This window comes from Sphaerisporangium fuscum (assembly GCF_018531465.1).
GTDB classification, from domain to species: Bacteria; Actinomycetota; Actinomycetes; order Streptosporangiales; family Streptosporangiaceae; genus Sphaerisporangium; species Sphaerisporangium fuscum.
Genome location: NZ_JAHDTF010000030.1, coordinates 1 through 56,057 on the forward strand (window position 1 = coordinate 1; position 56,057 = coordinate 56,057).

The window sequence follows — 56,057 nt, forward strand, 5'->3', positions numbered from 1 at the left end:
CAGTCATCGATCTTGACGTACAGTGCGGTGAGAAGGGTGTTGATGTCTGTCGTCACAAACGGATCATCGACACCCTTCGCTGTTCCCCGCAGTCCTCTTCACAGCGACTTAGGACTTACTCGTCTAGCGGGCCCGGCCCGGGCCGGCGCCACCCAGACGGTCGAATCCAGCGCCACGGTGTGCGCCTTCGACATCCCCGCCGGGAAGAGCTCGTGCCACACCTTCGCGTTCGTCGACGTCCTGGCGCCCGGGGACGCCAGGAACCACTCCCTCTTCCAGCTCTCCGAGCCGGCGAACCTCGACAATGGCTACGAGGCGCAGTACGTCCTCAGGATCGCCGTCGACACGACGGGCAAGGCCATCTTCCGGATCACGACGGCGCAGCTCGTCCAGTGGGTGGCCGCGATTCCCCACATCGTCGGCAAAGCGCCCGTACAGCCCATCGTGGACATCAGGCCGGTGGGCATACCCACCAACACCACTCTGACCGTGCCGGACGCCCACTCCGACCCCTCGCTGCCCCTCAGCGAGCGCAGCCGGGGCATCGGCACCTTCCGGGTCACCAGAACAGCGTGACGAGGCCGGGGCCCGCTCCACCGAGGCGGGCCCCTTCCCCATACCTGATTCGCCTTTCTCGCCAGGCAATGGACTGGTATAGGGTGGCGCGGCGATTTCGACAAGGAGGGGAACGATGCGGCGTTTGATCCCGGTCCTGGTGACGGCCGTACTGGGGCTGGCGACAGCGCCTCCGGCCACGGCGGACACGCGGCACGCCCCCAGCGGCACCACGGTCGACTGCGCGAAGGTCAAGTGCATCGCCCTGACCTTCGACGACGGCCCCGGCCGGTACACCGCGCAACTGCTCGACCTCCTGCGCCGGCACCACACGAAGGTCACGTTCTTCCTGGTCGGCCAGCGGGTCGCGAAGTCCGGCAAGATCGCGCGACGGATGGCCCGGGAGGGCCACCAGATCGGCGACCACACCTTCACCCATCCCCATCTCACGTCGCTGACCGACGACCAGATCCGCGACGAGCTGAGCCGCACCCAGGACGCCATCCACAGGGCCACCGGAAGGCGGCCCGACATCATGCGCCCGCCGTACGGCGACACCGACGACCGCGTGGGCGCCATCGCCACCGAACTCGGACTCTCGCAGATCCTGTGGAACGGCTCCGCCCGCGACTGGGAGCTGCGCGACACCAAGGCCATCACCCGCAAGGTCCTCGGCCTGGCCAAACGCGACCGCGTCATCCTCATGCACGACATCTGGCCGGAGACCGTCGCGGCCATGCCGAAGATCCTCACCACCCTGGAGAAGCAGGGCTACCACGTCGTCCCCGTGAAGTCCCTCCTCCGCGGCCGGCAACTGCTCCCCGGCGACACCTACCCGGTAGGCGGCTGGAACTGACCCTCCATACCGCCCCTCTGCGCCCGCCGGCGTCAGCCGAGGGGATGGCAGGTCGTGAGGTGCCAGTGGTGGAGGGACGGGTGGGTGAGGGTGGCGCTCACGGTGGCGCGGAGCTGGGCGCTGGTGCTCTCGTCGTCGGTGTCGACGCGGATGACGATCTGCTCTCCCGCCTGCCTCAGGTGCCTCGACCACCGACGCGGCAGGAGAGCCAGTATCCGGACCCCGTCGACCCGCGCGGAGTCCGGAGTGAGAGGGGAGGTGCGGCGCATCGTCAGTTCGGCGAACATTGTCATTCCTCTTTCCGCGCGGCCGGTGGTCTCAGTCCCAGGTGGTGCCGCGGGCGGCGGGGCCGAGGAGTTTCACTTCCACCAGGGCGGGGCGCAGGTTCCGCATTTGTTTTCCCTTTCTGTCCGACCCCCTTTCGGTGGCCGTTTTCCGGAGGTTCGTATTTGTTCTCGCACGAACAACTCTCCGGCATTCCAGGGTCCGGAACCAGGCGAACGGGCGGCAGCAAGCTGCACCCCGCTGACCGTTTGATGCCAGGAGGTGAAACACCGCACCTGGCGAAAGCCCATGGCGACCGACCGCGCCGTCACGTAGCCTTTCCGTAGCCGCCCCCGGCGGCGACCACCGCACCGTCCGGCGACCACGAGGGTGAGCATGAGCGAGGTAGGCGAGAAGGCCGAGCTGTACGCGATGGACATCTCGGATGTGACCTGGCTCAGCGCCCCGGGAAGCACCTCCGACGACCGCATCGAGATCGCCTATCTTCCCGGCGGCGCGGTCGCACTGCGCAACCCGTCCGACCCCAACGGCACGGTGCTGCGCTACACCGCCGCTGAGTGGCACGCCTTCGTCCTGGGCGTGCGCGACGGCGAGTTCGACGACTGACCTCCCCCTCAGGAGGAGGCGGGGGTCACTCCCACTCGATGGTGCCCGGCGGCTTGCTGGTGACGTCGAGGACCACGCGGTTGATCTCGCGGACCTCGTTGGTGATGCGCGTGGAGATGCGCGCCAGCACGTCGTACGGGACGCGGGACCAGTCGGCCGTCATGGCGTCCTCGCTGCTCACCGGCCGGAGCACGATCGGGTGGCCGTAGGTGCGGCCGTCACCCTGGACGCCCACCGAGCGCACGTCGGCGAGCAGCACCACCGGGCACTGCCAGATGTCGCGGTCGAGCCCGGCGCGCGACAGCTCCTCGCGGGCGATCGCGTCCGCCTCCCGCAGGATGGCGAGCCGCTCGGCGGTGACCTCGCCGACGATGCGGATGCCGAGTCCGGGGCCGGGGAACGGCTGGCGCCACACCATGGCGGGCGGCAGGCCGAGCTCCTCGCCGGCCCGGCGCACTTCGTCCTTGAACAGGGTGCGCAGCGGCTCGACCAGGGAGAACTTCAGGTCGTCGGGCAGCCCGCCGACGTTGTGGTGGGACTTGATGTTGGCCGTGCCCGTGCCGCCGCCCGACTCGACGACGTCGGGGTAGAGCGTGCCCTGGACGAGGAAGTCGACGGGGCCGTCGGCGAGGATGGCACGCTGCTCGTCCTCGAAGACCCGGATGAACTCGCGGCCGATGATCTTGCGCTTCTCCTCGGGGTCGGTGACCCCGGACAGCGCCTTCAGGAAGCGCTCGGCGGCGTCGACGACCCGCAGCTTCACGCCCGTGGCCGCCACGAAATCACGCTCGACCTGTTCGGCCTCGCCCTTGCGCAGCAGCCCGTGGTCGACGAACACGCAGGTCAGGCGGTCACCGATGGCGCGCTGGACGATGGCGGCCGCGACCGCGGAGTCGACTCCGCCGGACAGGCCGCAGATCGCGCGCCCCTCCGGGCCGACCTGCTCCCGCACGGCCTCGATGGCGTCCTCGACGATGTTGAGCATGGTCCACGACGGACGGCAGCCCGCCGCGTCGAGGAAGTGCTTCATGATCGTCTGGCCGTGCTCGGAGTGGAGCACCTCGGGGTGGAACTGCACCCCGTACAGCCCCTTCTCGCGCAGCTCCATCGCCGCGACGGGGGTGTCGGAGGTCCACGCGGTGACCTCGAAGCCCTCGGGGGCCGCGACGACGCTGTCGCCGTGGGACATCCACACCGACTGCGTGGCGGGCAGCCCGGCGAACAGCGCGCCCTCGCTCGCGACGGTCAGCGGCGTGCCGCCGTACTCGGCGATGCCGGTCTTGGCGACCTGGCCACCGAGCTCGCGGGCCATCACCTGGAAGCCGTAGCAGATGCCGAACGTGGGCACCCCGGTCTCGAACAGCCCCTCGGGCGCCGCCGGGGCGCCTTCGGCGTACACCGACGCGGGCCCGCCGGACAGGATGATCGCCTTCGGGTTCTTGGCGAGCATCTCCTCCACCGGCATCGTCGAGGGGACGATCTCGGAGTACACGTGGCACTCACGGACCCGGCGCGCGATCAGCTGCGCGTACTGCGCGCCGAAGTCGACGACAAGGACCGTGTCGAACTCAGACACCGAAAAGACCCCCCAAAAGACACCGCGGCCCTCATAGTCTATCGACGGTCGCCGCTGCCCCGACGCCGGTGGGACTTCGGACCGCCGAAGGGTTCCTGAACCTCTCCCCGCCCGGATTCGTCGTAGGGGCATGAGGACTTCGATCGGTACGGCCGCGGCCGTCGCGCTCGCCCTGGGGCTCGTGGCGTCGGCGTGTACCAGCGGCGGGAGCGCCGGCCCGTCCAAGGCCGGCGAACCCGTCCGGCTGGACAACATAAAGCTCGTCGCCTACACCGGCTGCGACGACATGCTGACGGACCTGCGCAGGGCGACGGCGGAGAACGTCGGCCCGTACGGGCTCGGGGGGAACGTCGTCTTCGACGCCGTCGGCAGGCTGCCCGCCGAGGCGCGGGCGAAGGCCGACTCGACGGCCACCGCGACCTTCGAGCCGTCCTACTCCACCACGAACGTGCAGGAGGCGGGCGTCGACGAGCCCGACCTCGTCAAGACCGACGGCAAGCGGCTCATCACCTACGCCCGCGGCATGCTGCGCGTGGTCGACACGGCGTCGAAGAAGGTGACGGGCACCCTGCGGCTGGTCCCCGCCGAGCAGGGGTACGTCCCCGCGGACCTGCTGATCCACGGCGACCGCGCTCTGGTGATCTTCTCGGACGGCGGCATGATCCCGTTCGGCGCGATCGCCAAGCGGCGGCCGTCGCCGGGCCCGAAGTACGTGCTCGTCGACCTGAAGGACCTGAAGATCCTCGGGGCCATCACGCCGAACGGTTCGCACGTGGACGCCCGGATGACCGGTTCGACGGTGCGCATCGTGGTGCGGTCGCAGCCGACGATCGACTTCCCCGCGGCCGGTCCGGAGCAGCAGCAGGAGGACAAGCTCACCGAGCGCAACCGCAAGACCGTGCTGTCGGCGCCGATCGACGCCTGGCTGCCGACCTACCAGGTGGCGGGGCCGGACGGGGCGGAGCGCACCGAGAAGGTGAAGTGCGAGCAGGTCAGCCACCCCGACAAGTACAGCGGCACCTCGATGCTGACGGTCCACACGATCGACCTCGAAGCGGGGCTCGACGGTGACGACCCGATCGCCGTGGCGGCCGACGGCGACACCGTGTACGGCACCCCGACCAGCCTGTACGTCACCAGCAACCCGCACTGGTGGTCCTACCGTGCGATCGACGTGCGGCCGCTGGACGACACCGTCGGGCCGGGAGAGGCGGAGGCCTCCCCGTCCGCCACCCCCTCCGCTACCGCCGTGGCGCCGAAGGACCCACCGAGCTCGTCCCCGGCGGAGAAGGTCGAGCCGAGCGACGAGCCGACGACGCAGTCACCGCCCGCGGACCCGTCGGCGACCCCGTCCTCCAGCCCGTCGGCGACCCCGTCCTCCGACGGCAGCGTGACCCCCGTGCCGCCCAGCACCACTGAGAGCACGCCGAGCGTCGACAAGGCTCCGCCGGAGGAGACCGAGGTGCACCGGTTCGACATCACCGGCGGCGGGGCGCCGAAGTACGTGGCCTCCGGCCTGGTCCCGGGACGGCTGCTGAACCAGTACTCCCTGTCGGAGTACGACGGGAACCTGCGGATCGCCACCACCTCCTCCGGCAGCGGCGAGATGATCACCTCGCAGAACAGCTCCAGCGCCGTGTACGTGCTGAACTCCGCCACGCTGGCCAAGGTCGGCGAGGTCACCGGGCTGGGCAAGGGCGAGCGGATCTACTCGGTGCGCTTCATCGGCCCGGTCGGGTACGTCGTGACCTTCAAGCAGGTGGACCCGCTGTACACCCTCGACCTGCGCGACCCCGCCCAGCCCAAGGTGACCGGCGAACTGAAGATCACCGGGTACTCCGCCTACCTGCACCCGGCGGGGGACGGCCGGCTGATCGGCATCGGCCAGGAGGCGAGCGCGAAGGGCAGGACCCTCGGCACCCAGCTCTCGCTGTTCGACGTCCGCGACCCCGCCAAGCCGGCCCTGCTCGCGCGGTTCCACCAGAAGGACAGCGGGTCGGAGGCCGAGTGGGACCCGCACGCCTTCCTGTACTGGCCCGAGTCCGGCCTGGCCGTCGTCCCGGTGAACAGCTGGGGCCCCCGCCCGGACGACTCCCGGTCGGCGGCCATGGTGCTGAAGATCGGTGACGGCGCCATCACGAAGACCGGGCTGATCAGCCACCCGAAGACGTCCACCAAGAACGACCTCATGCCGTCCGACCCGTCCATCCGGCGGTGCGTGGTGATCGGCGGCACCCTGTGGACGGTCTCGTACAACGGGATCAAGGCCAGCGACGCGGGGACCCTCGCCGACCAGGCGTGGATCCCCTTCGCCTCCTGAGCCTGGGTCTCAGACCGTCTTGCCCTCCGGCTCGGCCACCGGGACGATCTCGGGTGCGCCGAGCCGGATGGCGTCGGCCTCCTGGTCGGTGTCCTGCTCCTGGGACGCCCGCTCGGCCTCCACCCGCTTGGTGTAGTACTCCACCTCGCGCTTGACCTGCTCGGCGTCCCACCCGAGCGGCCCCGCCATCAGCTCGGCGGCCTCCTGGGCGACGGCCGTGCCACGGTGGAAGGTCTCGATCGAGATGCGGGTGCGCCGGGTGAGGGTGTCGTTGAGGTGGCGGGCGCCCTCGTGCGTGGCCGCGTACACGATCTCGGCTCGCAGGTAGTCGTCCGCGCCGGCCAGCGGGCGCCCCAGCGAGGGGTCCTGCTCGATCAGCGCCAGCACCTCGTCGATCAGCGATCCGTACCGCTGCAGCAGGTGCTCGATGCGGGCCACGTGCAGGCCGGAGGATCGGGCGAGGCGGTGCCGGGCGTTCCACAGCGCCTGGTACCCCTCCGCGCCCATCAGCGGGATCTTGTCGGTGCAGGACACGGGGACCCGCTGGTCGAGGCCGTGCGCCACCGCGTCCACGGCGTCCTTCGCCATGACGCGGTACGTCGTGTACTTCCCGCCCGCGATCATCACCAGGCCGGGCACGGGGTGGGTGACGACGTGCTCCCGGGAGAGCTTGGAGGTCTCCTCCGACTCCCCGGCGAGCAGCGGGCGCAGGCCCGCGTACACGCCCTCGACGTCGTCGCGGGTCAGCGGCACCGACAGGACCGCGTTGACGTGGTCGAGCACGTAGTCGATGTCCTGCCGCGACGCGGCCGGGTGGGCCTTGTCGAGCGACCACTGGGTGTCGGTCGTGCCGATGATCCAGTGCCGACCCCAGGGGATCACGAAGAGCACCGACTTCTCGGTGCGGAGGATGATCCCGGTGAGCGAGTGGATCCGGTCCCGGGGGACGACCAGGTGGATGCCCTTGGAGGCGCGCACGTGGATCTGGCCGCGCCCGCCCACCATCTCCTGGATCTCGTCGGTCCACACGCCCGTCGCGTTCACCACCTGCCGCGCCCGCACGTCGAACTCGGCACCGGTCTCCAGGTCGCGCACCCGCACCCCGGTCACGCGCTCCCCTTCGCGCAGGAAGCCGACGACCTTCGTCCGCGAGGCGACCAGGGCGCCGTACGACGCGGCGGTGCGCAGCATGGTGGTGACGTACCGCGCGTCGTCCACCTGGGCGTCCCAGTACTGCACTGCGCCGGTGAGCGCCGACTTGCGCAGCGCCGGGGCGAGCCGCAGGGCGCGCCGCCGCGACAGGTGGCGGTGGCCGGGCATCCCCCGGGTCAGGCCGGTGGAGTAGCCGAGCGTGTCGTACAGGGTCAGTCCCGCGCCGACGTAGGTCCGCTCCCACAGGTGGTGGGTGAGCGGGAACAGGAACGGCACCGGGCGGACCAGGTGCGGGGCGATCCGCTGCAGCAGCAGCGCCCGCTCCTGCAGGGCCTCGCGTACGAGATCGAAGTTGAGCTGTTCCAGGTAGCGGAGGCCGCCGTGGATCAGCTTGGAGGACCTGGAGGAGGTGCCGGAGGCGAAGTCGCGCGCCTCGACGAGCCCCACCGACAGGCCTCGGGTGACGGCGTCCAGCGCGACGCCGGAACCGACCACCCCGCCGCCGACCACGATCACGTCCAGCTCGGCGTCGGGCTCGGCCATGCGGGCCAGCGCCGCCGATCTCTCCTCGGGTCCCAGCCGCGCCGAGTGTGTTCCGCCGGGCGTCCTGCCGGTCGTGGCCGGCGTCGCGCCGCCGGCTGTCTCCGCTGCCATTGCGATCCCCCTGGGGTACGGCTTGTCGCGTTGTGTCCTGTACCTACCCGGCGGTAGGTACGGCATGCCGTACCAGGGATGACGCTCCTCACACTGTCAGACCCGCGTGACCTCCACCCCCACCTCGGCGAAGGCGGCCGCCGCCGCGTCCGGGAGGCTCGCGTCGGTGATCAGCGTGTCGATCTCGCCGATGCCGCAGATCTTCGCGAAGGCCCGGCGTCCCACCTTCGAGGCGTCGGCGACAGCGACGACGCGGGAGGCGCGCCGGATCAGCTGGTTGTTCACGCTCGCCTCCCCCTCGTGGTGGGCGGAGGCGCCCGCTACGGCGTCGATGGCGTCGACCCCGAGGAAGGCGATGTCGAGGGTGACCTGCTCCAGCACCCCGGACGACAGCGGGCCGATCAGCTCGTACGACTGCGGCCTCGCCACCCCGCCGGTCACCACCAGCTTGACGTTCTGCCGCACGGTGAGCTCGGCGGCGATGTTCAGCGCGTTGGTGACGACGGTGAGCTGCGCCCCCGGATGCGCGCGCAGCGCGAGGGTCCTCGCGACCTCCGAGGTGGTCGTGCCGCCGTTCATGCCGACCACCGCGCCCGGCGGGACCAGATCGGCGGCGGCCTCCGCGATCCGTTGCTTCTCCCCGGCGTGCCTCGCGGTCTTGTAGCGCAGGGGCAGGTCGTAGCTCACGCTCTGCGCGACGGCGCCGCCCCGCGTGCGCATGAGCATCTGCTGCTGCGAGAGCTCGTCGAAGTCACGCCTGATCGTCGCCGTCGACACCTGCAGGGTGTCGGCGGCCTCCTCGACCGTCAGGCGTCCATGCTGAGCCAGCAGCTCGAGCAGGGCGTTCCACCGTTCATACCGGCTCATGCTCACAAAGCGTGGCACAAGAACAGCGCTTTCACACACCTTGCGCGCACACGGGGTGATGCGCAATCGTGCTCATTACTGCTATAAAAAATGCAGAACAACGCAAACAGGAGGGCCGGCCGTGACCACGCACACCGAGACCGAGATCGCCTCACAGCCCGACTGCTGGCGCAGGGCCGTCCGGCTCGCCGGCAGCGAGGCCCTTCCCCGGCCGGGCGAGCGCGTCGCCGTCGTCGGCTGCGGCACCTCCTGGTTCATCGCCCAGGCGTACGCCATCCTGCGCGAACGCGCCGGGCAGGGCGAGACCGACGCCTTCGCCGCCTCCGAGGCCCCCCTCGGACGGACGTACGACCGGGTGCTGGCGCTGACGCGGTCCGGCACCACCACCGAGGTGCTCGATCTGCTGCGTTCACTTGGCGGCACCAGGACCACGGCCATCACCGCCGACCCGAACACACCGGTCATGACTCTCGCCGACGAGGTCGTCGTGCTCGACTTCGCCGACGAGAAGTCGGTCGTCCAGACGCGCTTCGCCACCGCCCAGCTCGCGCTGCTGCGCGCCCACCTCGGCGAGGACCTCACCAAGGCCGTCGCCGACGCCGAAGCGGCGGTCACCGAACCCGTTCCCGGCGAGATGATCGAGGCCGAGCAGTTCACCTTCCTCGGCCGGGGCTGGACCTACGGGCTCGCCCAGGAGGCCGCCCTCAAGATGCGGGAGGCCTCGCGCTCCTGGACCGAGGCGTACCCGGCGATGGAGTACCGCCACGGCCCGATCAGCATCGCCGGGCCCGGCCGGATCACCTGGATGCTCGGCACCGCCCCCGAGGGCCTCGCCGACGAGGTGACCAGGACCGGCGGCGCCTTCGTGACCTCCGACGCCGACCCGCTGGCGGAGCTCGTACGGGTCCAGCGGGTCGCGGTCGCCCGGGCGCAGGCCCGCGGACTCGACCCCGACGAGCCGCTCCACCTGACCCGATCTGTGATCCTGTCCTCATGAGCATCACACTCGCCGACGCGCGCATCGTCACTCCTGCCGGCGTGCACGAGGGCTGGATCACCGTCGAGGACGGCCGCTTCACCCACATCGGCCAGGGCCAGGCCCCCCGCGACGGGCACAGCCTCGCCGGGCGCTACGTCGTCCCGGGCTTCGTCGACATGCACACCCACGGCGGCGCGGGAGGGTCGTTCCCCTCCGGCGACCAGGAGGAGGCGCGGCGCGTCGCCGCCTTCCACGCCGAGCACGGCACCACGACGATCGTCGCGAGCCTCGTCACCGCGGCCCCCGCCGATCTGGCACGGGCCACCGCCGCGCTGGCCGAACTGTGCGACGACGGGCTGCTCGCCGGCGTCCACTTCGAGGGCCCGTACATCGCGCGGGCGCGGTGCGGCGCGCACAACCCCTCGCTGCTGCGCGCCCCTTCCCCCGGCGAGTTCGCCGGCCTGCTGAAGGCCGGCCGGGGACACGTCCGGATGCTCACCATCGCCCCCGAACTGCCCGGCGGCCTCGACACCGTCCGCGCGGCGGTGTCCGAGGGCGTCATCGCGGCCCTCGGGCACAGCGACGCCACCTACGACCAGGCCCGCGAGGCCATCGAGGCGGGCTGCACCGTCGCCACCCACCTGTACAACGCGCTGCCGTCGCTGCACCACCGTGAGCCCGGGCCGATCGCGGCGCTGCTGGAGGACGAGCGGGTGACGATCGAGCTCATCAACGACGGGGTCCACGTGCACCCGGCGATGCTGCGGCTGGCGAGCGCGGTGGCCGGCGCCAACCGCACGGCGTTGATCACCGACGCCATGGCGGCCGCCGGCATCGGCGACGGGACCTACCGCCTCGGGTCCCTCGAGGTCGAGGTGGCGGACGGCGTCGCCCGGCTGGTCGAGGGCGGCTCCATCGCCGGCAGCACCCTCACGATGGACGTCGCCTTCCGGCGCAGCGTCCAGGAGGTCGGCGTCTCCATCGTCGAAGCCGCCGAGATGGCCTCCCTCACCCCCGCCCGCGTCCTCGGCCTGTCCGACGACATCGGCTCGATCACCGTCGGCAAGCACGCCGACCTCGTCGTCCTCGACGACGCCCTCACCGTCCAGGGCGTCATGAGACAAGGCACCTGGATCACCACCCCATGACCCCCACCCCCCTCCCCCCTCACCACCACCCCCTTCACCGAACCAAGCCCAACCCCCCCGACCACCCCACCACCACCTCTCCTCACCCACGACGGACACCCCACCTTCGGCGCCGACACGATGGGACACAGGCCGGCGACAGCGGCGCCGCTCACGGCGCGGAACCGGTGCGCGCTTCGTCCCCGCCGCACCTCTGGGGGGCGATGTGATCGTCACGGTGACGTTGAACGCGGCGCTCGATGTGACGTACGCGGTCGACGGGGTGGACTGGAACGGGGTGAACCGGGTTCACGCGGTGCACCGCCGGGCGGGCGGCAAGGGCGTGAACGTCGCCAGGGTGCTCGCCGCGCTCGGGCACGAGGTCGTGGTGGCGGGGCTGGCCGGAGGTGCCACCGGGACGGCGATCGAGGCGGACCTCGCTGTCGCCGGCCTGCCTTCAGCGCTCACCCCCATAGCCGCCGACTCCCGCTCGACGCTCGTGATCACCGGCCGCCGCACAGCCGCCGGTCAGGACCCCGGTGGCGATTCCAAAGCCGTGCCCCTCGGCGCCGGACAGGCCCCCTTCACCGCGCTCTTCAACGAACCCGGTCCTGAGGTCACCCTCACCGACCTCGACCGATTCATCACGACATTTCATGAACTGATCGCTGGCGCGGACGCCGTCGTCCTGTCCGGCAGCCTCCCGCGCGGCGTGCCCACCGATTTCTACGCGACCCTCGCCGCACACGCCCGCGAGCGCGGCGTGCCCGCCATCGTGGACGCCGACGGAGAGCCCCTCAGGCTCGCACCTCCCGGACGGCCCTCGATCATCAAGCCGAACGCCGAGGAACTCGCCCGCGCCCTGGCCACCGCCCCCCTCTCCCGACAGCCCGGCGCGAAGCCGGACACTCTCGCCGGGGCCGAGGTGCTTCGACGGGCGGGGGCGGAATCCGTGGTCGTGTCGATGGGAGCCGAGGGGCTCGTAGCGGTCACACCGGACGGATCATGGCGCGCCCGCATGCCGTATGCCGTGCACGGGAATCCGACCGGCGCCGGAGACGCCCTGGTCGCGGGGCTGGCGCTGGGACTCGCCGGCGAGACGCCCTGGCCGGACCGCCTGCGGACGGCGGCGGCCCTCGGCGCGGCCGCCGTGGCCACCCCGGTGGCCGGAGAGATCGACTTCGAGGTCTACCGAAACATCCACCCCCAGATCGGAGTCGAAGCATGCCCTTGGTGACCACTGGTGACATCGTCCGTGCAGCCCGCTGGGGTGTGGGCGCCTTCAACGTGATCCAGTTGGAGCACGCCGAGGCGATCGTCACCGGAGCGGAGGCGGCGCAGAGTCCCGTGGTGCTGCAGATCAGCGAGAACTGTGTCCGCTACCACGGGGCACTGAAGCCCCTGGCCCTGGCCTGCCTCGCCGTCGCCGAGGCGTCCGAGGTGCCCGTGGCCGTCCATCTCGACCACGCGACCGACCGCGCCCTGGTCGAGGAGGCGGTCGGGCTCGGGATCGGGTCGGTGATGTACGACGCGTCCGCCCTGCCGGACGCCGAGAACGTGACGGCGACGGCCGAGATCACGGCGTGGTGCCACGAGCGCGGCGCCTGGGTGGAGGCGGAGCTGGGCGAGATCGGCGGCAAGGACGGCGTGCACGCGCCCGGGGTGCGGACCAAACCGCAGGAGGCGGTCTCCTACGTCGCCGCGACCGGGGTCGACGCCCTGGCGGTCGCGGTCGGCAGCTCCCACGCGATGACGACCAAGGACGCCGTGCTCGACCTCGAGCTCATCGCCGAACTACGTGACGCCGTACCGGTTCCCCTGGTGTTGCACGGCTCCTCGGGCGTCCCCGACGACACTCTGCGCGCCGCCGTACGTCACGGCATGAAGAAGATCAACATCGCGACCCACCTGAACAACGCCTTCACCGGCGCCGTCCGGGCTCACCTGTCCGCCAACCCCAAGGCGGTCGACTCGCGGAAGTACTTCAAAGACGGCCGCGACGCCGTAGCCCGAGAAGTCACCCACCTCCTCGACCTCCTCACCACCCCCTGACCGCCCAGAGGAACCCCGAACCACCCACCGGCTTACCGATCCATCCGAACGATCGGAACCACCACCGGTCTACCGACCACGCGGATGATCCTTAACCGCCCGGTCCTCGGACCACGGTCCACTCAGGGGGCCCCGAACCACCCCCCCGGTCCCAGCGGCCACGGACCACTCGGAGGGCCCCCTCCGGTCCCAGCGGCCACGGGCCCGGTCCACGTCGAAGGGGCCCGGAACCCGTCCCACCGGTCCACCGGTCGTTCCGAGCGACCGCGGGCGGCGAGCCGTTACGGCTCGCCGCCCGCGGGTCGCTTCGGTCAGTCACCGCTTTGGCGCGATGCTTCGTCGGTCAGTGGACGTGGGGGGCGACGACGACCTCGACGCGCTGGAATTCCTTGAGGTCGGAGTAGCCGGCGGTGGCCATGGTGCGGCGGAGGGCGCCCATGAGGTTCATGGAGCCGTCTGCCACGGTGGAAGGGCCGTGGAGGATCTGCTCCAGGGTGCCGATGGTGCCGACCTCGACGCGCTCGCCGCGCGGAAGGTCGCCGTGGTGGGCCTCCGAACCCCAGTGGTGCCCGCGCCCGGGGGCCTCGGCGGCCCTGGCCAGCGGGGAGCCCACCATGACGGCGTCGGAGCCGCACGCGATGGCCTTGGCGATGTCGCCGGAGCTGGTCATGCCACCGTCGGCGATCACGTGGACGTAGCGGCCGCCGGACTCGTCGAGGTAGTCGCGGCGGGCCGCGGCGACGTCGCCGATGGCGGTGGCCATGGGCACCGCGACACCGAGAACGGTGCGGGTGGTGTGGCCGGAGCCGCCTCCGAAGCCCACCAGGACGCCCGCGGCACCGGTGCGCATGAGGTGGAGGGCCGCGGTGTAGGTGGCGCAGCCGCCGACGATGACGGGCACGTCGAGCTCGTAGATGAACTGCTTGAGGTTGAGCGGCTCGGCCCGGCCGGAGACGTGCTCGGCGGAGACGGTGGTGCCGCGGATGACGAAGATGTCGACCCCGGCGTCGATCACGGCCTTGTAGTGCTGGGCGGTGCGCTGCGGGGAGAGCCGGGCCGCGGTGGTGACCCCGGCCGACCTGACCTCCTCGATGCGGCGCCCGATGAGCTCGTCGCTGATGGGGGCGGAGTAGATCTCCTGCAGGCGCTTGGTGGCGGCCTCGCCGCGGAGCTCGGCGACCTCGGACAGCAGCGGGGCGGGGTCTTCGTAGCGGGTCCAGAGACCTTCGAGGTCGAGCACGGCGAGACCGCCGAGCCGCCCGATCTCGATCGCGGTCTTCGGGGACACCACGCTGTCCATGGGGCTGACCACGACGGGCAACTCGAAGCGGTAGGCGTCGATCTGCCAGGCGATGGAGACCTCTTCCGGGTCACGGGTGCGCCGCGACGGGACGATGCCGATCTCGTCGAGGGCGTAACCCCGGCGCCCGCTCTTACCGCGCCCGATTTCTACCTGCGTCATGCTGTCGTCGTTCCCGTCGTTCGGAGGAGCCGCTGTGCTCGTACGTCTCTACGCTCGCGCGTCGTTCTACCCTCGCCTGTCCGCCGCATCCGCGAACCGCGCGGCCGCCTGCGTGGCGGCCGCCCGGCCCGCGACTCAACGGCGGTGGTAGTTGGGGGCCTCGACCGTCATCTGGATGTCGTGAGGGTGGCTCTCCTTGAGACCGGCCGCGGTGATCGGCATCAGCATGCCGTTCTCATGGAGCTCGTCGATGGTGCGGGACCCGGTGTACCACATGCCCTGGCGCAGGCCGCCGACGAGCTGGTGGGCCACGGCGGCGACGGGACCGCGGTAGGGCACCTGGCCCTCGATGCCCTCGGGGATGAACTTGTCCTCGCTGGTGACGCCCTCCTGGGAGTAGCGGTCCTTGCTGAAGGAACCGCCGCGCTCCCGGTTGCGCACCGCGCCGAGCGAGCCCATGCCGCGGTAGGACTTGAACTGCTTGCCGTTGATGAAGATCAGCTCACCCGGCGACTCCTCGCACCCGGCGAGCAGCGAGCCCAGCATGACGGTGTTGGCGCCGGCGGTCAGGGCCTTGACGATGTCTCCGGAGTACTGCAGGCCGCCGTCGCCGATGACCGGGACGCCCGCCGGGGCGCAGGCCAGGGACGCCTCGTAGATGGCCGTGACCTGCGGGGCGCCCACGCCGGCCACGACACGGGTGGTGCAGATCGAGCCGGGGCCCACCCCGACCTTGACGGCGTCGGCGCCGGCGTCGATGAGCGCCTGGGCGCCGACGCGGGTGGCGACGTTGCCGCCGATGACGTCGACGCGGCCGTTCGCCTTGATCTTGGCCACCATGTCGCACACGCCACGCGAGTGGCCGTGGGCGGTGTCGACGATGATGACGTCGACGCCGGCCTCGATCAGGGCCATCGCGCGCTGCTCGGCGTCGCCCGCGACGCCGACCGCGGCGCCGACGACCAGGCGGCCGTCGGCGTCCTTGGTGGCGAGGGGGTACTGCTCGCTCTTGGTGAAGTCTTTGACGGTGATGAGCCCGCGCAGCCGGCCGTCAGGGTCGACCAGGGGGAGCTTCTCGACCTTGTTCTGCCGCAGCAGCCGGAAGGCCTCGTCGCGGGACACCCCGACGGGGGCGGTGACCAGCGGCATCTTGGTCATGACCTCGCGGACCGGACGGCTGTGGTCGGTCTCGAAGCGCATGTCACGGTTGGTGACGATGCCGACGAGCACCCCGGTCGCGTCAGTGACGGGGACTCCTGAGATGCGGTAACGCCCGCACAGGGCCTCGACGTCGGCGAGCGTGTCGTCGGGCGAACAGGTCACGGGGTTGGTGACCATGCCGGCCTCGGAGCGCTTCACGAGGTCGGCCTGCTGGGCCTGGTCGTCGATGGAGAGGTTTCGGTGCAGGATGCCGATGCCGCCCTGGCGGGCCATCGCCACCGCCATGCGGGCCTCGGTGACGGTGTCCATCGCGGCGGACACCAGCGGGATCCGCAAAGTGATCGAACGCGACAGACGGGTCGTGGTGTCGGCGTCACCCGGTTGCAGGTCGGAATAAGCGGGAACCAAGAGCACGTCGTCGAACGTGAGCCCCGGTTCGGTGAACTTTGCCATCTGCAACCCTCCTGCCATGGCGCTCTCAAGACGGGGAAAGGCGCCGACCCCCTGCGAGCAAGTTTAGTGGTCCCTCATCCCCCGCCCCGGCAGGCCTGTGGACAACCGCCGGCGGCACGGTGAGCTGTGGAGAACCTCCCGGCGGGCCTCCTGGCCCGGGTCCGGTTCCTGTGGACAACGTCCTGAGGCGGCCGATGCTTCCCACCACTTGCCCTCATCAGGGTAGGTGAGGGTCATAAGGTGGAATGCGTGCTGGAAGAAGTCCCCCGCGACCCCTTCGCGGATGACCCGAACGACCCGGCCGCCGAGCTCGGCGAGCTCGACGACGCCGAGCCCCTGACCCTGGCCGAGCGCGACGAGGCGCTCACCGATCTCGCCGACGTGGAGACCTTCCGTTCGCTGCTGGAGCCGCAGGGAGTGCTCGGGCTGGTCCTCGACTGCCCCGAATGCGGCGAGCAGCATTACTTCGACTGGGACCTGCTCCGGGGCAACCTACGCCAGATGATCGACCACGGGCGCCCGCAGGTGCACGAGCCCGCCTTCGAGCCCGACCCCGCCGACTACGTCAGCTGGGAGTACGCCCGAGGCTACGTCGACGGCGTGATCGACACCGAGGAGAGCCGCTGATCGACGTCGGCGGCCAGCGCGCCGAGCAGCCTCACGGCGACGTCGTCGTCATGCCCGTCGACCGGCTCCCGCCGTGCGAGCGCGTCGATGAGCGCGTCCGTCCGGAGCACCTCGGGGTCCTCTGACCCGCGACTTCGGAGCGAACGCGCGGAGTGGACAGCGGTCAAGCTATCGACTCCACGTCGGCCATCGCCCGGAGCCTGGCGAGCGCCCGATGCTGGGCGACGCGAACCGCACCTGGTGACATACCGAGTACGTTACCCGTCTCCTCGGCCGACAGTCCCGACACCACCCGCAGAATGATCAGCTCGCGCTGGTTCTCCGGCAGGCGTGAGAGCAACTCCCGGGCGTGCTCCGCCTCGATGTAGCGCACGACGGTCTCCTCCGGCCCTGGCCCCTGGTCGGGGCCGTCCGGCAGGTCCTGCGTCGGCACGGCGGAGCGCACGGAGTTGCGCAACGCGTCGGCGACCTTGTGCGAGGCGATGCCGAAGACGAACGACGCGAACGGGCGGCCCATGTCACGGTAGCGGGGCAGAGCGGCCAGCACCGCGATGCACACTTCCTGGGCCACGTCGTCGGCGATGTGGTAGTGCCCCGCGACCCGGCCGAGCCGGGCCCGGCAGTAGCGCACCACCATCGGGCGCAACTGTCCCAGCAATGCTTCGATCGCGCTGCGATCCCCCTGTACGGCAAGGCTCGTCAGATCCCTGAGGTCGGACTCATCCGATCTCGTCGCAAGCCTTACCCCAGTCTTGGCGTCGGCGACGCATCCCTCGGTCACGTTACGCATGATGCCCGCCACGATCGCGTATGTCGTCATCGTGAATGGATACGGATTGGTCACATTGACGCGACGATAACGGAGGGTAATCGTGCCGACACGGTTGTGTTTGTATATTTCACGCGGGAGCCGAATTCGCCGCATATTGGTTAGATGTCGCTCCTGCTCGGAGAACGGTCCAGGACGCGGGCGCGGACGCCCCGCCCCCGTGATCGGTTTACACCGCTCACCAAATCTGGGGCAGGCTAAATCGTTCCGACATAAAAGTACGGCCCGCGCCTCGGGAGGCGCGGGCCGTACTTCGGTCGAATCGCGGGATCAGTGGCCGTGACCGTGGCCGTGACCCTGGCCCGCGGCGGCCGGAGCCTCCTCCTCGGGCTTGTCGACCACGAGGGCCTCGGTCGTGAGCAGCATGCCCGCGATGGACGCGGCGTTCTGCACGGCCGAGCGGGTGACCTTGACCGGGTCGATGACGCCCTCGGCCACCAGGTCGCCGTAGGAGCCCGTGGCGGCGTTCAGGCCGTGGCCCACCTGCAGCTCGGAGATCTTGGCCGTGACGACGTAACCCTCCAGGCCGGCGTTCTCGGCGATCCAGCGGGCGGGCTCGACGAGCGCCCGGCGGACGATGGAGACACCGGTGGCCTCGTCGCCGGCCAGGCCGAGGTCGTCGAGGTCCTTGGAGAGGTGGACGAGCGCGGAGCCACCGCCGGAGACGATGCCCTCCTCGATCGCGGCGCGGGTCGCGGAGATGGCGTCCTCGAGACGGTGCTTCTTCTCCTTGAGCTCGACCTCGGTGGCCGCGCCGACGCGGAGGATGCAGACGCCGCCGGACAGCTTGGCGAGGCGCTCCTGGAGCTTCTCGCGGTCCCAGTCGGAGTCGGTCTGCTCGATGGCGTACTGGATCTCGCGGACGCGGTCCTGGATCGCCTGCGGGTCGCCGGCGCCGTCGACGATGGTCGTGTTGTCCTTGTTGACCACGATGCGACGGGCGGTGCCGAGCACCTCGAGCCCGACGTTGTCGAGCTTGAGGCCGAGCTCCTCGGAGATCACCTGGCCGCCGGTCAGGATCGCCATGTCCTGCAGCATCGCCTTGCGGCGGTCGCCGAAGCCGGGCGCCTTGACGGCGACGGAGGTGAAGGTGCCGCGGATCTTGTTGGTGACCAGGACGGCCAGGGCCTCGCCCTCGACGTCCTCGGCGACCACGAACAGCGCCTTCTTGGTCTGGGCGACCTTCTCCAGCAGCGGCAGGAACTCCGCGATGGAGGCGATCTTGCCCTGGTGCAGCAGCACGTAGGCGTCCTCGAGGACGGCCTCCATGCGCTCGGGGTCGGTCACCATGTAGGGCGAAAGGTAGCCCTTGTCGAACTGGAGACCCTCGGTGAACTCCAGCTCGAGGCCCATGGTGTTGGACTCCTCGACGGTGATGACACCGTCCTTGCCCACCTTGTCGAACGCCTCGGCGATCAGCTCGCCGATGCGGGCGTCCTGGGCCGAGATCGTCGCGACGTGGGCGATCTCCTTCTTGTCCTCGACGGGGCGGGCCCGCTCGAGGAGGCGGTCGCTGACGGCGCGCGCGGCCAGGTCGATACCACGCTTCAGCGAAAGCGGCGAGGCCCCGGCGGCGACGTTGCGCAGGCCCTCGCGGACCATCGCCTGGGCGAGCACGGTGGCGGTGGTGGTGCCGTCACCGGCGACGTCGTTGGTCTTGGTCGCCACTTCCTTGGCGAGCTGGGCGCCAAGGTTCTCGTACGGCTTCTCGAGCTCGACCTCGCGGGCGATGGTGACACCGTCGTTGGTGATGGTCGGCGCACCGAACTTCTTGTCGATGACGACGTTGCGGCCGCGCGGGCCCAGGGTCACCTTGACGGCGTCCGCGAGGGCGTTGACGCCACGCTCGAGAGCGCGGCGCGCGTCCTCGTCGAACTCCAGGATCTTCGGCATTTAAGGTCCTCTCAGCATCAGAGCCCCGGGCGTTCAGGGAAGCGCCCGGGGCTTGACACGCGTTTTTCCGTAAGGCTGGTCGCTTGCGCGCCCCGGGCTTTACTTCTCGATGATCGCGAGCACGTCGCGGGCGGAGAGCACGAGGTACTCCTCGCCGCCGTACTTGACCTCGGTACCGCCGTACTTGCTGTAGAGGACGACGTCCCCTTCCTTGACGTCGAGCGGGATGCGCTTCTCGCCGTCCTCGTCCCAGTTGCCCGGGCCCACCGCGAGGACCTTGCCCTCCTGCGGCTTCTCCTTGGCGGTGTCCGGGATGACCAGACCGGAAGCGGTCGTCTGCTCGGCCTCAAGCGGCTGGACCACGATGCGGTCGCCGAGCGGCTTAACGGGAACCTTGGTGGCGGTCGTCACGATCGGACCTCCCCTTCAGATTGTGATGATGAGCTGAAGAGGCGACCAGCGGCCTGCCGTCGCGGGTGTCAGACCTGCCTCGTCGCATTTCGGGTTTGGCACTCTCACCAGGAGAGTGCCAACACTGAACAGTATGCAAGGCCGCCGACACAGTCAACACGGACAGGCCGTCCCAGGTCAGTACCGTTTCCAAGCCAGTAGCGGCTCCATACCCCTCGCCCGGTATGTCCGCCTTCCAGGCCAAGACCCGGCACACCCTCCACGGCCCCTCTGTGGCACGCGATAGCGTCAGGAGACGTGGACCTCGACGCCTTCCGTGACCTGCTCACCCCACGCGGGCAGCGGGCCCTCGGCGATGCCGTGGAGGCCGTCGCCGGCGGCGCCGACCCCGTCCTCGTCGCGAGCAGGCTGAGGAAGACCTACGACGCGTCCCTGACGGCCGCCGCGCTCACCCAGGCGCGTCTGCGCGAGCGCGGCGCGGTCAAGTTCGGCGCCGACGCCGCCCTCATGTACTTCACCCCGGACGGCCTGGAGCAGGCGACGCGCGCCGAGGTCGCCACCCACCGCGCCCGCAGGTTCCGGCCCGGCACACGAGTGGTGGACGCCTGCTGCGGCGTCGGCGGCGACCTGATCGCGCTCGCCCGCGCCGGCTGCGAGGTCGACGCCGTCGACCTCGACCCGCTCACGGTCGAGGTCGCGCGGGCCAACGCCGCCGCGCTCGGCCTCGGCGACCGCGTCACGGTCCGCACGGCCGACGCCGCCGAGGTCACCCCGGAGGCGTACGACGTCCTGTTCGCCGACCCCGCCAGGCGCACCACCGGCCGGCGCGTCTTCGACCCGATGGCGTACTCCCCTCCATGGCCCACGGTCCTCGGCCTGGTGGCGCGGGCCCCCGCCGCCTGCCTGAAGGTCGCGCCCGGCATCCCGTACGAGCTGATCCCGCCCGGCGCGGAGGCCGAGTGGGTCTCCTACCGGGGCGAGGTCAAGGAGGCCGTCGTCTGGACGGGCGCGCTCGCCGGCGGCGCGTCCGGCGGGGACGACGGGTCCGTCTCCCGGCGGGCGACCTTGCTGCCGTCCGGGGAGACGCTGACCACCGGCGCCGGGACGGTGGAGCAGGGCCCTGTGGGGCGATACCTGTACGAACCGGACGGCGCCGCGGTCCGCGCGCATCTCGTCGCCGAGGTCGCCGCCCTGGTCGACGGCCACCTGCTCGACCCGCACATCGCCTACATCACCGGCGACGGCACCGCCGTCACGCCATGGGCCTCGCGGTACGAGGTGCTGGAGACGCTGCCGTTCTCGCTCAAGCGGCTGCGCGCGTCGCTGCGCGAGCGCGGAATCGGCGCGGTCACGCTCAAAAAACGGGGCTCAGCCCTCGACCTTGAGCGCTTGAGGAAAGATTTGCGCCTTTCTGGCGACAATTCATGTGTTGTAGCGCTTACCCGGATCGGCGAGCGTCCTTTCGCATTCGTCTGCGAGCCCGCCTGACCTGCGCTTACCGCAAAGCCGGGCAATCCACCGACAATCACGATCTTTTAAAGTCGGCCCCGAAAGTCTCCTCCCGAACGACTACAGTTGACCAGCGCGGGATTCTGCCTGATCGATGGTTTACCCGCCTCTTTCGTCACGCCTGCAGACCTGACCGTCCCCACCGCGCAGCGGCCGACCGCCCGCGAGTGAAGGAGCTTCCGGTGGACTCCAACCACACCCTCCTCCAGGCAGGAAGCCAGACCGCCATCTCCGACCGCATGCGCGAGCTCCTCGCCAGGGCCGCGCAGGACCACGTCTACGAGCAGCGCACGCAGGGAGCGGTCCTCGACGAGATCCGCCAGCGCCTCGAAGGCATGGAGTGGCTGCTCCGCGAGGTCCGCGAGCGCGAGCTGGGCGGGCTGAGCGGCGCGGTCGAGGGCCTGAGCGGGCGGCTCGGCGAGCTGGTGAACAGGCCGCCGGCCTGGGCCGAGGGCCTCGCGCAGCACGTGGAGATCGTGCGTGACCGCGTCGACGGGGTCGGCAGCCGCCTGGCCGGGCTCGGCGACCGGGTCGAGACCGTCGGCGACCGCGTGAAGCCCCTCGCCGAGTTACCCGCCCTGTGGACCGACCTCGGCACGGTGCGCGAAGGGGTCGCCGAGGCCCTCAAACGCCTCCAGGCGCTGCTGGACGGCGGTCAGGCCATCCCCGAGCGCATGGCCGAGCTCGGCAGGCACCTCACCCAGCTGCACTCCGGCATGGAGGCGGCCGGCGGCCGCTTCGGCCGCCTCGACAAGGCGCTCGCCGACCTGACCCAGCGCACCGAGCGCCTCGAAGGCGGCGTGCTCGACCTGAGCGAGGGCTTGGAGCAGACCCTCGCCAAGGCCATCGAGCGCCTCACCGGCTCGGTCGACCAGCTGGCGGGCAAGATCGACGGCATCACCGCGAAGCTGGCGGAGAGCGAGACCCGGCTCTGCGACCGTTTCGACGGCGTCGACGAGCGGCTCGCGGGCCTGGAGACCCGCATAGAGGCCGTCGACGTCCACGTGACCGGCCTCGGCGAGCGGTTCGACAACGTCGACAGCCACATCGGGGCAGCCGAGGCGCGTCTGGAGACCCTCGACGTCCGCCTCCAGAGTGTCGACGGGCGCATCGAGACGGCCGACACCCATCTGGCCGGCCTCGACACGCGCCTCGGCACCGTCGACCAGCACCTCACCGACGTCGGCACCCGCCTGACGAGCCATGACGACCGCCTGGCGGAGGTCGGTACGCGCCTGACGGGTCAGGACGAGCTGCTCACCGGCCTGGGGACGATGCTGTCCGGGCAGGACGAGCGTCTCACCCTGATCGACGCCGCGTTCGAGGGGGTCAACGAGCGGCTGGAGATGGTCGACGACCGCGTGGAGGCCGTCAACCAGCGGGTCGGGCGGCTCCCCGAGCTGCTGGAGGTCGGTGAGGTGCACAAACGCGTCGGCGAGCTGATCGACGCGCACGGCGATGCCCAGGGCAAGCGGTTCGACTCGATCGACACCCGGCTCGCCGAGACCACCGACGCCCTTCCACGGCTGGCCGAGCTGGCCGACCTCGTCCGCGCGCGGCCCGACCGCGACCAGCTCTCCGAGACGGTCGGAAAGCTGATCGAACCCACCCACGACGACCTCTTGCGCAGGCTCGGCGCCCTCGAAGAGACCATGCTCGCCCTCGCCGAAGCCCTCCTGCGCCCCACCCGCCCCCCGAAGGACTAGCCGCCGGCAAGGGAGCAGGCGGGCCTCAGATGTGGACGGCGGTGATGGGGAGGGAGGAGTCGGCCGGGATGTTCAACGTGGAAGGTGTCGCGCCGGAGGCGACCAGTTCGGAGCCGAGGGCCGCGATCATGGCGCCGTTGTCGGTGCACAGGCCCGGCCGGGGCACCCGCAGACGTACGCCCGCCGCGTCGCACCGCTCCTGAGCCAGGGCCCGCAGCCGCGAGTTGGCCGCCACGCCGCCCCCGATGAGCAGGTCCTTCACGTCGTACTGGCGGCACGCCTGCAGCGCCTTGCGCGTCAGCACGTCGACCACGGCCTCCTGGAAGGACGCCGCGACGTCGGCGACGGGCACCCGCTCACCGGCCCGCTCCTTGGCCTCGACCCAGCGGGCCACGGCCGTCTTCAGCCCCGAGAAGGAGAAGTCGAGCGTGCCGTCGTCGTACTTCCCGCGCGGGAAGGCGACGGCCGTACCGGAGCCGTCGGCGGCGGCGCGGTCGATGTGCGGCCCGCCGGGGAACGGCAGGCCGAGCACGCGCGCCACCTTGTCGAACGCCTCACCGGCCGCGTCGTCGACCGTGGAGCCCAGCGAGATCACGTCGCGGGCGACATCCGGTACGAGCAGCAGCGACGAGTGGCCTCCCGAGACCAGCAGCGCGATCGACGGCTTGGGCAGCGGCCCGTGCTCCAGCTGGTCGACCGCCACGTGAGCGGCCAGGTGGTTGACGCCGTACAGCGGGACGCCGAGGCCGAGGGCGTACGCCTTGGCGGCGGCGACGCCCACCAGCAGGGCGCCCGCGAGCCCCGGGCCCGCGGTGACGGCCACCGCGTCGATGTCGGAGAACCGCAGGCCGGCCTGCTCCAGCGCCCGCTCGACCGTGGGCGTCATGGCCTCCAGGTGGGCGCGGGAGGCCACCTCGGGCACCACGCCGCCGAACCGCGCGTGCTCCTCGACGCTGGAGGCGACCGTGTTGGCGAGCAGCGTGTGGCCCCGGACGAGGCCGACGCCGGTCTCGTCGCACGAGGTCTCGATGCCCAGCACCAGGGGCTCGTCAGCCATCTGCGCCCTCCACGTCGCCGTTGAGCTTCTTCATCATCATGATCGCGTCGGTTCCGTCGTCGTAGTAGTCGCGGCGCAGGCCGATGCGCTCGAACCCGAAACGTTCGTACATCGCCTGCGCGGGCGGGTTGTCGGCCCGGACCTCCAGGAACACCGCCGTCGCTCCGCGCCGCACGGCCTCGGCGAGCAGTTCCTTCAGCATCGCGGTGCCGACGCCGGAGCGGCGCCACTCGGAGATGACCGCGATCGTCTGGACGTCGGCCTGGTCGCCCGCCGCCGCCAGCCCGGCGTAGCCCACGATGCGCCCGTCGCCCGCGACGGCGACGACGTAGTGGCGGGTGCGGGGCTGGTCGGCCAGCTCGCCGCGGAGCATGCCCTCGCTCCAGGCGTCGAACGGGAAGGTGGTGCGCTCGATGTGCATGACCATCGGAAGGTCGCCCTCGGTCATCTGCCGCAGCGTCGCGGCGGCGCCCCGCTCGGGCGTGCCGCCATCCGGCTCGGTCATGCGGTCACCTTCTTGGGCGGACCGGGCACCTGGGCGTCGGGGCGGCGCAGGTAGATCGGGCGCGGCTCGGTCAGGACGGTCTCCTCGGGGCCCGCCCCGGCCCTCAGGCGCTCGACGGCGAGCGAGGCGAGCGCGCCCGCGAGGGGGTAGTCGGGGGCGTCCTCCACCAGCCGGGCCTCGCCCAGCACCTGGGCGTACATGCGGGCGCCCGCCCCCACCAGGGGCAGTTCACCGGGCACCTCCCCGGGACGGCTCACCGAGGGCCCCTCGAGGCGGGTGCGCATGTCGGCGTACCGCGCCCAGAACACCTCCTTGCGGCGGGCGTCGGTCGCGGCGATGAACGGCTCGGTGAGACCGCAGGCGTAGGCGACGGCGTCGAGCGTGCACACGCCGTACGCCGGAGCCCCTGTGGTGGAGGCCAGCGCCTGAGCCGTCATCAGGCCCACCCGCAGGCCGGTGTAGGGACCCGGCCCGGAGCCGGCGACGATCGCGGTGACGTCGGGCAGCGAGGCGCCCGCCTCACGCAGGACCTCCTCGATGGAGGGGACGAGCAGCTCACCGTGGCGGCGAGCGTCGACGATCGTCGAGGCGGCGAGCACACGGTCACCGTCGTGCAGCGCCGCGGTGACGGCCGGAGTCGCGGTATCGAAGGCCAAGACCAGCACGAATTCCAAGCCTAGCCGTTCCCGGCGGTGCTTCCTGTCGTCACGCCGGTCGCGGGCGGGGTTCACCAGGTCACCCGCGGCAAAAGGGCGCCGCCTCCACCCTCGGTGCCCTGGCGGCCCCGGTCAGGCGCGGGAGGCGTAGACGATGATGTTGTCCAGGTATTCGTGGGCCTTGCGGTCGAAGGCGCCGCCGCAGGTGATCAGGCGCAGGCCGTCCTCGACGTACACGCGCTCGGCCGGGAAGTGGTCCTTGGGGATCTGCTCGATGGAGTCGACCTTGTAGCGCGCCGTCTTGCCGTCCCCCCGCAGGATCTTGATGACGTCGCCCTTCTTGACCTCGCGCAGCCGGTAGAAGACCGCGGGGGCCGTCTTGGTGTCGACGTGACCGATGATGACCGAGGCGCCCTGGTCGCCGGGCACCACGCTCTGGTCGAACCACCCCGCCGTCGAGGGCTTCTCGAACGGCGGCAGCTCGACCTCTCCGTCGCTCGCGAGCCCGAGCTTCATCAGCGGGGCCTTGAGGCTGATCGACGGGATGTCGAGCCGCTTGGGGGCGGCGGAGGCGGCCGGCCGGGGCGTGGCGGCCTCTCTGTGCCGGGCCGTGAGGGCGAACAACACCGCGCCGGTCACCAGCCCGGCCGTCGCCATCTTCAGCCACTTGGGGGAATCAGCCATGGAACGAACGTGCCAGGGAGGATCAGCGTGCCTTCGACCGGTGGCGGGCGAAGGCGATGCCGCCGGCGGCGGCCGCGAGCAGCGCCACCACGGTCACGCCGCCGGGGATGCCGGACGGCTCGTCCATCGGCCCGCCCGCCGCCGTACCGCCGCCTCCGGCCCTCGGGGCCTTGGTGGGCACGACGTGGGTCCGGGTGGGCTTCGGCACGATCGTGACGGTGGGCTTCGGCTTGGCGGTGACGGTCAGCGTGCCCTTGCCCGTGTCGTTGGTGCCCTCGCACTTGACCTCGACCTGGTAGCTGCCCGGCTTGGTCTTCTCGCTGACCAGCGCGAAGCCGCGCACCTCGGGCGAGGGCGCGGCGGTGGTGACGGGGGTCGAGGACGCGGCGGGACTGGCGGGGGGCGGCTGGGTCAGGGTCACCACGCCGGTGAACGCGTCGGAGCGGGCGGTCGCGCGGTAGTCGGTGCCGCCCTGCGGCACCGGGCAGAAGGCCCGCACCCGCACCGACCTCGTCGCCCCGCCCTGCACCTTGTCGGGCACGACCTGAACGCGGATGTCCTGACGGCTCACCGTCGGCGTGGGAGTGGCGCCCGCCGTGCTACCGGACTGCGCCTCGGCCGTACACCCGACCCCGCCCAACAGCAGGAATGCTCCAGCAACCGTGACCTGTCCGACCCTGCGCACCGTCGCACTCCACTTCCCGTACGATCCGAGCCCCCGCCCGACACGACCACACCTGGGCTTTACCTCAGCTGCATACCCAGAAAAATCCGGTCAATCCATTGGAACGATCTTCATTCCGAATGATCCAGAGGAAGGCGGGCAGGCGTCAAGGCGGGTGAGGTTACCGGTCTAGATCCACCAAGGGACGGTCAGACGAGCGAGGCGGGCAATTCACTCCATCTCGGTCCGATGCCGCGCAGCCGTACGAGACGCTCGTCGCCGTCGTCGCCGCGCTCGATGGCGACCTCGAGCCGGTCGTCCGTCAGGCCTTCGACCAGGCCCTCTCCCCACTCGACGACGGTGACCGAGTCGTCGAGGGAGGCGTCGAGGTCGAGGTCGTCGATCTCCAGGGCCCCTCCGATGCGGTAGGCGTCGGCGTGCACCAGCGCCGGGCCGCCGGCCAGCGACGGGTGGACCCGCGCGATCACGAACGTCGGCGAGGTGATGGGCCCGCGGACCTTCAGGCCCTCGGCGATGCCCTGGACGAGCGTGGTCTTGCCGGCGCCGAGCGGGCCGGACAGCACGACGAGGTCGCCGGGCGCCAGCAGTCGCGCGATCTCCTCGCCCAGCGCGCGCATGTCGTCGGTCGTGGCGGCGCGCCTCATGAGGCTTCCTCTCCTGCCTCGGCTCGCCTGCCCTTGAGGCGGGAGGGAGCGCTGTCGGTCTCTTCCAGTGCCTCGATGGCCCCGCCGGCCGCCTCGGCGTCCTCGGCCCGCTTGAGCAGCTCGCCGATCGCCTCGTTGACGGCGGCCGGCTTCTCCAGCAGCACGAGGTGGGAGGCGTCGGGGATCTCGGTGAGGCGTGCGGACGGCAGGCCCGCGTTGATCGCCTTGCTGTGGTCCACAGGCGTCAGCCAGTCCTTGGACCCGATGATGATCTCGGTCGGCACCTTGTTGAGCACGTCGAGGGCGGCGAGCTTGTCGTGCGACATCAGCGCCGGGTAGAAGTCGGCGATCACGTCGGTCGGCGTCGAGCGGATCATCGACTCGGCGAAGTCGACCACGGTCGGGCTGACACTGGACGAGTCGCCGAACCCGAGGTAACGCAGCATCAGGAAGGACAGGTCGTTGCCGGCCTGCCTGCCCCGGTCGACCAGCGCGGCGCGGCGGCCGAGCACCGACATCGCCGAGGCGGTGGTCCAGTGCACCGCCTTGGAGATCAGCGCGGGAAGCCCGAGGGTGATCTCGGCCAGCTTGCCCGCCGAGGTGGAGATCAGGGCCACGCCGCGGATCTTCTCACCGAACAGCTCGGGGTGGCTCTCGGCGAGGGCCATCACGGTCATGCCGCCCATGGAGTGGCCGATCAGCACGCACGGCCCCGGCACCAGCTTGTTCAGGATCTCGGCCAGGTCGAAGCCCAGGCGGTCGATGGTGCAGTCCTCGGCGGGGGTGCGGGCCGAACGCCCGTGGCAGCGCTGGTCCCAGAACACCAGGCGGTAGGTGTCGCGAAGGTCGCGCCGCTGGTAGTGCCACGAGTCGAGGTTCAGGGTGTAGCCGTGGCAGAAGACGATCGTCAGCGGGGCGTCCTCGGGGCCGTCGACCTCGGCGTACAGCTCGACCCCGTCGGAGGTCTTCACCGTGACCGGACGTCCCCGCAGCTCCCCGAACGGCTCGCTCGCCTCCAGGTCGGGCCGCAGGCGGATGCGCCCGACGGCGTACTTCTTGGCCAGGGCGGCACCCGCGAGGGTGGCCGACGCGGTTCCGACGACGGCTCCCGCGATCCCGACCCTGCGCCGTGTGGACATGCGAACCTCCTTACCGGTAAACGCGCGGCACGCGTGAACCAATCCTGGTCACGATCTCATGCGTGATCGTGCCGAGGGAATCGGCCCACTCCTGCGCGGTCGGCTCGCCGTCGGTGCCCGGCCCGAACAGCACGACCTCGTCGCCCTCGCGCACCGGGTCGTCCTCGACGTCCAGCACGAACTGGTCCATGCAGACCCGTCCCGCGATCGTGCGCCGCCGCCCCGCCACGAGGACCTCCATGCGGTTGGTGGCGCTGCGCATGATGCCGTCGGCGTACCCGAGCGGGATCTGTGCCAGCGTGGTCTCGCGCTCGGTGGTGTACAGGTGGCCGTAGGAGACGCCGGTGCCGGCCGGGACCCGCTTCACCATCGCGACGCGCGCGGTCAGGGTCATCGCGGGCCGCAGGCCGAAGTCGCCCATCTCGGGGATCGGGCTCAGGCCGTACGTCGCGATGCCGCACCGCACCATGTCGTAGCGCGCCTGCGGCAGCGTCAGCGTGGCGGCCGAGTTGGCGATGTGGCGTACGACGCCGGAGCCGTTCACCCCGGCCTTGTCGGCCACCAGGAGGGCCTCGTCGAACAGGGCCAGCTGGCGGGTGATCGAGGGGTGCCCGGGAATGTCGCTGCAGGCGAAGTGGGACCACAGCCCGGCGATCTCGATCGTGCCCTCGGCCTGGGCGGCGAGCGCGCGGTCGACGAGCGACGGCCAGTCGGCGGGGGTGGCGCCGCCCCGGCTGATGCCGGTGTCGATCTTGAGGTGGACGCGGGCGGTGCGTCCGGTGCGGCGGGCGGCGGCGGCGATGTCGTCGATCAGCCACGGGGCCCCCGCCGACAGCTCGACGCCGGCGGCGACGGCGTCGCCGATCGGCTCGCCGGGAGTGATGATCCAGGACAGCACCGGCGCCGTCACGCCCGCCGCCCGCAGGTCGAGGGCCTCCCGGATGTAGGCCGTTCCCAGGCGCGACGCGCCGGCCTCCAGGGCGGCCCGCCCGCAGGCCACCAGGCCGTGGCCGTAGGCGTCGGCCTTGACGGCCACCATCATCTCGGCCCCCGGGGCATGCCCCCGGAGCAGCGCGATGTTGTCCTTGAACGCTGTGAGGTCGACTCGGGCCTCGGCCGGAGTGACGAGGGAACCGTGGATGGGGAAGCTCACCCTCTCAGTCTCGCAGCCGGGCACCGGACTCGGGCCTGTTCCGCCGGTCTGGGACCACGGCACGTTTCAGACGCTCCCCAGCGAGCGGAGCGCCTCCGGGAGCTCCAGCGCCACGTCGAGGGCGGCGATGGGCGCCTCCCGGCCCTCGGGGCCGGCCGCGGCCAGCCGGGCCGCGAGGCCATGCACGTGGGCTGCGCACGAGGCGGCGTCATAGCAGCTCAAACCCCCCGCGAGAAAGGCTCCGGCGACTCCGGCGAGCACGTCGCCCGTGCCGCCCGTCGCCAGCCAGGGAGTGCCCGTGACGTTCACGCGGACCGGCCTGCCCTCCTCTGCGACCAGGGTAGTCGACCCCTTCAGCAGAACCGTCACCCCGAGCTCGGCCGCGGCGAGCCGCGCGTGGTGGAGCCTGCGCGCCTCGATGTCGTCGGCGGGGACGCCGAGCAGACGGCCGAGCTCCCCCGCGTGCGGGGTGATCAGCGTGGGCGCGGAGCGGCGAAGGAGCGAGCGGTCCCGGGCCGCCAGTGTGAGCCCGTCGGCGTCGACCAGCACCGGCACGTCGCTTCCGAGCACGGACGCGGCGATCGCGTGCGCGTCGTCGTCGGTGCCCATGCCCGGCCCGAGGACCCAGGCCTGGACCCGGCCGACCTCACGAACGCCCTCCTCAGGGCTGATGATCTTCGTCACGGCCTCCGGCCACCTGGCGCGCACCTGCTGGACGGCCTCGGCCGCGCTCGCGAAGCGCACCAGCCCGGCGCCGGCCCGTACGGCGCCGCCGACGGCCAGCACGGCCGCGCCCGTGAAGCGGTCGCTGCCCGCGACGACGCCGACCACGCCCCTGCGGTACTTGTTGGACTCGGCGGCGGGCCGGGGCAGCATCCGGCCGACGTCGGCGCCGGTGAGGGCGGTGACGCCGGGGCCGGGAAGGTGCGGGCCGAGCCCGATGTCCACCGGCCGCAGGGTGCCGACACGGCCCGCCCCCGGGTCGATCAGCAGGCCCGCCTTGACCGCCCCGAACGTCACGGTGATGTGGGCCTCGACCGCCTCGCCGGCGACCTCACCGGTGCTCGCGTCCACCCCGCTCGGCACGTCGACGGCCACGACCACACCGGGCGCGTCCGCGGTGAGCCCGGCCAGCGTGGCGTACGGCTCGCGCAGCGCCCCCGAGCCGCCGATGCCCACCAGACCGTCGACGACGACGTCCGCCGCGCCGACCAGGGCCTCGGCCACCCCGTCCTCGGCGTCCTTCGCGTCCAGGGTCCTGCCTCCGGCGCGCCGCAGCTCGGCCAGGCCGCCCTCGTGGGTCTTCCGCCCGGCGAGGATCGCATGCACCCGCGCGCCCCGGCGGGCCAGCAGCGCCCCGGCGTACAGCGCGTCGCCGCCGTTGTCGCCGCTGCCGACCAGCAGGACGACGCGTGAGCCGTACACCCGGGGAAGCACGTTCGCGCAGGCCACGGCGAGCCCGGTCGCGGCCCGCCGCATGAGCGTGCCCTCGGGGAGGAGCGCCATGAGCTCCCGTTCGGCCGCCCTGATCTCGTCGGAGGTGTACGCGGTCAGCATTCCACCGAATCTAGCCCTCCCCGATCTCCGGCGAGAAGCCACCCGCCAACGCCCATTTTCCGCACATCGCCCTCAATGACCTGCGGTGATCACTGAACCGACCAGGGAGATTCGGGCTCGTGCGGAAAACAGGCGTACGCCCCGAGGCGTCAGCCTTCGGCGATCACGTACGCGATCGCGAGCCCGCCGTCGTGGCTGAGGGAGACGTGCCAGCGCCTGACGCCCAGCTCGGCCGCCACCTCCGCCGCCCGGCCGCTCACGGCGAGGACGGGACGGCCGTGCGGGCCCGCGGTGATCTCGGCCTCCCGGTGCGCCAGGCCGGGCGGCGCGCCGAGGGCCTTGGCGACGGCCTCCTTGGCGGCGAACCGCGCGGCGAGGGACGCGGCGGGCAGACCCCTCTCGGCGTCGGTGAACACCCGCTCCCGCAGCTTCGGGGTGCGCTGCAGCGTCGCCTGCAGGCGTGCGATGTCGACGACGTCCACACCGATGCCGATGATCACGAATCAGCCCTCCCGCCTCACACAGGCCCCGCGGCGATCGCCCGCGCCGCCGTCAGTAGAGTTTGCGCCCATGGAGGCATCTCACGCATACGTGGAGCTCGACCGCGAGCAGTGGCGGGACCTGCGCAAGAACACGCCTCTCACCCTGACGGCCGAAGAGCTCGAGGAGCTACGCGGCGTCGACGACCCGATCGACCTGGTCGAGGTCACCGACATCTATCTTCCGCTGACCCGGCTTCTCAACCTGCACTTCACCGGCGCCCGCCAGCGCAGCGCGGCGGTGAACACCTTCCTCGGCGACCAGCACGAGCCTCCGCCGTACATCCTCGGCATCGCCGGCAGCGTCGCCGTCGGCAAGTCGACCACGGCCCGGCTGCTGCACACGCTGCTCGCGCGCTGGCCGGAGCACCCCCGGGTCGACCTGATCACGACCGACTCCTTCCTGTACCCCAACAAGGTGCTGGAGGAGCGCGGCATCTCGCACCGCAAGGGCTTCCCCGAAAGCTACGACCGCCGGGCTCTGGTCCGCTTCGTCGCCGACGTCAAGGCCGGCGTCCCCGAGGTGCACGCGCCCGTCTACAGCCATCTGGAGTACGACATCGTGCCGGGGGCCGTGCAGACCGTGCGGCGGCCCGACATCCTCATCGTCGAAGGCCTGAACGTCCTGCAGCCCGCTCCCCCGACGGCCCTCGCCGTCAACGACTACTTCGACTTCTCGATCTACGTCGACGCCAAGGTGGAGGACATCCGCTCGTGGTACGTCGACCGCTTCCACAAGCTGCGGCGCACGGCCTTCGCCGATCCCAAGTCGTACTTCGCCTACATCGCCGAGCTGTCGGAGGAGGAGGCCACGCGCTTCGCCAGGGACGTCTGGCGTGACGTCAACGAGCGCAACCTCGTCGAGAACATCGCCCCGACCCGCGGCCGCGCCGGTCTCGTCCTCCACAAGGGCCCCGACCACGCCGTCCGCCGTGTCCGCCTGCGCCGTACTTAAGCTTCGATCATGTTGCACTCGCGGGTGATCTCCCCGTCCGACCGCAGCTCCCAGGTGGTCGACCTGCTCGCCGACGCGCCCGGGGTCACCAACGTCGTCGTGCTCCCCGGGGCGGCGCGGCGTCCCGAGGGCGACGTCGTGCTGTTCGACGTGGCCAGGGAGGTCGCCAGCGAGGTCTTCGAGCGGCTGAAGGATCTCGGCATCACGCGGGAAGGGTCGATCGCCGTCGAGCGGGTCGACCTGTCGATGTCCGAGGTGGCCGAGAAGGCCGAGGCGGAGGCCCCCGGCGCGCCCGACGACGCGGTCGTCTGGGAGGAGCTCTCGAGGCAGGTGTCCGGCGACTCCCGGCTGAGCTGGGCGTTCCTGGCGTTCCTCGCGATCGCCACCCAGATCGCGGCGATCGGCGTGCTCATCCCGTCGATCATCCTGATCGTCGGCGCGATGGTCCTCGGGCCCGAGTTCGGGGCGGTCGCGGCGATCTGCTTCGGCCTGCTGCGCCTCGACTGGCGGCTGATCGTCTCGGCGGCCCGCACCCTGGCCGTGGGGTTCCTGATCGCCATCGCGGTCACCGTCGCGTGCGCGCTGGTCTCGCGCGGCCTCGGCTGGATCTCGCCGGCCGGCCTAAGCGGGCACACCGAGGTCGACTTCATCGTCAAGCCCGACCGGTGGTCGTTCATCGTGGCGCTGCTCGCCGGGGCCGCCGGGGTGCTGTCCGTCACCGCCGGCAAGTCGTCGGCGCTGGTCGGCGTCTTCATCTCGGTCACCACCGTCCCGGCCGCCGGTTACGCCGCGGTGGCCGTCGCGCTCGGCGATTGGGGGGACGTGGCCGGCTCCGTCGCGCAGCTCGCGGTGAACATCACCGGCATGGTGATCGCCGGAACGGTCACGCTGCTCCTGCAGAAGTTCTTCTGGTCCAGGTACGGCCTGCGGCTCGCCACGCCGTCCCCTCTGCGTGCCCGGCCACGCCTGTGAACGCCCCTGACTGATCCCCAGGGCTCCCCGCCCTGCGGACGAGGCTCGAACTCCTCCGTCCGGCCGAGGAATCCTCACCGCGCACTTGGATAGTGTCCGGTCATGACCATCCTCGCCACCGAGGGACTCACCAAGCGCTTTCCCCGGGTGACGGCCCTCGACCGTCTCACCGTCAGTGCGGGGCCGGGCGTCACCGGCCTGGTCGGCGCCAACGGCGCGGGGAAGTCCACGCTCATCAAGATCCTGCTCGGGCTGCTGCCGCCGACGGAGGGCAGGGCCACCGTCCTCGGCATGGACCCCGCCACGCAGGCCCTCGACATCCGGCGTGCCGTCGGCTACATGCCCGAGCACGACTGCCTGCCGCCCGACATGTCGGCGACCGAGTTCACCGTCCACATGGCCCAGATGTCCGGCCTGCCGCGCGGCGCCGCCCGCGAGCGCGCCGCCGACACCCTGCGCCACGTCGGGCTGCATGAGGAGCGCTACCGCCCCATCGGGGGCTACTCCACCGGCATGCGGCAGCGGGTGAAGCTCGCCCAGGCCCTGGTGCACGACCCCAAGGCCGTCTTCCTCGACGAGCCCACCAACGGCCTCGACCCGCAGGGCCGCGACGACATGCTGGCCCTCATCCGGCGCATCGGCGGCGAGTTCGGCATCAGCGTGGTGGTCACCTCCCACCTGCTCGGGGAGCTGGAGCGCGTCTGCGACCACGTCATCGTGATCGACGGGGGGCGCCTGCTCCGCTCGTCGTCCATCGGCGAGTTCACCCAGGCCACGCAGTCCATCACCGTCGAGGTCGAGGAGGGCCAGGAGCGGCTCGCCGAGGCCCTCACGTCGACGGGCCAGCAGGTCGCACTGCACGGACGCCTGCTCACGGTCGAGGTCGCCTCTCCGGCCACCTTCGACGCCGTCCGCGACGCCGTGTGCGACCTCGACCTGTCCCTCGTCCGGCTCGAACAGGGCCGCCACCGCATCGAGGACGTCTTCAGGGAGGAGGCCGCCGGTGTCTGAGACCGTACCGGCGCCCACCGGCGTCATCCACGACATCGGCTACCGGCACTACGACGGCCGGCGCCTCGGCCGGGGGCACGCCTTCACGGCGCTCACCGTCCACAGCCTGCGCGGCGTGTACGGCCTGGGCCGCCCGGCGCGCGCGAAGATCATGCCGTTCCTGCTGGCCGGGACCATGATGCTGCCCGCGGTGGTGTCGATCGCGATCATGGCGTTGATCAAGCGGCCCGGCATCCCCTACCCGGCGTACGCCGTCACGATGCAGGCCGTGCTCGCGGTCTTCCTGGCCGCCCAGTCGCCCTACCTCGTCGCGCCCGACCTCCGCTTCCGGGTGCTCCCGCTGTACCTGTCCCGGCCGTCGACGTCGGCCGACTACGTCGCCGCCAAGCTCTCGGCCATGGCGATCGCCGTCTTCCTGCTGATCGCCGTGCCGCTCACCACGCTGTACGTGGGCGAGCTGGTCGTCGACCCGCCGGGCCCCCCGCACACCGGCGACTACCTGGCCGCGCTGGCCACCTCGGTGATCTACGCGGTGCTGCTGGCGTCCGTCGGGGTCGCGCTGGCGTCGTTCACGCCCAGACGCGGGCTCGGCGTGGCCTCGGTCATCGCCGTCTACCTGCTGTCGTCGGCCGTGTCCGCGGTCATGGCGGGGGTGCTGATGTCGGTGAGCCGCGACTCCGCCGCGGCCTGGGCCTGGCTGATCAACCCGTTCTTCCTCGTGGACGCCGTGCAGGTGTGGCTCTTCGGCACCACCCCGAACAACGGCGGCGACTACCCGCCGGGGATCGGCGGCCCGATCGCCGCGCTCGCCGTGGTCGCGGTCGTCGCCGTGTGCGTGTCCGCCCTCGTCCTCCGCTACCGCAAGGCGGCCGCGTCGTGAACATCGAACTCCGCCAGGTCTCCCGCTGGTACGGCAACGTGGTCGCCGTCAACGACGTCACGATGACGATCGGCCCCGGCGTCACCGGCCTGCTCGGCCCCAACGGCGCCGGCAAGTCCACCCTGCTCCACATGATGGCCGGGTTCCTCTCGCCCTCCACCGGTACGGCCACGCTCGATGGCAAGCCGATCTGGCGCAACCACCAGATCTACCGCTCCATCGGCCTGGTCCCCGAGCGGGAAGCGGTGTACGGCTTCCTCACCGGCTGGCAGTTCGTGCTGTCCAGCGCCCGCCTGCACCGTCTGCCGGCCCCCGAGGACGCCGCCGCGAAGGCGCTGGCCATGGTCGAGATGGAGAGCGCCAAGGACCGCCGCGTCGAGACCTACTCCAAAGGCATGCGCCAGCGCGTGAAGGTCGCCGCCGCGCTGGTCCACGACCCGCGGGTGCTGCTGCTGGACGAGCCGTTCAACGGCATGGACCCCCGTCAGCGCCTCCATCTGATGGACCTGGTCAGGCGGCTGGGCTCCGAGGGTCGCACCATCCTGTTCAGCTCCCACATCCTGGAGGAGGTCGAGCGGGTCGCCCAGCAGATCGAGGTGCTCGTCGCGGGGCGGCACGCCGCCTCCGGCGACTTCCGCGAGATCCGCCGGCGCATGACCGACCGGCCCCACCTGTTCCACGTGCGCTCCAGCGACGACAGGCGCCTCGCCGCCGCCCTGATCGCCGACCCCTCCTCCGGCGCCGTCTCCCTCGGAGAGGCCGGCCTGGAGGTGCAGGCCCTCGACTACGGCAGGTTCACCTGGCTGCTCCCCCGGGTGGCCCGCGACGCCGGGGTGAGCGTGTGGCAGGTCTCCCCCGCCGACGAGGACCTCGAAAGCGTCTTCTCCTACCTGATCTCCGGGAGCACCCGATGAACTCCGTCGTCGCCGGCATCACCTACCGCGCCGTGCTGGGGCGCCGCAGGGTGCTTCTGCTGCTCCTGCTCCCCCTCGTGCTGATCGGCCTCGCCGTACTGCTGCGGGCCGTCGGCAGCACCGACGAGAACGCCGCCGTCAAGCTCATGCAGGTCTACGCGATCGGCACCATGCTGCCGCTGCTCGGCCTGATCGCCGGCACGGGCACGATCGCGCCCGAGATCGACGACGGCACCATCATCCACCTGCTGTCCAAGCCGATCTCCCGGCCGGTCATCGCCGTCACGAAGTTCGTCGTGGCCGCGTCGATGCTCGTGGTCTTCGCCGCCGTGCCGACCTTCCTCGCCGCGTACCTGCTCATCGGCGACGAGGCCGGCATCGCGCCCGGGTTCGCGCTCGGCGCCCTGATCGGCGGCGTCGCCTACGCCGCGGTGTTCCTGCTGCTCGGCGTGCTCACGCGGCACGCGGTGACGATCGGCATCATCTACGCGGTGGTCTGGGAGAACCTCGTCGGCGGCTACGTGCCGGGGGCGCGCAACTTCTCGATTCAGCAGTGGGCACAGACCTTCGCCGCGCAGGTCAGCACGTCGGGCTTCTTCAAGGCATCGGTCGGCATGGGCTTCGCCGTCCCCGCGGTGATCATCGTGACCGTCGGCTCGGTGGTGTGGGCGGGCCAGCGCCTGCGCTCGCTGTCGCTGACCGGCGACGAGTGAGCCGGGCCCGGCCCCTCAGCGGCGGAACATCAGCCGCACGGTGACGCCGATCGCCACGCAGCCGACCGAGAACACCATCAGCAGCGTCGAGACCGCGAATCCGAGCACCCACAGGCCGCTGCCGCCGGGGTCGGCGTGCATGCCCTGCCACAGCGCCACGACCGGTTGCGGCGCCGTGAACGGCACCAGCGTGGCCACCGCCCCCTTGACGGAGGTCAGGACCCCGAGCACGAGCCCGCCGAGCAGGATCGCCGCGCACACCCAGGGGTACCCCAGCGAGCGGAAGAAATCGCCGTCGGTGCCGGTGGCGGCGAGCACCCACGTCGACAGCGCGCCCACGACGAGCGAAACGACGGCTATCAGCTGGTGCCTATGCCTCTGGACCACGAGCAGCCACCCTAAATCACCTGGAAGGTCCACCGATTCCGACGGCGCCTGAAAAGAAAGAGGCGGAGCCCACGATGAGGTGGACCCCGCCTTCGTTCGCGGGCGGTGCGGCTCTCAGGCGCAGGTCGCGCGCACCACTTCGGCCAGCGTGGCCGCGATGCGCTCGGCTTCCTCCTGGGACTCCGCCTCGACCATGACCCGGACCATCGGCTCTGTGCCGCTCGGCCGGATGACCACCCGTCCGCTGTCGCCGAGGGACTCCTCGGCGGCGGCCACGGCCGCGGCCAGCTCCGGCGAGGTCGCCGCCTTGGCCTTGGAGACGTCCTTGACGTTCACCAGCACCTGGGGAAGGCGCGTCATCACCGACACCAGGTCGGCCAGGGACTGTCCGGACCGGGCCACCTCGGCCAGCAGGTGCAGCGAGGTGAGCAGGCCGTCACCGGTGGTGGCGTGGTCGAGCATCACGACGTGGCCCGACTGCTCGCCGCCCAGGTTGTACCCCCCGGCCTTCATGGCCTCGAGGACGTACCGGTCGCCGACGGCGGTCTCCACCATGGTGAGCCCGGCCTTCTTCAAAGCGATCTTGAAGCCGAGGTTGGACATGATGGTGGCGACGACGGTGTCCTCGGCGAGCGTGCCGGCCGAATGCATGGCCAGCGCGAGGACCGCCATGATCTGGTCGCCGTCGACCACCTCGCCGGACGACGTCACCGCCAGGCAGCGGTCGGCGTCTCCGTCGTAGGCGACGCCGGCGTCGGCCCCGCTCTCCACGACGGCCTCGCGCAGCGCGTCCAGATGGGTGGACCCGACGCCCTCGTTGATGTTGAGGCCGTCGGGGGAGGCGCCGATCGTCTCCACGACCGCGCCCGCGCGCAGCAGCGCCTCGGGGGCGACCATGTGCGCGGCGCCGTGCGCGCAGTCGACGATCACGCGCAGGCCGTCGAGCCGGTTCGGCACCGTGGTCAGCACGTGGGAGACGTATCTGTCGGCCTCACCGTAGGCGTCGCGCACGCGGCCGACCGCTGCGCCCACCGGGCGGTTCCACTTCTCGCCGAGCCGCTGCTCGATGTCGTTCTCGACCGCATCGGGCAGCTTGAAGCCGCCCCGGGCGAAGAACTTGATCCCGTTGTCCGGGGCGGGGTTGTGGGACGCCGACAGCATGACGCCGAGGTCGGCCCCGAGGGCCGAGGTGAGGTAGGCGACGGCCGGGGTGGGCAGCACGCCGAGGCGCAGCACGTCCACTCCGGACGACGCGAGGCCGGCGACCACGGCGGCCTCGAGGAATTCCCCCGAGGCACGCGGGTCCCGGCCCACGACGGCGACCGGGCGGCCACGCCGCCCGACGCTCGACTCGAACGCGCCGGCATCGCCGAGGACGTGAGCCGCCGCGACCGAGAGGTCCATGGCGAGCTCGGCCGTGAGGTCGCGACCCGCGACCCCACGAACCCCGTCGGTGCCGAAAAGGCGGCCCGTCAACGCTTGCTGTACTGAGGAGCCTTACGGGCCTTCTTGAGGCCGTACTTCTTCCGCTCCTTGACCCTCGCGTCACGGGTCAGGAAGCCGGCCTTCTTCAGCGGCGGGCGGTTGACCTCGGTGTCGAGCGCGGTCAGCGCGCGGGCGAGGCCCATGCGCAGGGCACCGGCCTGACCGGTCACGCCGCCACCGTCGATGCGGGCGTAGACGTCGAACTGGTCCTCGGCGCCGAGCGTCACGAAGGGCTCGTTGACGATCTGCTGGTGGACCTTGTTCGGAAAGTAGTTGTCCAGCGAGCGACCGTTGATGGTCCACTTGCCGGTGCCGGGCACGATGCGTACCCGGGCGATCGCTTCCTTGCGACGGCCGGTGCCGTACGAGTTGCCCGTGGTGATGGGCTTACGCGCGGCGACCTCGCTGCTGGGAGCGGATTCGCTGGTGTATTCGGACGGGAACTCCTCGGAGTGGTCCGCAATGTCCAGCTCACCCTCGAAGGGCGTCTCGACACCGGTGGGCTCGGCCACGGTTCTCCTCTAACTTTCGATCTTGGCGTCAGCCGTCGGCCAACGGTGCTACTACTGGGCGACCTGGGTGATCTCGAACGGCACCGGCTGCTGAGCCTGGTGCGGGTGCTCGGAACCGGCGTAGACCTTGAGCTTCTTGGCCATCTTCCGGCCGAGGGAGTTCTTCGGGAGCATGCCCTTCACGGCCTTCTCCACGGCCCGTTCCGGCCGCTTCTCGAGCAGCTCGCTGTAGGTCACGGAGCGCAGACCGCCCGGGTAGCCCGAGTGGCGGTACGCCTTCTTCTGCTCCAGCTTGTTGCCGGTCAGGGCCACCTTGTCGGCGTTGATGACGATGACGAAGTCACCGGTGTCGACGTGCGGCGCGAAGATCGGCTTGTGCTTACCGCGGAGCAGCGTCGCGACCTGGGTGGCCAGCCGACCCAGCACGACGTCGGTGGCGTCGATGACGTACCACTGACGCTGTACGTCGGTGGCCTTAGGGGTGAACGTGCGCACGGTGGTAAGCCTTCTGTCGGATTGACATCTCTCGGTAGGTCGTGGGCGGGCGCACGACAGCCCAGACCTTCCGTCTCCACGAGCAGGGAGATGACGCCGGACAGCGCCGCGCATCGGTCACGACGGACCGATCCACACACAACAAATGAGCAGACTACCGGTAGTCACAGGCGTGGGTCAAAATGAAGGCACCGACGCTGAAGCTTCCCACCGGGTCCGCGGCATCAGTGTACTGGGCGATCGAAGCAATGCCTCAACGAAAACCGGTCTCTTTCGTCTCTTCTTTAACATGAGCCGATCTCCCTATATTTGACAGCGGTATGTGTCAGCCCCCTAACAACAGGCACACCCAGCGGTCCCCCCGTCGGCGGGCCCACGTGGGTCTGTTGGCGTGCCTCACGGCGGCCCTGCTGGCCGCCGTCGTGATCTCGCGGCTCGACGCCTCCCACCACACCACCGACGAGCTCTACCTCAGCACCGGCCCTCCTCCCGCCTCACCTCGCCAGATGCTCGCCGCCCCGAGGGCGTCCAGCCAGGCGGCCGCGACCGACCTGCCCGAGCTCGGCCACGTCGCGCGGCCCAGCGCGCGCCCCGGCACCGCGCGGGTGCGGCCGGAGCCCACGCCCACGGCCACCAAGCGGCGCGACATCATCGACGGCTCGGGGTCGGACACCTCGGCCGGCACCACCGTCGGCGCGGCGGTCGGCCCGGACGAGGCCGGGCCCGACGACAGCGGGGGCGCCCAGGACGGCCCTCCCGCCGCCCAGCTGGAGGCGGCGGCGGTCCGCCTCACCAACCAGGAACGCGTCAAGCGGGGGTGTGGGCCGCTGCGGGTCGACCCCCGCCTGGCCCGCGCGGCGCGGCAGCACAGTCTCGACATGGCCACCCGCGACTATTTCGGACACACCTCTCCGGGCGGCCAGAGCCCCTGGGACCGCATGGCCCGCGCCGGATACGCCAACAGCGCCGCCGAGAACATCGCCCGCGGCTACCAGTCCGCGGAGGAAGCCGTCAGAGGCTGGATGTCGAATCCGGGACATCGCCGGAACATCCTGAACTGCCAGATCAGGACCGTCGGGGTGGGCGTCGCCTACGGTTCCGGCGACACTTGGTGGACTCAGGATTTCGGTTATTCCTGACCTGTCATGTCACGCCGCCGGGCTAGTCTCGGCGCATGGGTTACCCCGGGGATCGACAGCCACGCCGCCAGCCTTACCGCCCGTACGAAACCGGCCGGCCTGCAGGTGACCTCCGGCCGGAGGCGCAGCCGCACGAGCACGCCGCCGAACCCCCGGCATGGCCGGGCTCCGACGACCGCGACCCCACCCAGCGCCCCTGGTCACGCGCCGAGGAGCCTCAGGGCCGACCGCAGGGCGCCCCCTCCGGAGGCGATCTCTGGTCGCGGGGCCAGGCTCCCGAACGGCAGGCCGGCCCGGCCACCGAAACCCGGCAGCAGCCGCGTGGTCTCTTCGAGCCGTACGGGGAGGCCCGCCCCTCCGGGCCGCAGCGAGGGGCCTTCGAGCCCCCCTCGGGCTCCGAGACGCGGCAGTCGCCGTCCTTCGAGGGCCTCGGACGCCCGGCGTTCGAGGGCTCGCGCACGCCGGGCCGTCCTTTCGCGGAGGGCACGCCGGGCCACCCGTACGCCGAGGGCACGACGGGCCGTCCGTACGCCGGTGAGGGGCCGGCCGCCACGCCGTCCGGCCCGGGGAACGACGAGGCCGTGAAGACCGAGGAGCCCTCGGCCAAGCCGCCGGCGGAGAGGCGGCGGAGCGAGCCCGAGCCCGCACCCCGGCAGTCGCGGGCCCCGATCTTCGTCGCGGGTGGCGTCCTCGCCCTCATCGTCGCGGTGGTCGTGGCCGTCGTCGTCATGAGCCGCAGCGGCGGCACCGCCGACCTCGCCTCCCCGGCGCGCCCGACCGGCCACGCCTCGGCTCCGCTGCCGCTGGTGGGTGGCAACGGCGACAAGTACGGCCTGGCGGCCTCGCGCAAGACCGACCCCCAGCCGCTCACCCTGAAAGAGATCTTCGGCCAGAAGAAGGTCACCGTGCACGGCAGCCCGTACTACATGACCGTGTCGCGCTCCGACAAGAAGTGCAAGGACGCCGTCCACGGCGCCGACATCCAGAAGGCCCTCAAGGCCGGCGACTGCACGCAGTTCCTGCGCGCCAGCTTCCGCGACAGGGCCGGCAAGCTCATCGGCACCGTCGGCGTGGCCAACCTCAAGAACGTGGCGGCGGTGAAGAAGGCCGAGAAGGCCGCCAGCGGAAGCGAGCTGAAGGACTACGTCAGCCCGCTGCAGGGCAAGGACTCGGCGACCAAGATGCTCGGGGGCGCCGGCGACTCCTTCGCCACCGCCTGGCCACAGGGGCACTACCTGGTCATGCTGTGGTTCCAGTACAAGGACGGGCACAAGCCGTCGAAGGCCGAGCTGAAGCAGCTGAACCGCGCGGCCGTCGGCATCACCGAGAACACGGTCTTCACCGCCCTGGACACCCGCGCGCTCACCGGCGCACGAAGCAACTGACACCGAAGAGCTCACAAGCGCACATAGCGCTACAAAGATGTGTCGAGCGAGACCGGGAAACGCCCATAGCGGTACTCCGAAGTCCGACTGTGGATACGCTTCCGCGTATGCGTGGCCAGGATTCCCGATCCGAGCACGAACGCGACACCGAGAGCTCGGGGGCTCCGGCAATGCCACCCCCGAGCTTCGGACAGGCGCACCCCCACGTGCCCCGGACCGAGCAGAGCACGACGAACGCCGCCCCCACCGGGGACCCGGCGCGGTTCCGTGACCCGTCCGCGGACCAGCCACAACACCCCGAGGCCGCCGGCCTCGACGGGTGGGCGTCCTCCGGGCGTTTCTCCAGCGAGTACGACTGGTTCCGCGACCCCGACCTCCCCCAGCCCCCGGGCGCCTCCCCCACCGGGTCGGGCCACCCGCCGGGCGCCCCGGGCCCCCTCGCGTCGCCGCAGGACGCTCCCGCCTCGCCGCCGGGGCCCGTCTCCCCCCAGTCGCCCGGCACTGACGACGCACAGCCGATCACCGCCGAGTCCCTCTCCTCCCAGAACCCCGAGGAGACCCAGCGGGTACGACGGCCTTCGGAAAGCGCGCAGACCCCTCCCTCCGCCGCTCCTGGGCCCGGTTCTCCCGCCCCTCTCGGTGCGCCGCCGGCCACCTACCGGCCACAGGACACCTCGCCGTCCCCCGCCGGTACGGCTCCCGGGTTCATCGAGCAGGCCCAGCCGGCCACGAACGCTCCGGGCCCCGTCATGGCCCCCTGGCCCGCACAGGGCTTCCTGCCGCCTCCGGCGGAGCAGCAGCCGCAGGGTCCGGCGGGAGAGATGCACGCCTGGCCCGCGCCGGTCGTCCCGCCGCCCGAGGCGCCTGCGGCCGCCCCTCCGCCCACCGGCCCGTGGTTCCCGCCCCCGGCGGTGTCGTACCGGTCCCAGGACACCGTTCCCGCCGCGCCGGGCGGCGATCCGTCACCCACCATGTGGCGCTCCCCCCAGGACGCCTCCTCCCCTCCGCAGGACGCGGCTCCGGCATCCCAGGCCCCTTGGCAGCCTCCGCAGGACGCCCTCTCAGCCCCACAGCCCTCCTGGCGGCCTCCGCAGGACGCCGCTCCGGCGCCGCAGAACGGCTGGGTCCCCCCGGAGCCCACGGCATCCGCCCCCCAGCAGCCATGGACGCCCGCGCCGCAGGGCCTCGTCCCGCCTCCCCCGTGGACGCCTCCCCAGAACCCGGCCTCCGCGCCGCAGAACAGGTGGGCCGCTCCCCCGGCCGGGCCCGGCCTTCAGACCCCCCAGGACGCCGTCTCCGCCCCTCAGCAGCCCTGGCAGGCGCCCCAGGACCCGTCGCCCACCCAGTACCACCCCTGGCCCGCTCCGCAGAATCCCCGGGAGCGATCGGAGGAGACCGGGCCGCAGGAGCGGCACCACGTCAACATCCCCGTCTGGCCGCCTTCCCCGGACGCGGGGCCCTCCGAGCAGTCCGGCCCCACCGCCGTACAGCCGCACGACGCGCCGGCCGGTGACGAGCCGGGACGACGGCCGACGCCGACCGGGGAGACCACCCCTGGGGAAGGGACGATCCCGCACCCTCCCACCTCGTCACAGTCTCCCGAGCAGGACCCGGCTCCTCACCCGGCACCGCCCGTGCCGGCTCCGGCGCCGGCGCCCGTGGTTCCCGCCCCGTCGCCTCCGCCGGTCCCGGCGCCGGCGGTACCGGCGCCGCGCCCGCCCACGCCCGCCACCGCTCCCGGTCCCGAGACGCCTCCCGTCGAGGGGGCGTCCCGCTCGGAGCCCTCCACGGCTTCCGACGGCGGCGGGGCGCCGTCCGTACCCCGCCCCCAGAGCGGTCCCGCGCCGCAGACGGGCGCCTCCCTGCCTCCCCCGCCGCCGCCCGGCACCCCCCTTCCCCCGGCGCCGGTCACCCTGCCGCACCTGGCGGGCCCGGCCTCACCGCCGGACGAGCGCCCGTCCCCGGCCGGGCCCCCTCCCTACTCCTCCTCGGCCCCGGCACCGAAGGAAGGCGCGAACCCGGCGGCGGACACGAAGGCGCACGCCGGCAAGCCCACACCGGGTACGCCGCTTCCGCCGGCGCCGATGACGAGCGAGGCGTTCCCCGGGCGGAACCCCGAGGCCGGCGCCGCGTCCGGCCCGGCGGACCCCAGGGGCTCGTCCACGCCGGGTGACTCCCCGAACCCTCCGGCCCAGGCTCCGGGCACCGCGCTGCTGCCGGCTCGCGCGCCCGGCACGCCGCTGCCGCCGGCGCCGCGCTCGCTCGAGTCGATGGAGTCCTCTCCGTTCGGGGTGCAACCCGCTCCCGGGCCGTCCTCCCCGAGCACGCCTGGCGGGCCGTTCGGGGGCGAGCGGCCGGCCTCCGGGCCCCCGGCCGAACGCCCCGCCGCCGGACCGGTGCCCGAACGCCCGCCGTTCGTCACCCCGGAGGCCGCCGCGGCCGCCGAGCAGGGGTCGGCCGCGAAGCCGGCGGCGCCGGGCAAGGGCAAGAAGGTCGTCCTCGTCGCCGGCATCGCGGTCGCGGTCGCCGCCATCGGTACGGGGGCCTACTTCGGCTACCGCACCGTCACCCGGGACGCCAAGCAGGTGGCGGCGCCGCCGAACCCGCTTCCGTCGGTGACCGTCGAGCAGTCCGAGCCCGCCGAGCTTCCGTCGAACCAGCCGACCGCCGCCAGCGTGCTCGACTCCGAGAAGACCGACCCGAAGAAGCTCACGGTGAAGGAGGCCTTCGCCAAGCAGCGGGTGACGGTGGGCGGCCGCGCCTACACACGCGCCAAGGTCGACATCACCGGCAAATGCCAGAAGGTCGCGATCGGCAGCTTCGGCAAGGCGCTCAAGCAGCAGAGGTGCAGCCGCGTGCTCAGGGCGACGTACGTCGACGCCAAGCACCACTACGCCGTGACCACCGGCATCGCGGTGTTCCCGACCAGGGAGGCCGCCGTCGCCGCCGACAAGAAGAAGAACCTCGCCAAGACCGTGTGGTTCCGCGGGCTGGCGGGCGCGGCGGGCAGCGGCGCCGACAAGGCCGACATCTCGGGCGGCTACGCGGCGGGGCTCGTCTGGGGGCGCTACATCGTCTTCAGCTTCGCCACCTACAGCGACGGTCACACCCCAACCGCCCAGGAGAAGGACCTCGGCCCGGTCAGCGGCGCGTTCCGCGACTACACGGCCGAGGTCATCGAGAAGCGCGTGACCAAGTGACCCGCCGGGGCCGCGCCGCTCCTCGGGCGCGGACCGCACCGGATTGGACTTCTGGACCGCACGGTTCTAAAGTCGGACCCATGAGCGAGGCACCCGCGCGGCTCGGACGTCCGCGCGCGTTCGACGAAGAACTGGCGCTCGACGCCGTCACCGGGCAGTTCCATGCCCGCGGCTACCACGCGACCACGCTGTCGGACCTGCTCACCGCCACCGGCCTGCACAAGAGCAGCCTCTACGGCGCGTTCGGCGACAAGCACCGGCTCCTGGTGACCGCGCTCGACCGCTACGTGGACAGGCGGATGGAGCTGGCCCGCGCCGACGTCGAGTCCACCCGGTCGCCACTCGAAGGCCTGCGGGTCTACCTGCGGCGGATCGCCGGCGAGGCGGTGACCGGTCGCGGATGCCTCACCGCCAATACGGCGATGGAGTTGCTGCCGGGCGACGAGGAGGTCGCGCGCATCGTCGAACGGCACCAGCGGCTCACCAGAGATCTCATGGCGGCCGCCCTCGACCGGGCCAAGACCGAGGGCGAGGTGGCGCCCGAACGGCCGACGGTGAGCCTCGCCCGGTACCTCTACGTCTCCATGGAAGGACTGTGGGAGCTCGGGCGCACCGAGGCCCGGATCGAGGTCCTGCACGACATCGTCGACCTGACCATACGCGCGCTGCGCTGAGGTTCCCCACCTCCGCCCATCGAGGGCCTCTCACGTCTTCGCGCGCCCTAATTTAGGACCGCACGGTCCGGAAATGAGGTGACCATGAAGCGGGTCCTGCCGCTCACCCTCGGGTCGCTCGCCCTCGGCCTGGACGCCTACGTCGTCGCCGGGATACTCCCGGTCGTCGGGCACGATCTACACACCACCACCTCCGCGGCCGGGCAGCTGGTGACCGTCTTCACGCTGTCCTACGGCCTGCTGTCCCCCGTCTTCGCGACGCTGCTGGCGCGAAGGCCCGTCCGGATGGTGCTGCTGGCGGCCCTGGCCGTGTTCACCGCGGGCAACCTGCTCAGCGCCGTCGCCGGATCGTTCGCCCTGCTGCTGGTGTCCCGCGCGGTCGCGGGCCTCGGCGCGGGGGTGTACTCGCCGATGGCCGCCGCCGCGGCCGCCGGACTCGTCCCGCCCGAACGACGGGGCCGCGCGCTCGCACTGGTCACCGCCGGGATGACCGTCGGGGCCGCCGCGGGCGTGCCCCTGGGCCTGACGCTGGCCGAGAGCACCGGATGGCGCTCGACGATGTGGCTGATCACAGGGCTCGGGGTAGTCGCCATGGCGGGAGTCGCCTCGCTCCTCCCCGCCGGCACCCCGGCGAGCCCACCCCCGCTGCGGGCCCGCCTCGCCGTGCTCACCGACCGGCGGGTGGTCGCGGTCGCCGCCGTCATGCTGCTCGCCGCGGCGGCCAGTGTCGGGCTGTACACCTACATCGCCCCGCTCATGGCCGCCACGCTCCACGTGACCGAGCTGTCACACCATCTGTGGCTCTGGGGCCTCGGCGGGCTGGTCGGCAGCCAGCTGGTGGGGGTCCTCGTCGACGCCTGGCGCGACACCCGGGCCCTGGTCAGCGTGATCCTCGGCGTCCTGGGCGTCACGCTGGCGGTCTTCCCGTTCGTCGCGACCACCGGTCCCGGCGCGACGGTCGCGCTGCTGGTCTGGGGCGCGCTCGGCTGGGGATGCCTCGCCCCGCAGATCCACCGGATGCTCGCGCTGCGCGGCGCGGACGGCCCCCTCGCCGTCTCGCTCAACTCCTCGGCGCTCTACCTCGGCAGCGCGGTGGGCGCGGGCGTGGGCGGCGCGCTCATCGGCGCCGGGCTGGCGGTGACCACCCTCGCGATGCTGTACGGCGCGGTCGCGCTCACCGTGGCGCTGCTCAACCTGTTCCTCACCCCGGCCTCCGCCGCCCGCAGGCCGGCCACGGCCCTCCCGCCGCGCGGCGAGCCCGCGTGCGCAGGCCGGACGGTCAGCGGGTGAGGGTGCGCACGCGGCGGGTCAGCTCGGCACGGCGGGTCAGCTCGGCGCCGTCCGGGTAGCGCACCTCCTCAAGGCACAGGCCGTGCGCCGGGGCGACGTTCACGCCCGAGTCGCGTACGGCCTTGGCCAGCACCTGCCCGGGCCAGTCGACCGGCCGCAGCCCCTCCCCGACCGCCAGCAGCGATCCCACCAGGGCACGCACCATCGAATGGCAGAACGCGTCGGCGACCACCGTCGCCACGAGCAGCCCCTCGTCGTCCCGGACCCATTCGAGCCGCTGGAGCTCGCGGATGGTGGTCGCACCGTCGCGCCTCTTGCAGAACGCGGCGAAGTCGTGCTCCCCGAGCAGGCGGCCGGCGGCGGCGTTCATGAGGTCCACGTCCAGCGGGCGCGGGTACCACACGACCTCCCGCCTGCGCAGGGGGTCGCCGCCCCCCACGGCATCGCAGACGCGGTAGGCGTAGCGGCGGGAGAGCGCGGAGAACCGGGCGTCGAAGCCCTCAGGAGCCTCTGTCACGCGATGAACCCGCACATCCGGGGGCAGTACCCCGGCCAGGCGCCTGGTGAGCCTCAGGAGCCGTTCAGGGGTGCCGAGGGTCTCCTCGGAGCCGCTCCTGCGGCTCTCCACGGCGCTGAGAGCCTCCACCGGGAGATCCACGTGCGCGACCTGGCCACGGGCGTGCACCCCGGCGTCCGTACGACCGGCGACGGTCAGAGAGGGAACCGGATCCAGGCGCAGGATACGGCCGAGCGCCGATTCGAGCTCGCCCTGGACGGTGCGTCGCCCGGGTTGCCGTGCCCAGCCGGAGAACTCGGTGCCGTCGTACCCGAGGTCCAGCCGAAGCCGGATCGTCCGCGGCTCCACCTCGGCCACGCCGATCCCTCCCCTCACCAGCTCTGCCTGTGGAAACTGACTGTGGAAACAACGCGAAGGGCCCAGCACACCGGTCGGTGCGCTGGGCCCGTTCACGATCGAACAACGGCCGGGAGGAGAAGTCCCGGCACTGCCGCTACGAAGCTCAGGCCTCGTCCTTCTTGGACTCGGCGGCCTCGTCGGCGGGCTTGGCCTCGTCGGCCGGGGCCGCGTCCTGCGGAGCCTCGTCGGTCTCGGTCGCGGCGACGTCGCTCTCGGGAAGCTCGACGATCTCCTCGGCCGGAGCGGCGGCCGGAGCCGCGGCGGGCGCCTGGCGCGTGACGGTGACGGCGTTCAGCGGCTCGCTCACCAGCTCGATCAGCGCCATGGGGGCGTTGTCGCCCTTACGGGGGCCGAGCTTGGTGATGCGGGTGTAGCCACCGGGACGCTCCGCGAAGGTCGGCGCGATCTCGGTGAACAGGTGGTGGACGACGCCCTTGTCCCGGACCACGGTCAGGACCTGGCGGCGGTTGTGGATGTCGCCCTTCTTGGCCTTGGTGATCAGACGCTCGGCCAGCGGCCGAAGGCGCTTGGCCTTGGTCTCGGTGGTGCGGATGCGGCCGTGCTGGAACAGCTGGGTGGCGAGGTTCGCCAGGATCAGCCGCTCGTGGGCCGGGCTACCACCAAGACGTGCGCCCTTGGCAGGCTTGGGCATTGCTCGTTCTCCTTTGAGATAACCCGCTCCGGCCGTGTCAGGTACCGGGGTCGGGCCGGGAGCCCCGGACGGTTCCGAGGGCTCCCGTTGACAGAAACACGCTGGCGCGGCGGAGAGCCCGCCGTGCCGGCCGGAGGCGAGAGCTCACCTCCGGCCTGGACCGATCAGTACTGCTCGGTCTCGACGTAACGGGCGTCGTCGTCGTCGTAGTCGCCGCCGGCGACGGCCGTCGGGTCGAACCCGGGCGGGGAGTCCTTGAGGGAGAGCGACATCTCGTGCAGCTTCTGCTTGACCTCTTCGATGGACTTCGCGCCGAAGTTCCTTATGTCGAGAAGGTCCTGCTCGCTGCGCGCGACCAGCTCACCCACGGTGTGGATGCCCTCGCGCTTGAGGCAGTTGTAGGAGCGGACGGTGAGGTTCAGCTCCTCGATCGGCAGCGCCAGGTCGGCGGCCAGAGCCGCGTCCGTCGGCGACGGGCCGATGTCGATGCCCTCGGCCTCGACGTTGAGCTCACGGGCCAGGCCGAACAGCTCGACCAGGGTCTTGCCGGCGGAGGCCACCGCGTCGCGGGGCTTCATCGACGGCTTGGTCTCGACGTCGAGGATCAGACGGTCGAAGTCGGTGCGCTGCTCGACACGCGTGGCCTCGACCTTGTAGGTCACCTTGAGGACCGGCGAGTAGATCGAGTCGACCGGAACGCGGCCGATCTCCTGACCGGGCTGCTTGTTCTGGGCGGCCGAGACGTAGCCGCGACCGCGCTCGACGGTCAGCTCCATTTCGAGCTTCGCCTTGCCGTTCAGCGTGGCGATGTGCAGGTCGGGGTTGTGCACCTCGACACCGGCCGGCGGCGCGATGTCGGCGGCGGTGACCTCACCCGGGCCCTGCTTGCGCAGGTACATCACGACCGGCTCGTCGTGCTCGGAGGAGACGACCAGCGACTTGAGGTTGAGGATGATGTCGGTGACGTCTTCCTTGACCCCGGGCACGGTCGAGAACTCGTGCAGCACGCCCTCGATGCGGATGCTCGTGACCGCCGCCCCCGGAATGGAGGACAGCAGCGTGCGGCGCAGAGAGTTGCCGATGGTGTAGCCGAAGCCCGGCTCCAGCGGCTCGATGACGAACCGGGACCGGTTCTCCTCGATCGATTCCTCGAGGAGCGACGGGCGCTGTGCGATCAGCATGTGGGTTCTCCCCTGGTTCCGCGGGGCCCGCTATTTGACCACCGCGATTGTGTTCTTCACTACCGACTGTACGGCCCGGATCCGGGCCGTACAGCTCTCCGGCAGGTTGTGCGAGCTCTTACTTGGAGTAGAGCTCGACGATCAGCTGCTCCTGGACCTGCGTGTCGATCTGCTGGCGGACCGGGAGCTGGTGCACGAGGACGCGCAGCTTGTCCGGGACGACGCCGAGCCACGCCGGGACCTGGCGGTCGCCGACGGTGGCGCGGGCAACCTCGTACGGCATGAGGTTGCGGGCCTTCTCGCGGACCTCGATGATGTCGTGCTCGCGAACCCGGTAGGACGGGATGTCGACCTTCTTGCCGTTCACCAGGATGTGGCCGTGGCGCACCTGCTGGCGGGCGGCGTCGCGCGAGACGGCGAGGCCGGCGCGGAAGACGACGTTGTCGAGCCTGCTCTCCAGGATCTGGAGGAGGTTCTCACCGGTCTTGCCGGACTTGCGGTTGGCTTCCTCGTAGTAGTTGCGGAACTGCTTCTCGAGGACGCCGTAGATGCGGCGGGTCTTCTGCTTCTCGCGGAGCTGGAGCTGGTACTCCGACTCCTTGGGACGGCCGCGACCGTGCTCACCCGGCGGGTAAGGACGGATCTCGATGGGGCACTTCGGGGACTCACACTTGGCGCCCTTGAGGAAGAGCTTGGTCTTCTCACGGCGGCAGAGCTTGCAGTCCGCTCCGGTGTAACGAGCCATTTCTCTATATCTCCTGGGCCTCAGACGCGGCGGCGCTTGGGCGGACGGCAACCGTTGTGGGGAACCGGGGTCACATCCTGGATGGAACCCACCTCGAGGCCGGTGGCCTGGAGGGACCGGATGGCGGTCTCGCGACCGGAGCCGGGGCCCTTCACGAAGACGTCGACCTTGCGCATGCCGTGCTCCATGGCCCGGCGCGCGGCGTTCTCGGCGGCCATCTGCGCGGCGAACGGGGTGGACTTGCGGGAGCCCTTGAACCCGACGTGGCCGGCGCTGGCCCAGGAGATCACGTTCCCGCTGGGGTCGGTGATCGAAACGATCGTGTTGTTGAACGTGCTCTTGATGTGGGCGTGCCCGTGAGCGACGTTCTTCTTCTCCTTGCGGCGCACCTTCTTCGGTGCACCCTGGCGGCTCTTCGGAGGCATGTAGCGCTATCTCCTGAGGTGGTCGGTCCTGCTGCGTGGACGCCGGCGCGGCAACGGGCCCTGGCCGGGCCCGGCTCTGCGCCTCGTCGCGGACTACTTCTTGCCGGGCTTCTTCTTGCCGGCCACGGTCTTCTTCTTGCCCTTGCGGGTGCGCGCGTTGGTCTGCGTACGCTGACCGTGCACGGGGAGACCGCGGCGGTGACGGATGCCCTGGTAGCAGCCGATTTCGATCTTGCGGCGGATGTCGGCCTGAACTTCACGACGGAGGTCACCCTCGATCTTGAAGGTGGCCTCGATGTAGTCACGCAGCGGCACCAGCTCGGTGTCGGAGAGCTGGTGGACGCGAAGGTCCCCGCTCACGCCGGTGGCCTGCAGGATCTCCTGCGCGCGGCTGCGTCCGATTCCGTAGATGTAGGTGAGAGCGATCTCCAGCCGCTTGTCGCGGGGGAGGTCGACGCCAACCAGGCGAGCCATGGTCGGGCATTCTCCTTCGTGTGGCGGAGGTCTTACGCCTCACTACCCCTCCCCATGCCCGGGGTGAGGGCCCCGGCCTCCGACCGGGGGTCTCCCGCGTGGTTCGGCGTGCGCCGCCTGCGCGGGTGTGATGCGCTACTTCGGTTTCGTTCCGGGGTCACGGCCCGCCCGGGCCGGCCTCCGGGCCGCGATCAGCCCTGGCGCTGCTTGTGGCGCAGGTTGTCGCAGATCACCATGACGCGACCGTGCCGGCGGATCACCTTGCACTTGTCGCAGATCTTCTTGACGCTCGGCTTGACCTTCATAGTCCTTGTCGTTTCCCCAGACGGCCCGCCCGCCGGCCCTGCCTGGTCGAACCAGTCCCACCGTGCGCCGCACGGCCAGGCCGGATCTTCCTCGCTGCCGGGAAGGGGGCTTACTTGTATCGGTAGACGATCCGCCCACGACTAAGGTCGTAAGGGCTCAGTTCAACGACAACCCTGTCGTCGGGGAGGATCCGGATGTAGTGCATCCGCATCCGTCCGCTGATGTGGGCCAGGACCTTATGGCCGTTGTCGAGCTGCACCCGGAACATCGCGTTCGGAAGCGACTCGACTACAGTGCCCTCGATCTCGATGGCGCCGTCTTTCTTGGCCATGTCCCTCGCGTTTCACTGATCGGTCGTCTGAGGTTTCGGCACACTACGCAGCCGCGACCGTGAGCGCGTTGGAGAGAGCGGCGATCGCTGGACCGCCGACGCGCAATGGTCATAGTGAACCGACAAAGGAGTGTACGACAACTGGCGAGGAAATGCGAAACGCCTGGCGCTTGACCGGACACAACCGCCCACCACCCTATCCCAGACGTGCAGAGAGGTGGACTGCCGCGACCTGCGAGTTCGGTGTGACGGCTCAGCGGCAGCGTGGCCTGCGGGATCAGGACGCGCCCACCCCGGCTCTCGGTACCGCCGACACCGGTCCGGGGTGGGCGCGTGCTCGTGGGCGCTCGCGCGCCGTCCGCCTCATCGGACCGGAAGTGGGGTGTGACCGCAGTTGTCCGACAAAGATCACCTACCCCGCGCCAAACCGGGAAACAACCGGGATCGGTAAAGCCTGCGTCCAATGCCCGTGAACGCCGGGCCCCTTCCACCACGAGCGCGCCGCCCCGGAGACGAAGGAGATCTCCTCCGACGCGAAGAAGCGGGCGCGCCGGATGACGCGCCCGCCCACTCATCCCCCGCGTCCGGTCCCCTCGCGGACCGGACGGCACCATCGGTCAGAAGACGTCGGTATACCCGCCGCAGTCGCTCGTGCCGGAGCGGCCCTCGCAGACGCGGACGTCGAAGTCGTCGAACCCGTCGCTCCTGCGGAACCCGCCGAAGCGGTCGAGGTCGTAGCGGCCGAACGTGCGGAAGAACCTGGTGTGGAAGCCGTGGTCGTCGTGCCAGCGGAACCACACGTAGCTGTACTGGTGGTCGTGGTCGCGGTCCAACAGGCTGCCGGAAAAGTAGTAGCGGCCGCCGGAGCCGATCCAGTAGCCCTTGAAGTACGACCGGTCGCCCCGGCCCTCGCCGTGCCCGAAGCCCGAGTAGATCGGGCCGAAGAAGTGCCGCGAGCCCAGGGCCTGGGCGGTGGCCGCCGAGCCGGTGGCGCCCGCGGCCGAACCGGTGGCCTCTGCGGCCGAACCGGTGGCCTCTGCGGCCGAACCAGTGGCTTCTGTGGCCGAGGCGTGGGCCGCGGGAGCCGCGGCGAGCCCCACCGCCAGCGAACCGGCGAGGGCGGTGCCGGCGAGCAGGTTGCGAATCTTTCGCACAGTGTCCTCCTGTGAGCGAGCGTCCTCCGGTCGAGGACGCGATCCCCGTACCGGGCGAGCTCCCTTTCGGGTCGCTCGCCCCGGACACCGCTCACGTTAGGAAGGCGAAAGGATCCGTTCCGCGTACAAATCCACACTCATCCGCAGCGTGCAATAAGGCACACAACGCCCGAAAGGCTCAGTGGCCCTTGTCCTTGCGACGGCCGTCGTTGGAGTGCGTACCGAAGATCGTGCTCACCAGCAGGATCGCGCCCCAGGGGCCGGCGACCCACATCGGCCAGAAATAGCCACCGAGGTCGGTCATGGCCCAGATGACCGTGCACACCGCCAGGACCGAGAAGTAGGACGCCCACGCCGCCCGGGCCCCCTTGCCGGATCCACGGGCGGGCCGCTTGGCCGGCGGCTGCGCCGTGGCGGGCAGCTTGTGGAGGTCGATGTCGGGCAGGTCGGCCGTCAGCTTCTGCAGGTCACCGAAGGTCCTGCCCTGGTAGACGAGCTCTAGGCGCTCGTTGAACTCGTCCATGGTGAGCCTGCCCTGGGCACAATGCTCACGCAGAGCGGCCGCGACACGGTCTCTGTCGCCGTCCGACGCCCTCATATCCGGTGTCGCCGCCATCGCCCTCAACTCTCGTCGTCCGACCGGAGAGAGACTCACCCGGCCCTCGGGTCAAGGCAGTTCATCGCACTGTCTTGCCGTCGGCGGCCGCCGCGTCTCCCAGCAGTTCGCCAAGGCGCCCCTTGCCCCCATCAAGGGCAGTGAGCACCCAAGGGCCATTATCGGTCACCGCGACGCTGTGCTCGAAGTGCGCGGAGGACCTTCCGTCGATGGTGACGACGGTCCAGTCGTCGGCGAGGACACGGGTCTTGTCCGTCCCGAGGTTGACCATCGGCTCGACGGCGAAGCACATGCCGGTCTCGAAACGCGGGCCCCGGCCGGGCTTGCCATGGTTGGCCACCCACGGGTCCATGTGCATCTCGGTGCCGATGCCGTGGCCGCCGTACTCCTGGGGGATGCCGTAACGGCCCTGGGAGCGCACGTACCGCTCCACCTCGTACCCGATGTCGGAAAGGTGCCTGCCGACCGTCAGGGCCGCGATGCCGCGCCACATGGCTTCCTCGGTGACGCGCATGAGCTCGGTCAGCTTGGGGTCGACCTCGCCCACGCCGACGGTGATCGCCGAGTCGCCGTGCCAGCCGTCGAGGATGGCTCCGCAGTCGATCGAGATGATGTCGCCCTCGCGCAGCGGCCGCCGGTCGGTCGGGATGCCGTGCACCACTTCGTCGTTCACCGAGGCGCAGATGGTGGCGGGGAAGCCCTGGTATCCCTTGAAGGACGGGATCGCCCCCTCGTCGCGAATGGCCTTCTCGGCGATCGCGTCCAGGTCGAGCGGTGTCATCCCCGGTCGCACGGACTCGCGCAGCAACTCGAGCGTGCGCCCGACCACGAGACCCGCGGCCCGCATCTTCTCCAGCTGCTCAGGCGTCTTGATCTGAATTCCGTGCTTGTTCTTCTTGAACACTTACTGGCACCCCCTGGGGTGAATCAACGGATGGCGCGGCATCGCAATTCCCCCGATTGTCCCCCAACAACGCCAACGCCACCCCTGGAGAACGACTCCAGGGGTGGCGTAAGCCCAACAAACGCCCTGCGTTCGCCTCGCGGTGCTCGATGGCCTCGCATCCGCTCGGCGGCTCGGGCCGCCCCTCGCGACGGCGGTCCTCATCGTCGCCCGGGCACGTCCCTCGCGGGTCAGTCGGCGAACCGGCGCAGCTCCGCCATCGCCCGCTGCGTGATCTCTTCGACGGGACCGGTGGCGTCGACGCCACGGAGGATGCCCTCGTCGGCGTAGAACGAGATCAGCGGAGCGGTCTGCTCCTGGTAGACCTCGAGCCGGTGACGGATGGTCTCCTCCCGGTCGTCGTCGCGCTGGAACAGCTCGCCCCCGCAGGCGTCGCAGACCCCCTCCTGGGAGGGGGGATCGAACACCACGTGCCACACCTTGCCGCAGGAACGGCACGTGCGGCGCCCGGCCAGGCGGCGCACGACCTCCTCGTCGTCGACCACGAGCTCGAGCACGACGTCGAGCGAGGTGCCGAACTCGGCGAGCATCTTGTTCAAGATCTGCGCCTGAGGCACGTTCCGCGGGAAGCCGTCGAGCAGG

58 protein-coding genes (1 of these 58 running past the window's edge) are annotated in these 56,057 nt (G+C 71.2%); 22 read left to right on the top strand and 36 right to left on the bottom strand.

Annotated features, from left to right (window positions below; genetic code table 11):
* Window positions 1-177: 177 nt before the first annotated feature.
* Both KIK05_RS33480 and KIK05_RS33485 read left to right on the top strand, forming a co-directional pair.
* Window positions 178-576: a hypothetical protein gene (locus KIK05_RS33480; RefSeq protein WP_214414857.1), complete on the top strand. Its 399-nt coding sequence runs from the start codon at window positions 178-180 to the stop codon at window positions 574-576.
* 115 nt (window positions 577-691) lie between these two features.
* Window positions 692-1,411, top strand: coding sequence for a polysaccharide deacetylase family protein (locus KIK05_RS33485; protein WP_214414858.1), 720 nt, complete (start codon window positions 692-694; stop codon window positions 1,409-1,411).
* Window positions 1,412-1,443: 32 nt separating this feature from the next.
* Here the strand turns inward: KIK05_RS33485 and KIK05_RS33490 are convergent, their stop codons facing one another.
* Entirely contained in the window at window positions 1,444-1,698 is a 255-nt protein-coding gene (locus KIK05_RS33490; RefSeq protein WP_214414859.1) for a hypothetical protein, read from the bottom strand.
* A 373-nt stretch (window positions 1,699-2,071) separates the two neighbouring features.
* On the opposite strand from KIK05_RS33490, the gene KIK05_RS33495 reads away from it, so the two are divergent.
* A complete protein-coding gene (locus KIK05_RS33495; RefSeq protein WP_214414860.1) occupies window positions 2,072-2,302 on the top strand; it encodes a DUF397 domain-containing protein in 231 nt (76 codons plus the stop codon).
* Window positions 2,303-2,327: 25 nt separating this feature from the next.
* Here KIK05_RS33495 and guaA read toward each other — a convergent pair whose 3' ends face one another.
* The gene (guaA, locus tag KIK05_RS33500) at window positions 2,328-3,878 is read right to left on the bottom strand and encodes a glutamine-hydrolyzing GMP synthase (RefSeq protein ID WP_214414861.1); all 1,551 of its coding nucleotides are present in this window, start codon (window positions 3,876-3,878) and stop codon (window positions 2,328-2,330) included.
* A gap of 130 nt (window positions 3,879-4,008) precedes the next feature.
* Here guaA and KIK05_RS33505 point away from each other — a divergent pair, with 130 nt between their 5' ends.
* Window positions 4,009-6,198, top strand: coding sequence for a beta-propeller domain-containing protein (locus KIK05_RS33505; protein ID WP_214414862.1), 2,190 nt, complete (start codon window positions 4,009-4,011; stop codon window positions 6,196-6,198).
* 9 nt (window positions 6,199-6,207) lie between these two features.
* Here the strand turns inward: KIK05_RS33505 and glpD are convergent, their stop codons facing one another.
* Window positions 6,208-7,893 (bottom strand): glycerol-3-phosphate dehydrogenase, encoded by a 1,686-nt coding sequence (gene glpD / locus KIK05_RS33510; protein ID WP_250563907.1) that lies wholly within the window; start codon window positions 7,891-7,893, stop codon window positions 6,208-6,210.
* 207 nt (window positions 7,894-8,100) lie between these two features.
* Entirely contained in the window at window positions 8,101-8,871 is a 771-nt protein-coding gene (locus KIK05_RS33515) for a DeoR/GlpR family DNA-binding transcription regulator (protein ID WP_214414864.1), read from the bottom strand.
* A 121-nt stretch (window positions 8,872-8,992) separates the two neighbouring features.
* Between KIK05_RS33515 and KIK05_RS33520 the strand changes: the two genes are divergently transcribed.
* From KIK05_RS33520 to KIK05_RS33535, 4 genes are all read left to right on the top strand, one after another.
* Complete coding sequence (locus tag KIK05_RS33520; RefSeq protein WP_214414865.1) at window positions 8,993-9,868, top strand: SIS domain-containing protein; 876 nt, start codon at window positions 8,993-8,995, stop codon at window positions 9,866-9,868.
* The gene (gene nagA / locus KIK05_RS33525; RefSeq protein WP_214414866.1) at window positions 9,865-10,998 is read left to right on the top strand and encodes an N-acetylglucosamine-6-phosphate deacetylase; all 1,134 of its coding nucleotides are present in this window, start codon (window positions 9,865-9,867) and stop codon (window positions 10,996-10,998) included. The genes KIK05_RS33520 and nagA overlap by 4 nt, the downstream gene beginning before the upstream one ends.
* Before the next feature lie 217 nt (window positions 10,999-11,215).
* Window positions 11,216-12,214 (top strand): 1-phosphofructokinase family hexose kinase, encoded by a 999-nt coding sequence (locus tag KIK05_RS33530; protein WP_308250211.1) that lies wholly within the window; start codon window positions 11,216-11,218, stop codon window positions 12,212-12,214.
* Complete coding sequence (locus tag KIK05_RS33535) at window positions 12,202-13,029, top strand: class II fructose-bisphosphate aldolase (RefSeq protein WP_214414868.1); 828 nt, start codon at window positions 12,202-12,204, stop codon at window positions 13,027-13,029. The genes KIK05_RS33530 and KIK05_RS33535 overlap by 13 nt, the downstream gene beginning before the upstream one ends.
* Window positions 13,030-13,372: 343 nt before the next feature.
* Here KIK05_RS33535 and KIK05_RS33540 read toward each other — a convergent pair whose 3' ends face one another.
* Together KIK05_RS33540 and guaB are read right to left on the bottom strand one after the other, a co-directional pair.
* The gene (locus tag KIK05_RS33540) at window positions 13,373-14,491 is read right to left on the bottom strand and encodes a GuaB3 family IMP dehydrogenase-related protein (protein ID WP_214414869.1); all 1,119 of its coding nucleotides are present in this window, start codon (window positions 14,489-14,491) and stop codon (window positions 13,373-13,375) included.
* Window positions 14,492-14,626: 135 nt separating this feature from the next.
* A complete protein-coding gene (gene guaB, locus KIK05_RS33545; RefSeq protein WP_284681508.1) occupies window positions 14,627-16,105 on the bottom strand; it encodes an IMP dehydrogenase in 1,479 nt (492 codons plus the stop codon).
* Window positions 16,106-16,354: 249 nt separating this feature from the next.
* Between guaB and KIK05_RS33550 the strand changes: the two genes are divergently transcribed.
* Window positions 16,355-16,732, top strand: coding sequence for a DUF5319 domain-containing protein (locus KIK05_RS33550; RefSeq protein ID WP_214414871.1), 378 nt, complete (start codon window positions 16,355-16,357; stop codon window positions 16,730-16,732).
* Here KIK05_RS33550 and KIK05_RS33555 read toward each other — a convergent pair.
* From KIK05_RS33555 to groES, 4 genes are all read right to left on the bottom strand, one after another.
* Window positions 16,693-16,842 carry an anti-sigma-D factor RsdA gene (locus KIK05_RS33555; RefSeq protein WP_214414872.1) on the bottom strand — a complete coding sequence of 50 codons (150 nt, stop codon included), beginning with the start codon at window positions 16,840-16,842 and terminating at the stop codon, window positions 16,693-16,695. The two genes, KIK05_RS33550 and KIK05_RS33555, sit on opposite strands and share 40 nt — an antisense overlap.
* Window positions 16,843-16,895: 53 nt before the next feature.
* Window positions 16,896-17,522 (bottom strand): sigma-70 family RNA polymerase sigma factor, encoded by a 627-nt coding sequence (locus KIK05_RS33560; RefSeq protein WP_214414983.1) that lies wholly within the window; start codon window positions 17,520-17,522, stop codon window positions 16,896-16,898.
* 309 nt (window positions 17,523-17,831) lie between these two features.
* A complete protein-coding gene (groL, locus tag KIK05_RS33565; protein WP_214414873.1) occupies window positions 17,832-19,454 on the bottom strand; it encodes a chaperonin GroEL in 1,623 nt (540 codons plus the stop codon).
* Window positions 19,455-19,553: 99 nt separating this feature from the next.
* Window positions 19,554-19,865, bottom strand: coding sequence for a co-chaperone GroES (gene groES, locus KIK05_RS33570; RefSeq protein WP_055482820.1), 312 nt, complete (start codon window positions 19,863-19,865; stop codon window positions 19,554-19,556).
* Window positions 19,866-20,162: 297 nt separating this feature from the next.
* Between groES and KIK05_RS33575 the strand changes: the two genes are divergently transcribed.
* Both KIK05_RS33575 and KIK05_RS33580 read left to right on the top strand, forming a co-directional pair.
* Window positions 20,163-21,353 (top strand): class I SAM-dependent methyltransferase, encoded by a 1,191-nt coding sequence (locus KIK05_RS33575; protein WP_214414874.1) that lies wholly within the window; start codon window positions 20,163-20,165, stop codon window positions 21,351-21,353.
* Between the two features lie 203 nt (window positions 21,354-21,556).
* Window positions 21,557-23,080, top strand: a complete 1,524-nt coding sequence (locus KIK05_RS33580; protein WP_214414875.1) for a coiled-coil domain-containing protein — start codon at window positions 21,557-21,559, stop codon at window positions 23,078-23,080.
* A gap of 25 nt (window positions 23,081-23,105) precedes the next feature.
* On the opposite strand, the gene tsaD is transcribed toward KIK05_RS33580, so the two are convergent.
* The 10 genes from tsaD to KIK05_RS33630 all read right to left on the bottom strand — a co-directional run bounded on the left by tsaD (window position 23,106) and on the right by KIK05_RS33630 (window position 31,660).
* A complete protein-coding gene (gene tsaD / locus KIK05_RS33585) occupies window positions 23,106-24,137 on the bottom strand; it encodes a tRNA (adenosine(37)-N6)-threonylcarbamoyltransferase complex transferase subunit TsaD (protein WP_214414876.1) in 1,032 nt (343 codons plus the stop codon).
* Window positions 24,130-24,642: a ribosomal protein S18-alanine N-acetyltransferase gene (gene rimI / locus KIK05_RS33590; protein ID WP_250563901.1), complete on the bottom strand. Its 513-nt coding sequence runs from the start codon at window positions 24,640-24,642 to the stop codon at window positions 24,130-24,132. Before rimI ends, tsaD begins: the two co-directional genes overlap by 8 nt.
* The gene (gene tsaB, locus KIK05_RS33595; RefSeq protein WP_214414877.1) at window positions 24,639-25,307 is read right to left on the bottom strand and encodes a tRNA (adenosine(37)-N6)-threonylcarbamoyltransferase complex dimerization subunit type 1 TsaB; all 669 of its coding nucleotides are present in this window, start codon (window positions 25,305-25,307) and stop codon (window positions 24,639-24,641) included. Before tsaB ends, rimI begins: the two co-directional genes overlap by 4 nt.
* Before the next feature lie 123 nt (window positions 25,308-25,430).
* Window positions 25,431-25,982, bottom strand: coding sequence for a class F sortase (locus tag KIK05_RS33600; RefSeq protein WP_214414878.1), 552 nt, complete (start codon window positions 25,980-25,982; stop codon window positions 25,431-25,433).
* A gap of 22 nt (window positions 25,983-26,004) precedes the next feature.
* Window positions 26,005-26,667 carry a hypothetical protein gene (locus KIK05_RS33605; RefSeq protein WP_214414879.1) on the bottom strand — a complete coding sequence of 221 codons (663 nt, stop codon included), beginning with the start codon at window positions 26,665-26,667 and terminating at the stop codon, window positions 26,005-26,007.
* Between the two features lie 188 nt (window positions 26,668-26,855).
* Window positions 26,856-27,311 (bottom strand): tRNA (adenosine(37)-N6)-threonylcarbamoyltransferase complex ATPase subunit type 1 TsaE, encoded by a 456-nt coding sequence (gene tsaE, locus KIK05_RS33610; RefSeq protein ID WP_214414880.1) that lies wholly within the window; start codon window positions 27,309-27,311, stop codon window positions 26,856-26,858.
* A complete protein-coding gene (locus tag KIK05_RS33615) occupies window positions 27,308-28,450 on the bottom strand; it encodes an alpha/beta fold hydrolase (protein ID WP_214414881.1) in 1,143 nt (380 codons plus the stop codon). The genes tsaE and KIK05_RS33615 overlap by 4 nt, the downstream gene beginning before the upstream one ends.
* 10 nt (window positions 28,451-28,460) lie before the next feature.
* Entirely contained in the window at window positions 28,461-29,603 is a 1,143-nt protein-coding gene (gene alr, locus KIK05_RS33620) for an alanine racemase (protein WP_308250212.1), read from the bottom strand.
* 66 nt (window positions 29,604-29,669) lie between these two features.
* Window positions 29,670-31,160 carry an NAD(P)H-hydrate dehydratase gene (locus KIK05_RS33625; protein WP_214414882.1) on the bottom strand — a complete coding sequence of 497 codons (1,491 nt, stop codon included), beginning with the start codon at window positions 31,158-31,160 and terminating at the stop codon, window positions 29,670-29,672.
* A 149-nt stretch (window positions 31,161-31,309) separates the two neighbouring features.
* Window positions 31,310-31,660: a holo-ACP synthase gene (locus tag KIK05_RS33630; protein WP_214414883.1), complete on the bottom strand. Its 351-nt coding sequence runs from the start codon at window positions 31,658-31,660 to the stop codon at window positions 31,310-31,312.
* A gap of 91 nt (window positions 31,661-31,751) precedes the next feature.
* On the opposite strand from KIK05_RS33630, the gene coaA reads away from it, so the two are divergent.
* From coaA to KIK05_RS33660, 6 genes are all read left to right on the top strand, one after another.
* A complete protein-coding gene (gene coaA, locus KIK05_RS33635; protein ID WP_214414986.1) occupies window positions 31,752-32,654 on the top strand; it encodes a type I pantothenate kinase in 903 nt (300 codons plus the stop codon).
* 9 nt (window positions 32,655-32,663) lie between these two features.
* Complete coding sequence (locus tag KIK05_RS33640) at window positions 32,664-33,626, top strand: DUF389 domain-containing protein (RefSeq protein WP_214414884.1); 963 nt, start codon at window positions 32,664-32,666, stop codon at window positions 33,624-33,626.
* Between the two features lie 102 nt (window positions 33,627-33,728).
* A complete protein-coding gene (locus KIK05_RS33645) occupies window positions 33,729-34,637 on the top strand; it encodes an ABC transporter ATP-binding protein (RefSeq protein WP_214414885.1) in 909 nt (302 codons plus the stop codon).
* Complete coding sequence (locus KIK05_RS33650) at window positions 34,630-35,517, top strand: ABC transporter permease (RefSeq protein WP_214414886.1); 888 nt, start codon at window positions 34,630-34,632, stop codon at window positions 35,515-35,517. Before KIK05_RS33645 ends, KIK05_RS33650 begins: the two co-directional genes overlap by 8 nt.
* Window positions 35,514-36,431, top strand: coding sequence for an ABC transporter ATP-binding protein (locus tag KIK05_RS33655; protein WP_214414887.1), 918 nt, complete (start codon window positions 35,514-35,516; stop codon window positions 36,429-36,431). The genes KIK05_RS33650 and KIK05_RS33655 overlap by 4 nt, the downstream gene beginning before the upstream one ends.
* Window positions 36,428-37,144 carry an ABC transporter permease gene (locus KIK05_RS33660; protein WP_214414888.1) on the top strand — a complete coding sequence of 239 codons (717 nt, stop codon included), beginning with the start codon at window positions 36,428-36,430 and terminating at the stop codon, window positions 37,142-37,144. Before KIK05_RS33655 ends, KIK05_RS33660 begins: the two co-directional genes overlap by 4 nt.
* A 15-nt stretch (window positions 37,145-37,159) precedes the next feature.
* On the opposite strand, the gene KIK05_RS33665 is transcribed toward KIK05_RS33660, so the two are convergent.
* From KIK05_RS33665 to rplM, 4 genes are all read right to left on the bottom strand, one after another.
* On the bottom strand, window positions 37,160-37,531 hold the full coding sequence (locus tag KIK05_RS33665; RefSeq protein ID WP_214414889.1) for a hypothetical protein: 372 nt from the start codon (window positions 37,529-37,531) through the stop codon (window positions 37,160-37,162).
* Window positions 37,532-37,645: 114 nt separating this feature from the next.
* Window positions 37,646-39,007 carry a phosphoglucosamine mutase gene (gene glmM, locus KIK05_RS33670; protein ID WP_214414890.1) on the bottom strand — a complete coding sequence of 454 codons (1,362 nt, stop codon included), beginning with the start codon at window positions 39,005-39,007 and terminating at the stop codon, window positions 37,646-37,648.
* Window positions 39,004-39,528 (bottom strand): 30S ribosomal protein S9, encoded by a 525-nt coding sequence (gene rpsI, locus KIK05_RS33675; protein WP_214414891.1) that lies wholly within the window; start codon window positions 39,526-39,528, stop codon window positions 39,004-39,006. The genes glmM and rpsI overlap by 4 nt, the downstream gene beginning before the upstream one ends.
* A 51-nt stretch (window positions 39,529-39,579) precedes the next feature.
* Window positions 39,580-40,023, bottom strand: coding sequence for a 50S ribosomal protein L13 (gene rplM / locus KIK05_RS33680; protein ID WP_214414892.1), 444 nt, complete (start codon window positions 40,021-40,023; stop codon window positions 39,580-39,582).
* Window positions 40,024-40,400: 377 nt separating this feature from the next.
* On the opposite strand from rplM, the gene KIK05_RS33685 reads away from it, so the two are divergent.
* The 5 genes from KIK05_RS33685 to KIK05_RS33705 all read left to right on the top strand — a co-directional run bounded on the left by KIK05_RS33685 (window position 40,401) and on the right by KIK05_RS33705 (window position 47,711).
* Complete coding sequence (locus tag KIK05_RS33685; protein WP_214414893.1) at window positions 40,401-41,162, top strand: CAP domain-containing protein; 762 nt, start codon at window positions 40,401-40,403, stop codon at window positions 41,160-41,162.
* A 35-nt stretch (window positions 41,163-41,197) separates the two neighbouring features.
* Window positions 41,198-42,547, top strand: a complete 1,350-nt coding sequence (locus tag KIK05_RS33690) for a hypothetical protein (protein WP_214414894.1) — start codon at window positions 41,198-41,200, stop codon at window positions 42,545-42,547.
* 107 nt (window positions 42,548-42,654) lie between these two features.
* Window positions 42,655-45,747: a hypothetical protein gene (locus KIK05_RS33695; RefSeq protein ID WP_214414895.1), complete on the top strand. Its 3,093-nt coding sequence runs from the start codon at window positions 42,655-42,657 to the stop codon at window positions 45,745-45,747.
* An 80-nt stretch (window positions 45,748-45,827) separates the two neighbouring features.
* On the top strand, window positions 45,828-46,421 hold the full coding sequence (locus tag KIK05_RS33700) for a TetR/AcrR family transcriptional regulator (RefSeq protein WP_214414896.1): 594 nt from the start codon (window positions 45,828-45,830) through the stop codon (window positions 46,419-46,421).
* 84 nt (window positions 46,422-46,505) lie between these two features.
* Entirely contained in the window at window positions 46,506-47,711 is a 1,206-nt protein-coding gene (locus KIK05_RS33705) for an MFS transporter (protein ID WP_214414897.1), read from the top strand.
* Here KIK05_RS33705 and truA read toward each other — a convergent pair.
* The 12 genes from truA to KIK05_RS33765 form a co-directional block, all read right to left on the bottom strand.
* Complete coding sequence (gene truA / locus KIK05_RS33710) at window positions 47,701-48,585, bottom strand: tRNA pseudouridine(38-40) synthase TruA (RefSeq protein ID WP_372455630.1); 885 nt, start codon at window positions 48,583-48,585, stop codon at window positions 47,701-47,703. The genes KIK05_RS33705 and truA overlap by 11 nt on opposite strands.
* 145 nt (window positions 48,586-48,730) lie before the next feature.
* A complete protein-coding gene (gene rplQ, locus KIK05_RS33715) occupies window positions 48,731-49,279 on the bottom strand; it encodes a 50S ribosomal protein L17 (RefSeq protein WP_214414898.1) in 549 nt (182 codons plus the stop codon).
* 164 nt (window positions 49,280-49,443) lie between these two features.
* Entirely contained in the window at window positions 49,444-50,460 is a 1,017-nt protein-coding gene (locus tag KIK05_RS33720; protein ID WP_214414899.1) for a DNA-directed RNA polymerase subunit alpha, read from the bottom strand.
* 118 nt (window positions 50,461-50,578) lie between these two features.
* Entirely contained in the window at window positions 50,579-51,205 is a 627-nt protein-coding gene (rpsD, locus tag KIK05_RS33725) for a 30S ribosomal protein S4 (RefSeq protein ID WP_214414900.1), read from the bottom strand.
* Window positions 51,206-51,225: 20 nt separating this feature from the next.
* Window positions 51,226-51,630 (bottom strand): 30S ribosomal protein S11, encoded by a 405-nt coding sequence (gene rpsK, locus KIK05_RS33730; protein WP_012887860.1) that lies wholly within the window; start codon window positions 51,628-51,630, stop codon window positions 51,226-51,228.
* 93 nt (window positions 51,631-51,723) lie between these two features.
* Window positions 51,724-52,104, bottom strand: coding sequence for a 30S ribosomal protein S13 (gene rpsM, locus KIK05_RS33735; protein WP_203982305.1), 381 nt, complete (start codon window positions 52,102-52,104; stop codon window positions 51,724-51,726).
* A gap of 191 nt (window positions 52,105-52,295) precedes the next feature.
* Window positions 52,296-52,409 carry a 50S ribosomal protein L36 gene (rpmJ, locus tag KIK05_RS33740; protein ID WP_003956441.1) on the bottom strand — a complete coding sequence of 38 codons (114 nt, stop codon included), beginning with the start codon at window positions 52,407-52,409 and terminating at the stop codon, window positions 52,296-52,298.
* 110 nt (window positions 52,410-52,519) lie between these two features.
* Complete coding sequence (gene infA, locus KIK05_RS33745; protein ID WP_012887858.1) at window positions 52,520-52,741, bottom strand: translation initiation factor IF-1; 222 nt, start codon at window positions 52,739-52,741, stop codon at window positions 52,520-52,522.
* A 617-nt stretch (window positions 52,742-53,358) separates the two neighbouring features.
* Window positions 53,359-53,895 carry a hypothetical protein gene (locus tag KIK05_RS33750; RefSeq protein WP_214414901.1) on the bottom strand — a complete coding sequence of 179 codons (537 nt, stop codon included), beginning with the start codon at window positions 53,893-53,895 and terminating at the stop codon, window positions 53,359-53,361.
* Window positions 53,896-54,073: 178 nt separating this feature from the next.
* Window positions 54,074-54,511, bottom strand: coding sequence for a DUF1707 SHOCT-like domain-containing protein (locus tag KIK05_RS33755; RefSeq protein WP_214414902.1), 438 nt, complete (start codon window positions 54,509-54,511; stop codon window positions 54,074-54,076).
* A 61-nt stretch (window positions 54,512-54,572) separates the two neighbouring features.
* Window positions 54,573-55,415 carry a type I methionyl aminopeptidase gene (gene map / locus KIK05_RS33760; RefSeq protein WP_214414903.1) on the bottom strand — a complete coding sequence of 281 codons (843 nt, stop codon included), beginning with the start codon at window positions 55,413-55,415 and terminating at the stop codon, window positions 54,573-54,575.
* Window positions 55,416-55,645: 230 nt separating this feature from the next.
* On the bottom strand, window positions 55,646-56,057 hold the 3' portion of the coding sequence (locus KIK05_RS33765) for an adenylate kinase (protein WP_214414904.1). Its footprint extends 242 nt past the window's final position; only the last 412 of its 654 coding nucleotides appear in the window; the start codon falls outside the window, past its right edge; the stop codon is at window positions 55,646-55,648.

What these genes read in the sequence shown, in the direction of transcription:
- KIK05_RS33485 (WP_214414858.1), top strand. Translation starts at nt 692, where the DNA reads ATGCGGCGTTTGATCCCGGTCCTGGTGACGGCCGTACTGGGGCTGGCG.
- KIK05_RS33490 (WP_214414859.1), bottom strand. Translation starts at nt 1,698, where the DNA reads ATGTTCGCCGAACTGACGATGCGCCGCACCTCCCCTCTCACTCCGGAC.
- KIK05_RS33495 (WP_214414860.1), top strand. Translation starts at nt 2,072, where the DNA reads ATGAGCGAGGTAGGCGAGAAGGCCGAGCTGTACGCGATGGACATCTCG.
- KIK05_RS33505 (WP_214414862.1), top strand. Translation starts at nt 4,009, where the DNA reads ATGAGGACTTCGATCGGTACGGCCGCGGCCGTCGCGCTCGCCCTGGGG.
- glpD (WP_250563907.1), bottom strand. Translation starts at nt 7,893, where the DNA reads ATGGCCGAGCCCGACGCCGAGCTGGACGTGATCGTGGTCGGCGGCGGG.
- KIK05_RS33515 (WP_214414864.1), bottom strand. Translation starts at nt 8,871, where the DNA reads ATGAGCCGGTATGAACGGTGGAACGCCCTGCTCGAGCTGCTGGCTCAG.
- nagA (WP_214414866.1), top strand. Translation starts at nt 9,865, where the DNA reads ATGAGCATCACACTCGCCGACGCGCGCATCGTCACTCCTGCCGGCGTG.
- KIK05_RS33535 (WP_214414868.1), top strand. Translation starts at nt 12,202, where the DNA reads ATGCCCTTGGTGACCACTGGTGACATCGTCCGTGCAGCCCGCTGGGGT.
- KIK05_RS33540 (WP_214414869.1), bottom strand. Translation starts at nt 14,491, where the DNA reads ATGACGCAGGTAGAAATCGGGCGCGGTAAGAGCGGGCGCCGGGGTTAC.
- guaB (WP_284681508.1), bottom strand. Translation starts at nt 16,105, where the DNA reads ATGGCAAAGTTCACCGAACCGGGGCTCACGTTCGACGACGTGCTCTTG.
- KIK05_RS33560 (WP_214414983.1), bottom strand. Translation starts at nt 17,522, where the DNA reads ATGCGTAACGTGACCGAGGGATGCGTCGCCGACGCCAAGACTGGGGTA.
- groL (WP_214414873.1), bottom strand. Translation starts at nt 19,454, where the DNA reads ATGCCGAAGATCCTGGAGTTCGACGAGGACGCGCGCCGCGCTCTCGAG.
- tsaD (WP_214414876.1), bottom strand. Translation starts at nt 24,137, where the DNA reads ATGGCTGACGAGCCCCTGGTGCTGGGCATCGAGACCTCGTGCGACGAG.
- rimI (WP_250563901.1), bottom strand. Translation starts at nt 24,642, where the DNA reads ATGACCGAGCCGGATGGCGGCACGCCCGAGCGGGGCGCCGCCGCGACG.
- KIK05_RS33600 (WP_214414878.1), bottom strand. Translation starts at nt 25,982, where the DNA reads ATGGCTGATTCCCCCAAGTGGCTGAAGATGGCGACGGCCGGGCTGGTG.
- tsaE (WP_214414880.1), bottom strand. Translation starts at nt 27,311, where the DNA reads ATGAGGCGCGCCGCCACGACCGACGACATGCGCGCGCTGGGCGAGGAG.
- KIK05_RS33615 (WP_214414881.1), bottom strand. Translation starts at nt 28,450, where the DNA reads ATGTCCACACGGCGCAGGGTCGGGATCGCGGGAGCCGTCGTCGGAACC.
- KIK05_RS33625 (WP_214414882.1), bottom strand. Translation starts at nt 31,160, where the DNA reads ATGCTGACCGCGTACACCTCCGACGAGATCAGGGCGGCCGAACGGGAG.
- KIK05_RS33640 (WP_214414884.1), top strand. Translation starts at nt 32,664, where the DNA reads ATGTTGCACTCGCGGGTGATCTCCCCGTCCGACCGCAGCTCCCAGGTG.
- KIK05_RS33645 (WP_214414885.1), top strand. Translation starts at nt 33,729, where the DNA reads ATGACCATCCTCGCCACCGAGGGACTCACCAAGCGCTTTCCCCGGGTG.
- KIK05_RS33660 (WP_214414888.1), top strand. Translation starts at nt 36,428, where the DNA reads ATGAACTCCGTCGTCGCCGGCATCACCTACCGCGCCGTGCTGGGGCGC.
- KIK05_RS33690 (WP_214414894.1), top strand. Translation starts at nt 41,198, where the DNA reads ATGGGTTACCCCGGGGATCGACAGCCACGCCGCCAGCCTTACCGCCCG.
- KIK05_RS33695 (WP_214414895.1), top strand. Translation starts at nt 42,655, where the DNA reads ATGCGTGGCCAGGATTCCCGATCCGAGCACGAACGCGACACCGAGAGC.
- KIK05_RS33700 (WP_214414896.1), top strand. Translation starts at nt 45,828, where the DNA reads ATGAGCGAGGCACCCGCGCGGCTCGGACGTCCGCGCGCGTTCGACGAA.
- KIK05_RS33705 (WP_214414897.1), top strand. Translation starts at nt 46,506, where the DNA reads ATGAAGCGGGTCCTGCCGCTCACCCTCGGGTCGCTCGCCCTCGGCCTG.
- rplQ (WP_214414898.1), bottom strand. Translation starts at nt 49,279, where the DNA reads ATGCCCAAGCCTGCCAAGGGCGCACGTCTTGGTGGTAGCCCGGCCCAC.
- KIK05_RS33720 (WP_214414899.1), bottom strand. Translation starts at nt 50,460, where the DNA reads ATGCTGATCGCACAGCGCCCGTCGCTCCTCGAGGAATCGATCGAGGAG.
- rpsD (WP_214414900.1), bottom strand. Translation starts at nt 51,205, where the DNA reads ATGGCTCGTTACACCGGAGCGGACTGCAAGCTCTGCCGCCGTGAGAAG.
- rpsK (WP_012887860.1), bottom strand. Translation starts at nt 51,630, where the DNA reads ATGCCTCCGAAGAGCCGCCAGGGTGCACCGAAGAAGGTGCGCCGCAAG.
- rpsM (WP_203982305.1), bottom strand. Translation starts at nt 52,104, where the DNA reads ATGGCTCGCCTGGTTGGCGTCGACCTCCCCCGCGACAAGCGGCTGGAG.
- rpmJ (WP_003956441.1), bottom strand. Translation starts at nt 52,409, where the DNA reads ATGAAGGTCAAGCCGAGCGTCAAGAAGATCTGCGACAAGTGCAAGGTG.
- infA (WP_012887858.1), bottom strand. Translation starts at nt 52,741, where the DNA reads ATGGCCAAGAAAGACGGCGCCATCGAGATCGAGGGCACTGTAGTCGAG.
- KIK05_RS33755 (WP_214414902.1), bottom strand. Translation starts at nt 54,511, where the DNA reads ATGGCGGCGACACCGGATATGAGGGCGTCGGACGGCGACAGAGACCGT.